Source organism: Pseudomonas syringae KCTC 12500 (genome assembly GCF_000507185.2).
Taxonomy (GTDB): domain Bacteria; phylum Pseudomonadota; class Gammaproteobacteria; order Pseudomonadales; family Pseudomonadaceae; genus Aquipseudomonas; species Aquipseudomonas syringae.
Genome location: NZ_AYTM02000001.1, coordinates 57384 through 115054, shown reverse-complemented (window position 1 = coordinate 115054; position 57671 = coordinate 57384). Strand labels below are relative to the sequence as shown.

Below are 57671 nucleotides of genomic sequence, written 5' to 3'. Positions count from 1 at the left end.
TGAACATTCTGGTTATTGAAGACCATCGTGATATCCACGACAACCTGCTGGAGTTCTTCGAGCTCAGGGGGCATGCGGTAGAAGGGGCGCTGGACGGCCTGAGCGGGCTGCATCTGGCCGCCTCGAAACGCTTCGATGCGATCATTCTCGACATTATGCTGCCCGGTATCGACGGCAATCAGATCTGCCACAGCCTGCGCCAGTACTCTAAGTCGGAAGTCGCGATTGTGATGCTCAGCGCGCGCGATGAACTGGATGATCGGCTCACCGGTTTCAAGGTGGGCGCCGACGACTACATCACCAAGCCGTTTGCAATGTCCGAGGTGCTCGCCAGGGTCGAAGCGATTGTCAGCCGGCGGCAGCGCCAGGACAACCGGATGATGGTGGTTGCCGACCTGCAGTTCGATCTGGACACCCTTGAGGTCACCCGCAAAGGCGTGCCTTTGAAGCTCAACCCGACCAACATGAAACTGCTGGAACTGTTGATGCGCAAAAGCCCGCACATCGTCAAGCGATCCGAACTGGAGGAGGCGCTTTGGGGCCGTGATGCCCCGAACAGCAGCAGCTTGCGCAGCAACATCCATGTGCTCAGGCGGGTACTGGATGGCGGCCACGACACGCCGTTGCTGCACACCGCCCATGGCCTGGGCTACAAGCTGTGCGTGCAGCGCTGAGGCGCGCTCACTCTAAGTTGAACAGGCGCTGTATCAGGGTCGGCGTGCTGCCTGTACAGCGTTTGAATGAACGGCGGAAATTGGCCGGGTCGTTGAAGTTCAAATAGTCCGCCACGGCTTCATTGCTCATCCCCTTGATCTGATACAGGTACAACGCGACGTGTTTGCGCGCCAGATCGTGTTGCGCCTGAAAGTGCGTGCAGTGCTTGTGCAGCTTGCGCTTCAGCGTGGCTGGGGATGAAGCGGCTGTCGACTTCGTACCAGTCACTTTTAAGCGTCATGTCAGGCGCTCAGGCAGTGCGGGTCAGAGGGTGTCGGGCGCGGGCCATCGACAGATTGAGGCGGCGTAGCAGGTTGTCCGGCGTTTCATTGAGTGCCATGACGACCGCCACGCTGGCCGAAAGATGAATGCGCTCGCCCTGTTGCCGGGTCTTGTGCGCCAGGCTGGCGACCGCCTGCTGCAACTCCAGCGCCAGCAGTTTTGCCTGGCTTTCTCCGGTGTTGGGTAGCAACACCACGAAGCGGTCGCCGGCCAGGCGGCAGAGCAGGTCCTGGCGGCGCAGATTGAGTACCAGCAAGTGGTTGAGCGCTGACAGCACCTCGTCGCCTTCGGCATGCCCGAAGGCATTGTTGATCGCGCTGAAACCATCCAGGTCCAGCGCCAGCAGCGACAGCGGCTGCTGTTGGCAGACACTCTGTTCCAGGCTGATCACCAGTTGGCGCTTCAGATAGTCGGCGCTGCCCAGCGGGGTGAGCTTGTCGTAAAGCCGGTGCTCCCGGAAGCCGCCCTCGCGCTTTTCCATTTGCGCACTGATTGCCAGTTGTTCTCGATGCCAGTGGAAGATGCCCAAAGTCAGCAGGATCAGGCCGACCGGCATCGGGCCGGATTCCAGCCAGTGATCCCATTCGATTTCGGCGGGCAGGCGGATAAATTCGTCGAGCGCGTCGATCCACCACGAGAAGAACACGCAGCTCAGGCCGATCGACAGGTAATTGGTCACCCGGCCGGCCGGTCTGCTCTTGAACACCAGAAACAGCCAGACCAGCGACAGCAGGGCAGAGCCACCTTCACCGACGATGTCCAGCCACTGCCATTCGCTGACAGGTTTGACGGTGCCGAATGCCAGAAACGCCAGCAGGCCGAGATTGGAGGCGACCATCAGCATGGCGAGTTTCCAGCGATGAGGTTGGATAATCCTGAACATGAACAGACGGCTCCTGAGGTGCTGATTATCGGCCAGCAGAACAGATGCACATGACACTTCGGTGACGGGTAACGCGGACCGCGAAAGGTCGAATCAGCTCACGTGTGTTGCAGGTCTTTGCTTCGCATCTGACGTGTACGCCACCCCGGATCAGCACCATGACTCAGCCGTCACTTATGTCGCACTCTGCGTCGTCAGTACCATCGCGGTTGAACAGCACTGCATTGGCGGTCGCTGCGGGCAACGCGTGAGGCTCTGTCGCATCAGAGTCACATATATGTCGGCGTTTGATTCTGGCCAGCGCCCGTCACTGACCGCAGCGCAGACCTTTCGTTATCAGCCAATGACCGTCGAGGGCAGGGCGGTGACAGTGTCCGGGGTGAAGAATACCTTTCACTACCGGATCAAGCAGGACTACCGTGTACTGCAGGCAGTCCTCTGACCTGTGCCCCTGTCTGGCCGGAAATGGTATCCGGATGAACGAGCAGGATTTTTTTCTGCTCTGCTTGACTTCCTTTTCCGAATCAGTAACATAGCGCTCATTCCGCGATAGCTCAGTTGGTAGAGCAAGTGACTGTTAATCACTGGGTCCCTGGTTCGAGTCCAGGTCGTGGAGCCAGAATATATTTCAAAGGCGATGTGTAGGCCTTTGAACAAGAAAAAACCCGCCTAATGGCGGGTTTTTTCGTTTTGGCGCTAATGCGACGCGGCTTCAGCATTCTTGGCTCGCGGCGCCTCAATACGGCGAAATAGTCCCCAACAAACCCACCGCGATTGCCAACAATAAAAAACCTATCAAAGAAAGTCCGAGCTTGCCCATGAGCGTCTCCTGCTGATCGATCTGTCTGTAACGAGCCGCAGGTATCGCTTCTGGCGGTTGGCCTGCGCGTTTGAAAGCGCTGCCATTATCGTGCTCATACAGATTCTGGTACAGATTCAGAAACAGCTTAAAAATACGGATCAGTTGCCTTTATGCAAGGCATGAAAACGCTCAGAACGACGCGATGATACGCCCCAACATCGCCATGGCCTGCTCGCTGCGTTCGTCCCAGGGCGTGCCGTAGTTGAGGCGCGCGCAATTCTTGAAGCGCCGTGACGCGGAAAAGATCGGGCCGGGTGCGAGGCTGATGCCTTGCGCTAGCGCGAGTTGAAAGAGCTGCAGCGAATCAACCTGCTCGGGGAATTCGAACCACAGAAAGTAGCCGCCGACGGGGCGGGTGACGCGTGTCGCCGCCGGGAAATAGCGGGCGGCAGCGGCGAGCATCGCGCCTTGTTGCAGTTCGAGAGTGTCACGCAGTTTACGCAGATGGCGGTCATAGCCGCCATGCTTGAGGTAGTCGGCGAGCGCGGCCTGGGCGGGGACCGAAGGGGAGAGGGTGGTCATGAGCTTGAGGCGGTCAATCTGCTCGGTGTAACGTCCGCCTGCCACCCAGCCGACCCGATAGCCGGGCGCGAGGGTCTTGGAAAACGAGCTGCAGTGCATCACCAGTCCGCTGCGATCCAGGCTTTTCACCGGGTGAGGCGCCTTGGCGCCGTAATACAGTTCGGCGTACACATCGTCCTCGATCAACGGGATTTGATGCTGTTCCAGCAGGTCGTAGAGCCTGATCCTGTTTTCCTGAGTCATGCTCGCGCCCAATGGGTTCTGAAAGCTGCTCATGAACCAGCAAGCCTTGATCGGCAGGCGTGTCAGGCTGTCCTGCAGCGAGTCGAGGTCCACGCCGTCACGCGGATGCACGGGGATTTCGACGGCTTTCAGCTTCAGACGCTCCAGCACTTGAAGGCAGGCATAGAACGCCGGGGCTTCGATGGCGACCAGGTCGCCGGGCTCGGTGACGCACTGCAGGCACAGGTTCAGGGCTTCCATCGCGCCATTGGTGATGACCAGTTCGTCAGCCGGCAAGCGCACGCCACTGATCATGTAGCGCAGGGCGATCTGTCGGCGCAGTTCGGGATTCCCGGTGGTCATGTCGCTGACGATGCCCGCAGGCGTCAGCGCACGCACAGCTGACGCCATCGACTTTGCCAGGCTCGCCAGCGGATACAGGTGCGGGCTGGGAAACGCCGAGCCAAACGGCACGGTGTCCGGGTCCTTGAGCGAGCCGAGCACTGAAAAGATCAGGTCGCTGACGCCCAGTTCGGTGCCTTCGCTGGTGTGTCTGATCAGTTCAGGCTCGGTCAGTGCATTGGCGGCATGCTCGCGCACGTAATACCCGGAGCGTGCGCGGGCCTGAATCAGTCCCTTGTCTTCCAGCAGGTAATAGGCCTTGAAGACCGTTGCCGGGCTGACGGACCAGGTGCGACTCGCGACGCGTACGGACGGGACTTTTCCCCCGGCGGGCAGGACGCCGCTGCGAATCATTTCCGAGATGTCGGCGGCGAATTTTTCGTAGCGTTTCATAAGCGGCATCGAATGAACAAGGCTGCATCATGAGCGAAACCGGCCATAACGAACAGAGACAAAAGGGCTGTAAAAAACAGGATCAGATGGCTTTTGCAGGTGTTGCAGAGTGTTACGCCACCCGTCACTCAGGTCGTTCGGGGAGATGGCTTGCGCTTGAACCCCTCAAACGGATAGGTCTATGATGCCAGCGCCTTACGACCCATCGAAGGAAATAGACGTGTCCCGTTCCAACTGGCTGCCTACGCCGCCTTAGCGCTACGCCCCCCTCGCAACACCTGACTGCCTTTTTGCTGCAGTCGCCCGTTGCTGCGCCCGTTTTTTGGTCGCTGCCACTCCCACTCTGATTACTTAATCGAAAACCGATGCTCCTGCTCGCCCGGCAATCGCTGCCGTGCGTCTTGCTGCGTCTGTCACAGGTATTCCCATGTTAGAAAAAATCAAAGCTGCGTGGTTTTCCAACGTTCGTGCCGATGTATTGGCCGGGCTGGTGGTTGCATTGGCCCTGATTCCAGAGGCCATCGCGTTCTCCATCATTACCGGGGTAGACCCGAAAGTCGGGCTTTACGCGTCGTTCTGTATCTGCGTGGTCATCGCTTTCGTGGGCGGGCGCCCGGCGATGATTTCTGCGGCCACCGGTGCGATGGCTTTGCTGATGGTGAATCTGGTCAAAGAGCACGGGCTTCAGTATTTGCTGGCCGCCACCTTGCTCTGCGGCGTATTGCAGATCATCGCCGGCTATCTGCGCCTGGGTGAGTTGATGCGCTTCGTTTCACGCTCGGTGGTTACCGGGTTCGTGAATGCACTGGCGATTCTTATCTTCATGGCCCAGTTGCCGGAATTGACCCATGTGACCTGGCCGGTGTACGCGATGACCGCAGCGGGCCTGGCAATCATCTACCTGTTCCCGCGTGTGCCGGTGCTGGGCAAGCTGCTGCCTTCGCCGCTGGTGTGCATTCTGGTGCTCACCGCAATGTCCATTTACATGGGGCTTGACGTACGAACCGTGGGTGACATGGGCGCAATGCCCGACAGCCTGCCGACTTTCATGTGGCCGGATGTCGCGCTCAATCTCGACACGCTGCTGATCATTCTGCCGTATTCCGCCGCGCTGGCCGTGGTGGGCCTGCTGGAGTCGATGATGACCGCGACCATCGTCGATGACCTGACCGATACCTCCAGTGACAAAAGCCGTGAGTGCAAAGGGCAGGGCATTGCCAATATCGCCACCGGACTGATCGGGGGCATGGCCGGCTGCGCCATGATCGGCCAGTCGATGATCAACGTGAAGTCTGGCGGCAGAACACGCCTTTCAACCCTCAGCGCAGGTTTACTGCTGTTGATCATGATGCTGTTTCTCGGCGAATGGCTGGCGCGTATTCCGATGGCTGCGCTGGTGGCGGTGATGATCATGGTGTCGATCAGTACCTTCAGTTGGGGATCGATCCGCAACCTCAAGGAATACCCGCTCTCGACCAACATCGTGATGGTGGTCACCGTGGTGGTGGTCGTGGCGACCCACAACCTTGCCTACGGTGTGCTGGTCGGTTCTCTGCTTGCCGCGATGTTCTTTGCCAGCAAGATCGCTCACTTCCTTGACGTCACGTCGCATCGTGATCCCTTCCACAGCCATCGCACCTACTACGTGACCGGCCAGGTATTCTTCGCCTCCGCTGACCGTTTCATGGACTCATTCGACCTGCGCGAAAGCCTTGAGACACTGGTCATCGATCTGCGCGAGGCGCACTTCTGGGACATCACCGCTGTGGCCGCACTGGACAAGGTGGTTTTGAAACTGAGAAAGGCAGGCATCAGCGTCGACGTTATAGGCATGAACCGGGCCACCGCTACGCTGGTGGACCGGTTTGGTGTGCATGATAAGCCGGACGGCATCGATTCGTTGATGGGGCACTGATCTGCGGGGCCGGGCAGGCAGGCTCAGCCCGGAATATTCAGGCGGATGACGGATCCTCCGCCTGGCTTGTTGCGGACCTCGATAGTGCCGTCATGCTCGAGGCAAATGGCTCTGGCGATCGACAGGCCAAGGCCGCTGCCTCCCGAATAACGCGCCCGCGAACGTTCGGCACGCCAGAAGCGGTCGAATACCTGTTCGAGGTTCTCCGAGTCAAAGCCGGGCCCGCGGTCCGAGACGGTCAGTTCCATGCGCCCTGCGCTGGCTTTGCCGACAATCAGCAGCTCGCCACCCATCGCCGAATAGCGCAGCGCGTTCTCAACGAGAATATTCACCACCTGACCGATCCGGTCACGGTCGGCGTTGACGATCAATTTCCGCGGGATATCGATCGTCACGGCGACACCTGCCTCATCGAGCGGCGTGGCAAACCAGCTCAGCCGTTCGACCACCAGTTTCTCAAGGGAAAACTCCGTCTTGTCCAGGGTCAGCTGACCCGCGCTGGCGAGCGAGAGCAGGTGCAGATCACTCACCAGTTTGTTCAACTGGCCGAGCTGGCGGTGGACCATTTCCAGTTGTGCCAGGTCACGCGGGAACACTTCGTCGATCATGCCTTGTATGCGTCCCATGGCCGCATTCAGTGGCGTGCGCAGCTCATGGGCAATCATGGCGCTGGATTCGCTGACCTCCAGTTCGTAACGGCCGAGCTGTGTGGTCATGGTATTGAAGTCGCTGACCAGCGCCTGCAATTCGTCCGGGCCGTTGGTGCTCATCGGCAGGCGCGTCTTGAAGTCGCCCTGGGCGACTTGACGTGCGCCTCTGGCAATCGAAGAGAACTGGCTGGAAAGCGGGCGGGAAAACAGAAAGCCGAAGAATAGGATGATCGGGATCGCCACCAATACCAGTGCTGCCAGCACCCACCATTCCTTGTTGGCAATGCCCGGCAGCAGGTTTTCGATCGGGTAATACTCGAAGAACAGTTCGCGTAGCTTGACCATGTCCAGGGTGGGCTCGGCCTGCAGCCGCAGGAACTCCATGCGCACGTCGGCCGGCATGGCCTGCAGAGTGAGCCAGTCAGAGACCGTGACGTGCAGCCACATGCAAAATGCGATGACGATGACCGCACCGACGGCGAGCATGCTCATGCGCATGCCGACCCAGTGCCACAACGGTTTTTGTCTGTGCCTGAAAAAATGTCGCATGAGGATCACCTGAACCGATAGCCAACCGAACGGACGGTGACCAGCACGTTGTCCACGCCATGGATCTCCAGTTTGCGCCGCAGGTTATGCACATGCGCATCGACAACCCTGGCCAGCGCCTCGCTGTCGGGAAGGCAGATTTCCAGCAGCTCTTCGCGAGTGAAAGCCTTGGACGGCGTTTTCAGCAGCGTCGAAAGGATCTTGAACTCGGTAGGTGTCAGGTCGAGCACGGTCTCTGCGCCATCCTGACCTTCAATGATTGCGGTGACGGCGTCCAGCTCCACCAGCAGGTTCTGGTAGCGCAAATGACGCTCGTTGCTGCCGTTCTGCTGGGAGCGCCGCAGAACCGCATGCACACGGGCCACTACTTCCCGCGGGTTGTAGGGCTTGACCACATAATCGTCGGCCCCATAGCGCAAGGCGCCGAGTTTTTCCGGTTCGTCGCCCATGGCGGTGACCATGATCACCGGCGTGTCGCTGCAGCGCCGGACTGCCGAAAGCACGTCCGTGCCACTGACAAGCGGCAGCATGACGTCCAGCAGAATCAGGTCGGGTTTCCACTGACGGTGCATATCGATACCGCGCTGACCGTTTTCGGCCAGCCCGACGTTTAAACCGTCACGACGCAGGTAAGCCTCAAGAATGCTGGCACTGTCGGCATCGTCTTCAACGATAAGAATGCGTTTTCCTGACACGAGAGCGCCTCTTGATCAAATCTTGATAATTCACGAACGGTTTGTTGAAAGTCGACGTTCAGGATGCTGCCCAGAGCCCACTGTCGCGGACAGATCCTATGCCGATGAGTACACCGCTGTCCAAGCGTATCCGCAACCGCCGCCGGTATTGCCTGGCCATGCTGGCGAGCCTGGTTCTTTCGGGCTGCTCGTTGATACCGGCCTATCAGCGTCCGGCGTTGCCGGTCCCTGTCGATCAGGTGTCTGCTGTGGTCGCGGCTCCGAATACCTCCACAGCCGTCGTGCTCAGTGCCGACGAAGAAGCGCTTGCTGGCGAGTTATCGCCGAAGGGCGAGCTGCGCGGTCTGCTGCAATCGGCCCTGGCGTTCAATCGCGATTTTCGTGTGGCGGTGCTGCGTGTGGAGGAGGCCAGGGCAATGCGCGGCATTACCCGTGCCGATCGCTTTCCGACCCTTGCTGCAGGTGTCGAGCGCGATCGTCAGCACTTCGATAATGCGGCCGCCGACGAGCGTTATGGTCAGGACATTTCCATAGCGTCGGTGGGCGTCTCTGACTTCGAACTGGATTTCTTCGGGCGCGTGCGCAGCCTGTCGGAGGCGGCGCGGCACGATTATCTGGCCAGCACCTACGGCCAGCTGGCGGCACGCGGTGCGCTGATCGCGGAAGTCGCCCGCGCCTGGCTGGCCGAGCGTCTGACGGCTGCCGTGCAGCAGGATGCGCAGGCGGTTCACGAGGCCCGGCTGATGCTGGTCAAGGCGGCCGAAGAGCAGCAGCGTCAAGGCGCGCTTTCGCTGGACGATCTGATGGCACAGCGCCTCGACACCCTGACTGCGCAACAGCAGGTACAGGATGCGGCAAGCGATCACGCCAACGCGTCGCAGGCCTTGTTGTTGCTCACCGGCTATTCGACAGCGTTGCCCCTCAGCACGCCAGACACTCCTGCGCTGACTGCCGCGTTGGTCGAGACGCCGCCTTGGCTGTCGAATTTGCCGTCCCAGCGTCTGCTTGAGCGTTTCGACATCCGTCAGCGCGAAGAAGCCCTCAAGGCCAGCAATGCCAACATCGGTGCTGCCCGTGCGGCGTTCTTTCCGTCGATAAAACTCAGTACCGGCGTGGGCTTGCAGAGCGACAGCCTGCGCACCTTGTTCAGCAACGGCAGCGGTGCCTGGCTGTTCACGCCGCAATTGAATCTGCCGCTGTTCGACGGCGGGCGTAATCAGGCCAACCTGGATTTTGCCAAGGTGCGTCAGCAGATCGCGGTGGCCGAGTATGAAAAGGCCGTGCAGAACGCCTTCCGTGAAATGTCCGCTGTGCTGACCCGCCGTCAGCAGGCCCTGAACCATGTCCGCAACGAGGTCGAGCGTGTTGCGCTGGTCCAGGAAAAAGTGCGGCGCCTGTCCTTTGAGCTTAATGCGGGCGCTGTCGAGCGTACTGCATTGCTGGTTTCCACTCTCCGTATTGCCGAGGCCGACGCAGCCGCTCGCAAGTCCCTCGATGCGCTGCAGCAAAACCGCATCGATCTGTTTCGAGTGCTGCACGGAGCAGAACCGACAACCCCACCCCAATCCTGAATGAAACCGGAGTATCCCCATGAGCCCTGCAATCTCTCGTACTCACCTGCTGTCTGCGCTGCTTAAACCTGTGCTGACCGTGTTGATCACCTCTGCGGCCATGACCCTGGCCGGTCAGGCCTGTGCCCAGGACAGCACCGCTGAAAGCCAGTCGATGCTGGGTGACCGGTTCAACGTCAATTTCGGGCTCGGCATGGCGGTGCTGCCGCGCTACATGGGGGCCGATGAATACCGCAGTCAGGTGGTGCCCATGCTGACGGTCCAGCGCGGCATCTTCTTCGCCGACACCACGCGCGGTCTGGGGCTGCAATGGCAGTCGGATTCCGGGTTCGGCGCCAGCGCTGCACTCAATTACGATTTCGGTCGGACCGAGAAAAACAGCACGAATCGGCCCGGTTCCAACGAGCTGAGAGGGATGGGTACCGTCAAGGGCGCGACCGTGGGCGACTTCATGGTTTCTCAGCAACTCATGCCGTGGCTGTCCGTCAGTGCCGAGGCCGAACTGCGGGTGGCTGGTGAACAACGTGGCAATCGCTACCGTTTGGGTTTCGAGGGCATCGCTTACCACAGCCAGTCCGATACGGTGACCCTCGACATCGATGCGCACGCCGGGGACGGCCGTTACAACCAGACTTATTTCGGCGTGAGCCCGATCCAGAGTCAGCGCACCGGCTTCTCCCGTTTCAACGCAGACAGCGGCATTTACGCGTACTCGGCGGCGCTCGCCTGGCAGCATACCTTCGACGCCCACTGGTCAACCGTCGCCAGCGTCGGGGTGACGCATTACACCGACCAGACCCGTGGCAGCCCGCTGGTCGAGACCGATGCCGAAGGCAGTGGCCTGATTGCCTTGAATTACGCTTTCTGAAGGGTTGAAGCCTGCCATGCGATTGAATCCTGATGCGTTTCTGGCTCTACGGAGGCGTGTGTCACGCGCTTGCGGCGTCGTGCTGATCACCCTGATGATCAGTGGCTGCGGTGATAAACAGACGGCCAGCGTTCCGCCTGTCCGGGCAGTCAAGGTTGAGACGGTGCGGGCGGGAGAGGGCGCTGCGCTGCGCTTCATCGGCACCGTTCGACAGCAGGAGCGCGCCAGTCTGGCGTTTGAATCGGCAGGCACCCTGACAGAGCTGCGGGTCGACATTGGCGATAGCGTCAAGCCGGGCCAGGTGCTCGCCCGCCTTGATCCACAGCCCGCGCAATTGCGTCTGCAGGAGGCGCAGGCCGCTTTGCGGCTGGCCCGGGCTCAGGCGCTGGAGCGCCAGCGTAACTACCAGCGTCAGCAAAACCTGCTCGCAGCGGGCAGTGTCGCCCAGAGCGTCGTCGAGTCGGCCCAGTCGTCCAGTGAACAAGCCAGCGCCGAGCTGATCCGCACGCAAGCCGAGCTGGACCTGGCCCGTCGCGAACTGGATCGCACCCGGTTGATCGCACCCTTTGCCGGGCGCGTGGTGGCTCGTCATGCACAACCGCAGAGCTTGTTGTCCGCCGGGCAGGTGCTGCTGGATGTCGAATCCGCTACGGAGCAGCAAGTGGTGGCAGCTGTTCCGTTGGCACTTGCCGAGTCGCTTGAGCCGGGCGACCTCGCCAGCGCCTCCAGCAGCGCAGACGGTACGGTAGGGTTTGATCTCGCCCTGGAAGGCATTTCGCCCCGAGCCGATGACGGGCTGGTCAGAACGGCTGTGTTCCGAGTGCTGCGGCCTGCCGGCAGGCTGCCCAGTGGCGTCACGCTGCTTGTGCAAATGCATCCCGCTGCCGACGCACAGTCGCTGTCAGTTCCGGTGCAAGCATTATGGATGGGGACCAGCAGCCACGTTGCCGAAGTCTTCGTCTACCAGCCGGGAGGAACAGTCGCCGTCCGCTCTGTCACGCTGGGTACGGTCAGAGAAGGACGGGCAGTGGTCGTCAGCGGGCTAACCGCTGGTGAGCAAGTGGTCACTGCCGGCGCTGCTTTTCTGCAGGACGGTCAGCCCGTCACGCTGTTTCATTCAGACACTCGCCTGACCGGTGATGCGCAATGAATCTTACCTCCCGCGCCATGGGCGCAAGCCGCCTGACCCTGTTTGTCGCCTTGCTGATTTTGCTGGCCGGTGTCGCGACTTTTTTGAGCTTTCCTTCTCAGGAAGAGCCGTCGGTGACCGTTCGCGACGCACTGGTCAGCGTGTCTCTGGACGGGCTGTCCGCAGAGCGCAGCGAGGAACTGCTCGCCAGGCCGCTCGAAGAGCGTATCCGTGAACTGGCCGAGATCAAGAACGTGCTCACCACGGTCCAGCCTGGCCGAGTGATCGTGCAGGTCACGGCGTATGACAACGTCAAGGATCTTGGGCTGCTGTGGCAACGGCTCCGGGCGAAGGTGAGCGAAACGAGCGGTGGTTTTCCGCCCGGCACCCAAGGGCCGTTTGTCGATGATGATTTCGGTCGCGTGGCCGTGGCTTCGGTCGCGCTGACCGCACCGGGTTTCACCATGAGCGAGATGCGCGGCCCGATCAAACGTTTGCGCAATCAGCTTTATGCGCTCAAGGGCGTCGATCAGGTGCAGATATATGGTCTGCAGGATGAACGCATCTACCTCGATGTCGAGCACCAGACGCTGGCCGCCGCCGGACTTTCCCCGCAACAACTACTTCAGCAACTGCAAGCCCGCAACCTGATCGCGACAGGAGGCAACCCGGTCATCGGCCAGCAGAGCACCACGCTTTCGATCAGTGGCGAGGTGCTTTCGCTTGAGCAGCTTCGGCAGTTCCCGGTGCAGTTGCCCAATGGTCAGAAGGTCGCGTTGCAGAACCTGAGTCGGGTATCGGTGAGCCCTGTCGACCCGCCGGAAACCGAAGCGATCTACCAGGGACAGGATGCTGTGGTACTGGCGGTTTCGATGCAGCCAGGCCTCAATGTGCAGACGTTCGGTGATGCCTTGCGCAAGCGACTCGGTGAGCTGGAGCAGCAACTTCCGACGGGCTTTACCTTGCACGTGGTGACCTTCCAGTCCAGCGTGGTCGAGCACGAGATGAGCAAGATGTATCACGTCATGGCCGAGACGGTGGTGATCGTGATGTGCGTGGTCATGCTGTTTCTGGGCTGGCGCACCGGCCTGGTGGTCGGGGTGATTGTGCCCTTGACCATCCTCAGTACGCTGCTGATCATGCGCGCACTGGGGATCGAGCTGCAGACGGTGTCGATTGCCGCGATCATCCTGGCGCTGGGCTTGCTGGTGGACAACGGCATTGTCATCGCCGAAGACATCGAGCGACGCCTGCATGCGGGCGAGGATCGACGAAGTGCCTGTGAGGAGGCAGGGCGCACCTTGATGATCCCTCTGCTGACCTCTTCACTGGTCATCGTGCTGGCGTTTTCGCCCTTCTTTCTGGGGCAGACCAGCACCAACGAATACCTGCGTTCGCTGGCGGTTGTGCTCGCCACGACGCTGATCAGCTCGTGGTTGCTCAGCGTCACGGTGACGCCCCTGTTGTGCTTTTACTTCGCCAGGATGCCGGCCGTCAAAGCGTCAGCGGATGATGCCGATGAGTATGCCTCGGTGTTCTACCGCGGCTATCGCAAGGTCATCGAGGGCTTGCTGAATCACTCGCTGATCTTCATTGCCTGCATGATGGGGTTGCTGGCGTTGGCGGTCGTGGTGCTGACCCGGGTGCCGTACGATTTTCTGCCGAAGTCGGACCGCATGCAGTTCCAGATTCCGCTGGTGCTGGAGCCCGGCAGCAGCTCGCGAGACACGTCGCGAGCGGTGCGTGATATCAGCCAGTGGCTGAGCAGCGATCAGGATGTGGAACACAGTATTGGTTATGTCGCCAGTGGCGGGCCGCGGATCGTGCTTGGACTCAATCCCCCGTTGCCGGCGCCGAATATCGCGTACTTCACTGTCAGCGTGCGTGAAGGCGCCAACCTCGATGCGGTGATCGAGCGCGCACGGCAATTTGTCCTCACGCAGCACCCTGAAATCGAAGCGCAGCCCAAACGATTTTCGATGGGCACCACCGAGGCAGGGATTGCGGTCTACCGGGTCATCGGTCCTGATGAGGAAGTGTTGCGCGGTATTGCCCGACAGATAGAGCAGGCTTTGTCGGCGTTGCCCGGAACCCTGGACGTGCACGATGACTGGCGGACCCGATTGCTGCGTTACGACGTTGTCGTCGACCCGTACAAGGCCCTGCAGGCCGGTGTTGCCACTCAGGACATCGCCCAGGCCCTGCAACTGAGAAACAGCGGGCTGTCCGTGTCGTCGCTGCAGGATGGCGATATTGCTGTCGCGATTGTGGCGCGCGAGCAGAGCACGCTGAGCAAACCGGGCAATGATCTGGACAGCACATTGATTTACCCGGCTTCCGGGGGTGCGCCGTTGATGTTGTCGGCCATTGCCACTGTCGAGCCCAGGGCGGAGGCATCGACCCTCCAGCGGCGTAATCTGCAACGCGCGATCACGGTGGTCGGACACAATCCGTCAATGACAGCGACCTCGATCGTCGAGCAGTTGGCACCGCAGATAGCTGCAATCAGCCTGCCGGCGGGTTACCACATCGAACCGGGTGGCGAAATAGAAGACTCGGCCGAGGCCAATCAGGCGCTGCTGCAGTACATGCCACACGCACTGGTCGCGATGCTGTTGTTGTTCGTCTGGCAGTTCAATTCGTTCCGCAAGCTGCTGATCGTCATCTCCAGCGTACCCTTCGTGCTGATCGGCGTGGCGCTGGCATTGGTGCTCACCGGCTATCCGTTCGGCTTCATGGCCACCTTCGGGCTGCTGTCGCTGGCCGGCATCATCGTCAACAATGCCGTGCTGCTGCTCGAACGTATCGAGGCTGAGCGCGAGCAAGGCCTGGCGGTGCGTGACGCCGTCGTCAATGCCGCGATCAAGCGCTTGCGGCCGATCGTGATGACCAAACTGACCTGCATCATCGGGCTGGTGCCGCTGATGCTGTTTGCCGGCCCGCTCTGGGAGGGCATGGCGATCACCATCATGGGTGGCCTGGCGTTGGGTACGCTGGTGACACTGGGCCTGATTCCGATCCTCTACGCGTTGCTGTTCGACCGCTTCGAGCGCTGGCGCAAGGCGAGCTGAACCATGACGGCCGGTACGTGTGTAGGGTATGGTCCTGAAAAAACCTCGATGATCGAACACAAGGATGAAACACATGCGCTCATTTACCCGCTCGCCACTGGCTGCTCATCTCGCCCTGGCGCTTGCGCTGACAGCCCTGGCACCGGCGGCCATGGCCGAACCGCACAAGGCCATCCAGGCCGATGCCGAGCAATACAAGGACGAAGCCTTGAAGCTGCTGGAGCGTCTGGTGAACATCGACTCGGGTTCCGGGTATGTCCCGGGCCTGACCAAGGTCAGCGACATCGCGATCGAAGAACTGAAAAAGCTCGGTGCCACCATCGAGCTCGTTCCAAATACGCCAGAGGCCAGCAACCACGTCATCGCCACCCTTAAAGGCACCGGCAAGGCGAAGATTCTGCTGATGGCGCACATGGACACCGTGTTCAAGGAAGGCTCTGCGGCCGAGCGTCCGTTTCATATCAAGGACGGGCGTGCCTATGGCCCAGGGGTGATGGATGACAAGGGCGGCATCGTTGCCGCTATCTATGCGCTGAAGGTGCTGCACAACCTGAAGTTCACCGACTACGCGCAGATCACGGTATTGCTCGACGCCAGCGAGGAGACCGGCTCAGGCGTCGGTACCGAGCTGATCAAGAAAACCGCGAAGGAGCATGACGTCACGCTCAACCTCGAGCCGGGTCGTCCGGCCGACGGTCTGGTGGTGTGGCGCAAAGGCTCGGCCACCGCGCTGGTCGAAGTCAAAGGCAAGGCCTCGCATGCAGGCGTTGCGCCTGAGCTGGGACGTAACGCCGCGACCGAAGTTGCCCATCAGATCCTGCAACTCGGCAAGCTGGGTGACGAGGAGAAGAAAACCACCATCAACTTTACCGTGCTCAAGGCAGGGGATCGCACCAACGTGATTCCCGATCAGGCCAGCGCCAAGGCCGACGTGCGTGCTGCCGTACCGGAGGAGTTCGACCGCGTCGAGCAGGATCTGGCCAAGGTGTCGGCCAACAAGCTGGTGCCTGATACCGAGGTCAAGACCAGCCTGGTCCGTGGTCTGCCACCGATGCCACAAACCGCGCAGTCCGATGCATTGGTCGCGATGGCACAAGGCATCTACGGTGAACTGGGTCGCACCCTGACCATCGAGGGCAGCGGCGGGGCGGCGGATTCAAGCCTGTCTGCCAGCGTGGGCACACCGACGCTGGACGGCTTCGGGATTGTCGGCGGCAATATTCATACACCCGAAGAGTACGCCGAAGTAGGCAGCGTGGCGCCGCGTATCTATTTGCTGTCGCGAATGATCATGAAGTTGTCCGGACAACAGTGATTCGACAAGCCTCCCGTGCGTGGCGCGGGAGGCTGTAGAGTCGATGACCCGCTTTTAAAGGCTGTAGAGACCCGATACTGAATTCAACGGCAGGCGGCGCTGATTCTGGCATAGCGGCTCATTGTCGAGTGGTGTCCGACAATTAGCTGCTATTACTCATCCCGTTTTGCTCATGCGCCACACCACAGGGTTTGATCGAAACCTGCTGCCTCTGTCTTACACCCTGGCCATGCAAAAAAGACCGTCGTCGCGGCTCCAGAGCCCTGGAAGGTCAGCATGCTTGCGCCTGTTTCCTTAACCCATAGTCATTTTATTAGTGTGTCTGCGGCCTTGAGCCGAGCCGGTTTTCGCGTAATAGCCGATTAGCATTTCTGCATATATTTAATTATGACCTTAATGCTATGTCGAAAAGATACGCTGCGCCCTATCAATATTAAGCACATGACCCTTGAGCGCTGGCTAAAGGTCAGTGTTGTAAAAATCAACTTCAAAAAAAGTTCAACAAATCGGATACAAGGTCGATACAAATATTTGACGCCGCTATGATGGCGTTCTAGTATTGCCCACCTTTTTGATATCAATATGCTACCGCAAGGACGCGCCGTGTATCCTCATGTCCTAAAACTGGCTTTGCTGCTACTGCTCGCCATCGCGCCAGCTACCTCGCTTGCAGCCACTGCTCCCGCCAGTTTGCCAGGTGACCAGGATCTTATTCGTGACCGTCAGGATCGCCTGCTCGAAGAGCAGCGCCGCCGTCTTGAAGAACTCAAGGACCTGCCGGGCAAACAATCCGCACCCGCAACCCCTAGTTCCCCGGCCGATACCCGTTGTTTCACCATCGATCGTATTGAGCTCAAGGGCGCTGACTCGCTGTCGGCCGCCGAGCGCGATGCGCTGACCAAGCCCTATATCGGCAAGTGCCTTGGTGTTGCGCAGCTCAATGAGCTGCTTAAAGTCATCACTGATCACTACCTCGAAAAAGGCCTGGTGACGACCCGCGCCTACCTGCCGCAACAGGACCTGTCGACAGGCGACCTGCAAGTGCTGGTCATCGAAGGCAAGCTGGAGCATCTGCGTGGCGATCCTGCCAGCGGTCTGTCGGCGAGTGAGCTGGCCATGACGTTTCCCGGCAGTGAAGGGCGGATGGTCAACCTGCGCGAAATCGAGCAGATGGTCGATCAGCTCAATCGCCTGCCGTCCAATCAGGCGCAGATGGAGCTGACCCCCGGTAAGGCCGTCGGTGGCAGTGACGTAGTGGTCAAGAACACTCCGCAAAAACCATGGCGGGCCAACCTGTCGCGCACCAACGAAGGTCAGCGCAGCACTGGCGAGCAGCAATGGAACGCTGGCCTTGAGTGGGATAATCCGTCGGGGCTGGCCGACCAGTTCAGCCTGCGCGGCGGCCACGATGCGATCAGCGATCGGCAGAAAGCCTCCCGCAACGCCTCGCTTGCCTACAGCCTGCCGTGGGGCTGGTGGACGTTCAGCTACCTGTACAACACCAGTGAATATCGTTCGGTGGCGCAGGCCTCGAACGTCAACTTCAAGCAGGACGGCGATAGCCAGAACCACCAGTTCAAGGCCGAGCGGGTCGTGTATCGCGACGCGCTGAGCAAGACCTCGCTCAATGCCGGTCTGTCCTACCTGCGCACCAACAATTATGTCGAAGGCAGCAAGCTGGCAGTCAGCAGCAATCGCATCACCGAGGCGCAGTTCGGCATCAACCACGGTCGGCGGGTCGGCTCGGCGTTCGTCAACATCGATCTGGGCATGCAGCAAGGCATCGGTGCACTGGACGCGCAGGGCAACCACGATCCTCGCCCGGGTGAGGCCGATGCGCGGTATCGCAAATACACCGGCACCCTCAGCTATCTGCACCCCTTTCAACTGTGGGGCGAAAACCTCAGCTTCACCAGCCTGGCCACCGGGCAGCGCAGTGAGGATGTGCTGTTCAGTTCGCAACGCACCAGCCTGGGCGGATCGGCATCGGTGCGTGGTTACAAGGATGAGTTTCTGTCTGGCGACAGCGGTGGTTACTGGCGTAACGAGTTACGCCTGACTCGCCCGGTCACCCTGGACTGGCTGCGCCCGGTGTTCGCCGAGTATGGCGCGGCCGCCGGTTACGACCAGGGTGTTATCCGCAACGACCGTTACAACGGCGAGCAGCATGGGCGCTTGTCCAGCAACTCGTTCGAGCTGTTTACCCGAGGCCAGCACGTTGCTGCCTCAGTGACCTTCGCTCATTCCCTGGAACGTCCCGATGTGATCGAACGCGAAGCGCCGATCTATTTCCGTATGGACTTTTTCCTCTAATCACATCGTATTCAACCTACCTGTTTCGAGGTCACTTACATGGACGTTCACCAACTGGCTCTGCTCGCTCGTCAGCCCTCTGCTGTGCTGGTCGAGCGCCGGGCTTTCTGGGGAATGCCCAAGCGCGGCCTCGCGCTGATTCTCGCCAATGCGATGTTCTGGCAGCCGCTGCTGGTTCAAGCCGAAGGCATCGTGGTCAGCGGCACGAATACCAGCCTGAACCAGGCCGGCAATGGCGTGCCGATCGTCAACATTGCGGCGCCCAATGCCAGCGGTTTGTCACATAACCAGTATCAGCAGTTCAACGTCGACAGTCAGGGCGTCATCCTCAACAACTCCACTAACCAGACCCAGAGCACCCAACTGGGCGGCATCATCGTCGGCAACGCCAACCTGCGCGGCACGGCGGCCAGCACCATTCTCAACGAAGTGGTCGGGGCCAACGCCAGTCAGCTCAAAGGCTATACGGAAGTGGCCGGGCAGGCGGCGCGTGTCATCGTCGCCAACCCCTACGGTATCAGTTGCAACGGCTGTGGTTTCATCAATACCCCGCAGGTCACGCTGACCACCGGCAAACCCGTGCTGGATGCCAACGGGCAATTGCAGCGTTTCAATGTGCAGGGCGGCAGCATATCCATCGACGGCGTGGGGCTGAACGCAGACAACGTCGACCAGTTCGACATCATTACCCGTAGCGCGAAGATCAATGCCGAGCTACACGCCAGGCGCCTCAACATCATTGCCGGTCGCAACGATGTCGACGCACAGACTCTTAATCCTACAGCCTTGCCTGACGATGGCAGCGCCAAACCGGAACTGGCCGTCGACAGCTCGGCGCTGGGCGGCATGTATGCCGGCGCGATCCGTCTGGTGGGCACCGAGGCAGGTGTCGGCGTCAGACTGGCTGGCGATCTGGCGGCCAGTGGCGGAGATATCCAGCTTGATGCCAACGGCCACTTGAGCATGATGCAGACCGCTGCCAGCGGTGCTTTGGCGGCCAAGGCCAACAGTGCCGAGGTCAACGGGCCGGTTTATGCTGGGTCGTCACTGGGCATGACCACGGCAGGTGATCTCATCACCCGGCAGAACGTCGCCGCGCGCGATGCACTGACACTTTCCGCAGGCGGCCAGATCAATAACACCGCGGTGATCGAGGCGGGCGTCAATGCCGACAACAGCCGCAATACATCGGGTGATGTGACGCTGTCTGCCAACGGGCTCAACAACAGCGGCAGCATCACCGCCAGCCGCGCCCTGCAAGCCAGCATCAGCCAGACCCTGAACAATCAGGGAGCCACGCTGAACGGGCAGTCGAGCGCACGCATCGTGGCCACTGCCGTCGACAATCGCCAGTCAGGCCGGATTCTGAGCCAGGGCGGCACTGTCGATATCAACGCGTCTCAGGTGCTCAACAGCCAGAGCGGGCTGATCAGCAGCAATGGCACTATGACCATCACTGCGGGTTCTCTGGACAATAGCCAGCAAGGCAAGCTGTTCAGCAGCAGCGCATTGTCTGCCCGTATTTCCGGGCCGTTGCTCAACCAGCTGGGGCTCATCAGCGCCAATGGCGATCTGCTGCTCAACGCGGCAAGCGTGGACAACCGCAGCGCGGAAATCTCCAGTCTCGGCAGCCTGACCTCGACCGTCAGCCAGTTCGACAACCGCGAAAAAGGCCATCTGCTGGCCAGCGGCGCGCTGCAACTGACCTCTGACCACCTGAACAACCAGAACGGCTCGGTTGCCGGACAGCAAGGTGTACAGCTGAATCTGGGGCAACTGACCAATGCTGGCAACGGTAGTGTCTACGGCAAAAACAGTCTGAACCTGGCCGTAAGCGGCGCGTTGAACAATGACCAAGGCACTCTGCGCAGTGATGGCACTCTGGCTGTGCGTGCAGCGTCTCTGAGCAATAACAGTGGCAGCGTGACCAGTGCCGGCACGGCAACGCTCAGCACAACGGGCGCAGTCGTCAACCGGGGTGGGCAGATTCTGAGCGATGCGGGTCTGACGCTTTCCAGCGGCAGCCTGGACAACAGCCAGAGCGGTCGTATTGCCGGCAATGGCGTGGTGCTCACCACTGGCGCTTTCGACAACTATCAGGACGGCCGCCTGACCAGTACCGGCGCGCTTCAACTGAACGCCGGGCTGGTCAACAACAGCGACGCCGGTCGCATCGCCAGCGCCATGGCGCTGACTGCCGTGGTTACCGGCCTTAATCAGACCAACGACGGCCGGCTGTACAGCAACAGCGACGTCAGCCTGGACCTGAGCAATGGCCTGTTGTCCAACCAGCGTGGCCAGATCACTGCGCCTGGTCAGTTGCTGCTGAAAAACCTCACGGCGGTCAATAATCAGAGCGGCAAGATTTCCAGCGCCAACAGCTTCACGCTGGCAGCCACTTCGCTGGACAACACCGACGGTTCGATACTCAGCGATAAAGCGCTCGTTGTGCGCATCAATCAGTTGCTGACCAACCTTCGCGGTCTGGTTTCTGCGACCGGTCTTGATCTGACAGCGGGCTCACTGAACAACCGCAATGGCGAAATATCCAGCCTTGGCAGTCTGACGGCCAACGTTGGTCAGTTCGATAACCGTGAAAAAGGCCGCCTACTGGCCAGTGGCGCGCTGCTGTTGACTGCGGACGGCTTGAACAACCTGAACGGGATCCTTTCCGGTCAGCAGGGCGTGCAACTGAACCTGGGGCAATTGAACAATACCGCTGGGGGCAGCGTTTACGCTAAGGATGCGCTGAACCTGACGCTGAGCGGTGTGTTGCAAAACGATCAGGGCGTATTGCGCAGTGATGCCGCAATGGACCTCAAAGCAGCCGGTCTGGCCAACACCAACGGCAGTGTGAGCAGTGCCGGCACAGGTGCGCTCAATTTCAACGGTGCGGTGGTCAATCAGGGTGGACAGATAGTCAGCGATGCACAACTGACACTCACCAGTGGCAGCCTCGATAACAGCCGGAGCGGTCGTATTTCCGGTAAAGGTCTGGTGCTCGGTACTGGAGTCTTCGACAACCATCAGGACGGCCGCCTGACCAGTACCGGCGCACTCCAACTGAATGCCGGGCTGGTCGACAACAGTGGCGCCGGTCGTATTGCCAGCGCCATGGCTCTGACCGCCGTGGTTACGGGCCTCAATCAGACCAATGACGGGCGCTTGTACAGCAACAGCGACGTCAGCCTGGACATGAGCAATGGCCTGCTGAACAACCAGCGTGGGCAAATAACCGCTCTCGGTCAGCTGCTGCTGAGAAATCTGAACGTCGTCAATAACCAGAGCGGCAAGATCTCCAGCGCCAACGATTTCACGCTGGCAGCGACTTCGTTGGACAACACTGACGGCTCGCTGGTCAGCGACAAAGCGTTGATCGTGCGTATCGCTCAGCTGCTGACCAACCTGCGCGGGCAGATCTCCGCCAACGGCGTCACCCTGAGCGCCGCAGCGTTGGATAACCGCAACGCCGAACTGTCCAGCCTGGGCAGCCTGACGGCCACCATAGGCCAGTTCGATAATCGCGAAAAAGGTCGCCTGCTGGCCAATGGCGCGCTGCTGTTGACCGCGGGCGGCTTGAATAACCTGAACGGGATCGTTTCCGGGCAGCAGGGCGTGCAACTGAACCTGGGCCAACTGAACAATACCGGTGGGGGCAGCGTTTTTGCCAAAAGCAGTCTTGGTCTGACCGTCAGCGGGGCACTGAACAATGATCAGGGTGTGCTGCGCAGCGACGGTTCACTGACCGGGAGTGCAGCCTCGCTGGCCAACAGCGCGGGCAGTATCAGCAGCGCCGGTGTCGCGTCGATCATTATCAATGACGGCGTCGTCAACCGTGGCGGGCAGATACTCAGCGACGCGCAACTGACACTCACCAGCGCCAGCCTCGATAACAGCCAGAGCGGGCGTATTGCCAGTAAAGGTCTGGTGCTCAGCACCGGAGCCTTCGACAACCATCATGACGGTCGCCTGACCAGTACCGGTGCACTTCAGCTGAATGCCGGGCTGGTCAACAACAGCGACGCTGGGCGCATCGCCAGCGCCATGGCCCTGACTGCCGTGGTCACCGGCCTGAATCAGACCAACGACGGCCGGCTGTACGGCAACAGCGACGTCAGCCTGGACCTGAGCAATGGTCTGTTGAGCAACCAGAGCGGCCTGATCAATGCGCCTGGCCAGTTGCTGCTGAAAAACCTGAATGTCGTCAACAACCAGAGCGGTGAAATCTCCAGTGCCAACGGTTTTACACTGGCTGCCAACTCGCTGGATAACACGGACGGCTCGCTGCTCAGCGATAAAGCGCTTGTTGTGCGCATCAATCAGTTGCTGACCAACCTGCGCGGCAAGATTTCCGCCAATGGCGTCAATCTGAGTGCTGCAACGCTGGACAACCGCAGCGCGGAAATTTCCAGCCTGAGCACCCTGACTGCCACCATCGACCAGTTCGATAACAGTGCGAAAGGGCGTCTTCTGGCCAACGGCACAATGCTGCTGACCGCCGATAACCTGAATAACCAGAACGGCGTGGTCTCCGGACAGCAGGGCGTCCAGTTGACTCTGGGACAACTGACCAACTCCGGCGGCAGCGTTTATGCAAAAAACACGCTGGGTCTGACGCTGACCGGTGCAGTGAATAACAATCAGGGCGTACTGCGCAGTGACGGCACGCTGGACCTGAAAGCAGCTTCTCTGGCCAACACTGGCGGTCGGGTCACCAGTGCCGGTGTTGCCACGTTGCAAGTCGATGCTGCCGTCGTCAATCAGGGCGGGCAGATCATCAGCGATGCGGGGCTGAAGCTTTCCAGCGCCAGCCTGGACAATAGCCAGAGCGGTCGCATTGCCGGCAATGGTGTGGTGCTCACCACTGGCGCTTTCGACAACCATCAGGACGGCCGCCTGACCAGTACCGGCGCGCTTCAACTGAATGCCGGGCGGGTCAACAACGGCGACGCCGGTCATATCGCCAGCGCCATGGCCCTGACTGCAGTGGTCACTGGCCTGAACCAGACCAACGATGGCCGTCTGTACAGCAACAGCGATGTCAGCCTGGACCTGAGCAACGGCGTGCTGACCAACCAAGGCGGTTTGATCAATGCGCCGGGGCAGTTGCTGCTGAAAAACCTCACGGCGGTCAACAACCAGAACGGCGAAATTTCCAGTGCCAACGGGTTCTCGCTGGTGGCCACTTCGCTGGATAACACCGATGGTTCGGTCATCAGCGACAAAGCCTTGATCGTGCGCATCGACCAACTGCTGACCAACCTTCGCGGTCTGATCTCCGCGACCGGTGTTCAACTGAGTGCTGCGACGCTGGACAACCGCAACGCGGAACTCTCCAGCCTTGGAGAGCTGACCGCAACCGTCGGCCAGTTCGATAACAGTGGCAAGGGCCGTATACTGGCCAATGGTACGTTGCTGCTCAACGCCGACAGCCTGAACAACCAGGGCGCAGGTGCCGTCTCCGGACAGCAGAGTGTGCAGTTGAACGTCGGCCAGTTGACCAACACTGGCAGTGGCAGCGTCTACGCCAAAAACAGTCTGGGCCTGAAAGTCACGGGCGTCCTCAACAACGATCAGGGGGCATTGCGCAGCGATGGCACGCTGGCGTTGAGCGCCGCTTCTCTGGGCAATACTGCCGGCAGCATCACCAGCGCCGGCGCCTCGTCCCTGACGGTCGATGGCCCGGTCGTGAACCATGGCGGGCAGATTCTCGGCGATTCAACACTGGTGCTCACCAGTGGCAGTCTCGACAACAGCTAGAACGGTCGTATTGCCGGCAAAGGGGTAAAACTCGTCACAGGCGCCTTTGACAACCAGCAAGGCGGTCGCCTGACCAGTACCGGAACCCTTAAGCTCGATGCAGCGCTGGTGAACAATAGTGACGCCGGTCGTATCGCCAGCGCCATGGCGCTGACTGCCGTAGTCACCGGCCTGAATCAGACCAACGATGGCCGTCTGTACAGCAACAGCGATGTCAGCCTCGATTTAAGCAAAGGCGTGCTGAACAACGACGGCGGTCTGATTACCGCGCCGGGCCAGTTGCTGCTGAAAAATCTCAATGCAGTCAGCAACCGCAGCGGTGAAATTTCCAGCGCCAACGGCTTCATCCTGGCTGCGACGTCGCTGGACAACACCGCTGGCTCGGTGCTCAGCGACAAAGCGCTCATTGTGCGTGTCGACCAGTTACTGACCAACCTGCGCGGTCTGGTGTCTGGCAACGGTATCGATCTGACGGCCAATGAGCTGAATAACAACAGCGGCAGCCTGAGCAGCGATGCCGATCTGCTGGTAAACGTTACTGGCCAGCTGTCGAGCCGCAGCGGCGAGCTGACCAGTGCTGGTAACACGACCCTGAATGCGCTGAGCCTCGATAACACCGCTGGCCAGGTCATGGCTGACCGGTTCCTGAAACTGGTGATCACTGAAACCATCGATAATCAGGCCGGAACGCTGGGCGCAGGGCAGGGTATCGACATAGGTGCCGCGAGTCTGGACAACCGCCAGTCCGGTGCACTGGTCACAGATGGCCAACTGACTCTGAAGCTGACCGGAGCGCTGGACAACCGCGCGGGTGGCAGCCTGCAAGCCAAAGGCTTGATGGACCTTTCGAGCAAGACGCTGGATAACCGTGGCGGCCGTATTGCCGCGCAGAACCTGTTGATCGTGCATAGCGACAGCGTCGATAACCGTGGCGGTTCGATTCGTGCCGAAAAAGGCCTGCAGCTGTTCGTCGATGCCCTCGACAATAGCCAGACCGGCCTGAGCACCACGCAAAAAGGCCTGATCAACAGCAATGCCGGTCTTGAACTGGTCGGCACGCGTCTGGACAACCAGAACGGTCTGCTCAACGCCGCTGGCCTGATGCAGTTGCAGGTCGACAGCGTTGCCAACGGCAGCGGTCGTATCGCCAGCCAGGCAGACATGGTCGCCAATATCGGCAGTCTGACCCAGCAGGGCGGCGAGCTGGTTGCGCAGGGCAATCTGACCCTGATCGGCAAAACCCTCGACAACCGGTCGGGCGGCCTGGTGGGCTCTACAAAAGCGCTGAAAATCGATGTTGCCGATATCGACAACAAGGCCGGTGAACTGTCCAGCCAGATCGGTGTGGACATCATTGGTCAGACGCTGGACAACAGCAACGGCGGCAAGGTCCTGGCCGGTACGGCGCTGGGGCTGACCGTGGCGCGCGTGATCAACCTGAATAAAGGCCTGTTGTTCGGTAACACCCTGCGTCTCGACGGTACACGCCTGGATAACGCAGGCGGTACGCTGGCGAGCCAGAAGGATCTGAACATCAGCCTGTCTGGCGCGCTGGACAACACTGGCGGCCTGCTCAGCAGTGAGTCGGCCATGACGGTCAGCGCTGCTTCCCTGCAAAACGCTTCGGGCAGCCTGTCCAGTGCCGATGCCTTGAGCGTCACCACCACCGGCGCTCTGGAGAACCAGGCGGGCTCCGTTACTACCGACGCCACGCTGACACTGACCAGCGCCAGCCTGAACAACAGTCAGGCGGGCAAACTGGCTGGCAAGGGCGCCACGCAGGTCACCACCGGCACGTTCGACAACAGCCAGGGCGGTCGCCTGACCAGCAGCGATACCCTGCGATTGACGGCAGGCAAGGTCATCAACCAGAGCGCCGGACGTATTGCCAGTGCGCTGGCGTTGACGGCCAGCGTGACCAGCCTCGACCAGCAGGGTGGTGAGCTGTTCAGCAACACCTCGCTGAGCCTCGATCTGAACAACGGCCAGTTGAACAATCAGGGCGGTCTGATCAACGCCCCGGGCGTGTTGCTGCTGAAGAATCTCAACGGCGTGGCCAACCAGAACGGCGAAATTTCCAGTACACAGGCCTTCACCCTGAACGTCGACAGCCTCGATAACAGTGGCGGCAAACTGCTCAGCAGTCAGGCCCTGACGCTGATCGTCAACAAGGCGCTGAGCAACGTCAAAGGTACGATTTCCGCTGCCGCGCTGAACACTCGCAGCGACAGCCTGGACAACACCGAAGGCTTGATCAGCAGCCGCGCAGCTCTGGACTTGATGGTCAATACCGCCCTGACCAACGTCAAGGGCACGCTGGTCGGCGACGCTGACATGACGCTGAACGCCGCGACCGTGGACAACCGCCTCGGCCAGATCGCCAGCAAACAGAACCTCAACGCACGGATCGGCAGCCTTCTACAGCAGAACGGCCAGATGCTTGCCCAAGGCACATTGACCTTGCGTGGCGACGCGCTGGACAACCGTCAGAACGGTTTCATCGGCGCAACCCAAGCCCTCGATATCAATGTCACCAGCATCGATAACCGTGGCGGTGAACTGTCCAGTCAGGATGAGATGACCCTGACCGGCCAGCAACTGAACAACAGCGACAGCGGTCAGGTGCTGGCGCAGAAAGCCTTGAATCTGAACGTTGCGCAGATCACCAACCGAACGAACGGTCTGCTCTCCAGCCAAGGCGGCTTGACGCTGGTCGGTAGCACACTGGACAACACCGGTGGTGCGCTCAGTGCCCTCAAAGCCTTGGGTATCGACCTGTCTGCAGCACTCGATAACACTCAAGGCCTGATCAGCAACGAAGATGTCCTGACGGTAAAGACCAGCAGTCTGACCAATACCGCAGGCAGCATTTCCAGCGCTGGAAAACTGACCCTCGACAGCAGCGGGGCAATCAGCAACCAGGGCGGCAAGCTTTTGACCGACGGCGTACTGGACCTGAAAAGTGCCAGTCTTGATAACAGCCAGAAAGGCAATATCAGCGGCAAAGGCCTGCTGACGCTGAGGACCGGGGATTTCGACAACAGCCAGAACGGTCGCGTCAGCAGTAGCAATCGCCTGGACCTGACGACCGCACGACTGACCAACAGCGCTGGTGGCAGCATCGGCAGCAGCCAGGCACTGACCGCTAGTGTCAGCCGCCTGAGTCAGCAGGGCGGCAGTCTGTTCAGCAACACTTCCTTGAGCCTGGACCTGAACAACGGCCAACTGGATAACCAGGGCGGTTTGATCAACGCGCCGGGCGCACTGCTGCTGAAAAACGTCAACGAGGTACTGAACCAGAACGGTGAAATCTCCAGCGCCCAGGCATTTACCCTCAACGCCCAGCAACTGGATAACAGCGGCGGCAAACTGCTCAGCAATCAACTGCTGACCCTGCGCATCGCCCGTGCGCTGACCAACGTCAAAGGCATGATCGCCGCCGCCGGTGTCGACGCCACTGCCAATACCCTCGATAACACGGGCGGTACGCTGACCAGTCGTAACAACCTGGACCTCACCGTCACCGGTGCGCTGACTAACCGCGACAGAGGCCTGATCAATGCTACTCAGGCGCTCAAGGTGGGCGCGGCCAGCCTCGATAACCAGAGCGGTCAGGTGTGGGGCGGCACCAGCCTGATCCTCAACGCTACATCGATCAACAACACCGCGAAGGGCCTGATCAACAGCACCGGCACCCTGAACCTGACTGCCGGCAGTCTCGATTCCGGCAACGGCGGCGAAGTGTCGGCCACACGTGACATGACCCTGGTCCTCAACGCACTGTCGCTCAACGGCGGACGCGTGATGGGTGATGCCGGTCTGTCCATCGACATGCAAGGCAACGACCTCAACAACCTCGGCGGTTTGATCACGGCAGACGGTTCGCTGACCCTTAACCGCATTCGCGACCTGAATAACCAGTCTGGGGAGGTCTCCAGCGCGCAGAGTTTCAGGTTCGATGGCCGCACCCTCAATAACAGTAGCGGCAAGCTGATCAGCAGCAACGTGCTGACAGTCACCGCGACCAACCTGCTCAATCAGAACGGCCTGATTTCCGGCTGGCAGGGTCTGAACGTCTCCGGTAACCGCCTCGACAACCGCAACAACGGCACCTTGTCCAGCCGCAGCGGTAACCTCTTTACAACCCTGGCCGGTGAATTGCTCAACGGCAGCAACGGTGCGTTGGTCAGCCAGAACACACTGAGCGTAACCGCTGACAGCCTCGACAACAGCGGCGGCATCCTCTCCAGCGGCGCCGGTCAGACGCTGACCGTAGCCGGCCTGCTGAACAACAGCCAGAACGGCCTGATCGACAGTGGTGCCGGGATGACCATCAAAGCCAATGCCCTGAACAACGCGGCCGGTAACCTGACGGCCCAGCAGGGTTTCAACTTCGAAGGCAGCAGCCTCGACAACAGCGCCGGTAATCTGAGCAGCAAGGGCGAGATGACACTCGACCTGCTGGGCAGCCTGACCAACACCAGCGGCAAGCTGGCCAGCGGCGGTAACCTGCTGTTGCGGCGCAGTACCGCGATCAACAACCAGGCCGGGCAACTGATCAGCCAGAGCCTGATGACCCTCAATACGTCCGGGCAACTGGACAACCGTAACCGCGGCACTGTTGCTGCCAACAACACACTGACAGTCGTCGCGGGTGGCAGTGTCCTCAACGATGCCGATGGCTTGATCTATAGCCAGAGCGCCGATGCACATTTGAATGCAGCGAGCCTGTCCAACGTTCGCGGCGCGGTACAGAGCGTCGGCGCACTGAGCGTCGATGTCGCGGGTACCGTCGACAACCAGAATGGTCGGATCATCGCGCAGAACGGTGACCTGAACCTGAGCGGCGCCAACCTCTACAGTCAGGGCGGAGTGCTGTCCAGCCTGCAAGGTCTGTTCACCGCGAAACTGGCCGGCGTGCTGAAAAATGGCTATGACGCCAACCGCCAGGGTGGCGTCATCCAGGCGCAGCGCCTCAACCTGACCGCGCTGGGCGGCTTCGACAACTACGGCGGCCGAGTCTCCGCGCGCGGCGGCGAAGCGCTGATCACTACCCCCGGCTTCGACAACCGCAATGGCGGCCTGTACGCCAAAGGCCTGGTGCGGGTCAACGGTGGCAACTTCGACAACAGTGGCGACAACGACGGCCAGATCGCTGGCGGCCAGGTCGAACTGAACCTGAGCGGCGCGCTGAACAACCGCTTCGGCATCATCGAAAGCGACAGCACCCTGGCCGTGACCGCTGCCAGTCTGGACAACCAGACCGGGCAACTGCGCGCGCTGGGCGGAGGCGGCGCCACAAACTTCCAGATCGGCAACCTGTTCGACAACCGCAACGGCACCTTGGAAAGCGCCAACAGCGACCTGATCCTCAATGCGGGCAGCTTTCTCAATGGCGGCGGGTCGTTGTTGCATACGGGTAATGGCACGTTTGATATTTCTACGGCCAACCTGACCAGTGCTGGCGGCAGCATTGTTACCCGCGGTGGTTTGACACTGAGTGCTGATAGCTGGACCAACAGCAGCGTGATTCAGGCCGGGCGATTGACGGTGAATGTCGGAACCTTGAATCAGACGGCGGGCGGGCAATTGCTGGCGTCGACCAGCCTCGTGGGTAATGGTGGCAATTGGAATAACGATGGATTGATCGCCAGTGACGGCTCGCTAAGCCTCAACCTCGGCGGTACATACGGCGGCAATGGCCGTCTCAGCAGCCTAGGAACGCTCGGACTGAGTGCGGCACAAGTGAACCTGAGCGCCGCTTCGACCATATCCGGCGGCGGTGAAACCTCGGTGACCATGGGGGGGCAACTGAACAATGCCGGTCGCCTGACCTCGGCGACTAATCTGACCATCAACGCGGGGAGCATCAACAACCAAGGCACGCTGGGCAGCGGTCAGGCGTTGACTGTGACCACCGGCTCGCTGGTCAATGACCGTGGGCTGATCTTCAGTGGCAACAACATGAGCCTGCGTGTCAGTTCGCTGAACAACAGCTACGCCAACATCTACAGCCTGGGCAATCTCACGATTGACCGTAACGGGCAAGGCGCGCTTGCCGACAGCATCGTCAACAGTTCTGCGTCGATACAAAGCGACGGCAGCATGAGCCTCGCGGCGAGCACAATACAAAACGTCCGCGCCCTGTTGACGACCAGCAATGGCGGTATCTATACCGCCAGGATTGATGAGGGGGCGTGCAATCGCGAGTTTTATAACAACGACTGCGGCAGTGGCAAAGCAACTCATACCTGGGAAATAACCCAGCGTGAAAAGCTTGAAGTGACCGCAGCCAGTGCTGCGTCCGGCATTACCGCTGGCGGTAATCTGAACATCAACGGCGGTGATCTGTTCAACCAAAGCAGCACCATCGTCACCAGCGGTAACCTCAACGCTACGCTGAACAACCTGAACAACACCGGCATAGAGGCCAGCGACACCGAAACAGTGCGCGTGTACCGCAGCGCCCGTACTAGCAACGCCGGGGCCTGGACCAACGCCGCAAGCGACTTCACTGAAAAGTACTGGTTTACCAGCAGCGGTTATAACGCCAACAACCTCAGCGGCCTGGAACCGGCAATGGCGGACTTCATCGCCATCACCGAGACAGAGATGCCTGAGTTCCGCAAGGTCACTCAGCTGTCAACCGGCGACCAGAGCTATGCCGCCATTATCCAGGCCGGCGGCGCGGTAAACGTCAACGCGAGCAAGAACATCGGCAACAACGTCGTACGCGCTGGTTACAGCTACGTGAGCGGCGGTTCTCGCACTGACACCAATGCGCCGGGCAGTCAATTCTCCACACGCATTACTGTCAATCAGCAACTGCCGCCAGACCTGGCCCAACAACAAGTCAATCCTTTGAGCCTGCCAGGCTTCAGCCTGCCGACCGGGCAGAACGGCCTGTTCCGCCTGAGTGGCCAGACCGGCACCGCAGCCACTGTCGCTCAACCTGTAGGCCTGCCGCAAAGCTGGACAATGGGCAGCGCAGCGGTGTCCGTCGCGCAACGAGAGCACACCGTTTCAGACGCACAGGCAAGCACCATCCAGATTGGCTCGGTGGGCCAGATATCCAACGCCACCCGCCAGCTTGCTTCCGTCACACGGCAAAGCGCAGGCGTAAGCGCCAATGCAACTGCTTTTGATACCAGCGCTCCAGGTGCCGCACCTATTGGTGGGCTAGTGCTGCCAAGCCATACCTCTGATTCCGCAGGTGTCACCAGCGTCGACAGCGTGACCGGCATTGCGACGGGCAATCAGGGCAGCGGCGTATTGTTGCCTGTCCAGAATGCAGGATCGACGGCAGGTGTTGCGGCTATCACCGCCATTTCTTCCGGTAACTCGGCCGCGGAAAACGCTGGAATGATGCAGGGCACCCAGGTCAACAAAGCCGGTCAGATTGTAAATGGTACGCAAGGTAGCTTGGTCAGCGTTGTCAATCAGGCTACGACCGGTGCCCAGTCAGGCGCGACTGCTGCAGTCACCCAGGTGGTTGTAAGTGCTCAAGGCGGAACGGTCATTGCACCGGTTCGCAGCGCTGTGGCTGCTCCGGTCAGTCCTGTCACTGCTGCTGTTCTAAACCCTGTCACGACCACGCCTGCTTCAACCGCTATCACTCAGCCCGCCACAGTGGCGCAGGCCAGCGCTATTACGCCGCTCGTTTCGGCGGCAGCGCAAACGGTGACCCGAGTGGAAGGCCTGCCCAGCAGCAACTTCGTTTCCAAACCGCAAAAATACCTGATCGAAACCAACCCGGTCCTTACTGACCTCAAGCAGTTCATGAGTTCGGATTACCTGCTCGCAGGCCTGGGCTACGACCCCGAAGTCAGTGCCAAGCGCCTGGGCGATGGCTTGTATGAGCAACGCCTCGTTCAGCAAGCAGTCGTGGCCCGCACCGGTCAGGCGTTCATCGATGGACAAACCTTCAACGAGGCCCAGTTCAAGTACCTGATGAACAACGCCATCGCCAGCAAGCAGCAGCTGAACCTGGCGGTCGGCGTATCGCTGAACTCACAACAAGTCGCAGCGCTGACCCATGACATCGTCTGGCTCGAAGAGCATGAAGTGAATGGCGAAAAAGTGCTGGTGCCGGTGCTGTATATGGCTCAGGCCGACAATCGCCTTGGCCCGACCGGTGCATTGATTGCCGGTAACGACGTCTCGCTGATCGCGGGGCAAAACCTCGACAACGTCGGCACCTTGCGAGCGGCCAATAACCTGTCGGCTGCTGCTGGAAATGATCTGGTCAACAGCGGCCTGATAGAAGCTGGCAACCGTCTGGACCTGCTGGCAGGTAACGACCTGATCAACAAGTCCGGGGGCATTATCGCCGGACGTGATGTGACATTGACCGCCCTGCGCGGCGATGTCATCAACGAACGCACGGTGACCAGCCATCAGAGCGCGTCAGGCGACGCGACCTGGCGTCAGGACTTCGCTGACAGCGCGGCACGTATCGAAGCGGCTAACGACATGTCCCTGCAAGCGGGTCGTGACGTGAAAAACACCGGCGGCGTGTTGCAGGCTGGTCGTGACTTGAGCATCGCTGCGGGCCGTGACGTCGCTATCGACTCGGCCCAGACCGAGAACGGCCAGACACGCGGTGCGAACTCCAGTAACTCCAGCATCACGCAACTGGGCTCCACGGTCAGCGCCGGACGCGACCTGACGGCCCAGGCCGGCCGCGACATCAACGTCATCGCCAGCAGCATCGACGCCAAGCGCGACATCGCGATGGCCGCGACGGAAAACCTGACCCTGTCCTCGGCGGCTGATGAACAGCATTCCTACGGCAAAAGCAAGAAGGTGACCGAGCAGGAAGATCATGTCAGCCAAGTGTCTGCGGACCTGAAAGCGGGCGGCAGTGTGGCTTTGCAGGCCGGGCAGAATCTCGACATCATCGCCAGCCGCATCAATGCCGGGAGCAACATTGCGCTTGATGCTGCGCAAGATTTGACCATTGCATCAGCTCAGGACGAAAGCTCGTACTTCTATGCCAAAAAGAGCAAAGGTTCGTTCGGACGCAGTAGCAGCAAACAGCAGGAAAGCTACGACAGCAGCAACGTTGCGTCGGTCATCAATGCAGGGCAAGACCTCACCATCAATACCACCAAAGCTGCTGACGGCAGCGTCAGCATCAACGGTGGGCATGATGTCAGTGTCATTGGCAGCCGTCTTTCGGCGGGCAATGACTTGGTTCTCGGTGCCACTAACGATGTGACCGTACTCTCTGGTGTCGATGAGCAGGGTGCTTACAGCCAGAAAAGTAAATCCGGCTCTTTTGGCGTGTCCAAAAGTGGAAAAAGCGAGCTGAAGACCAGCGCTACTCAAGTCGCCAGTGAACTGAGTGCCGGCAACGATGTGGTAGTGGCTTCAGGCAAGGACATCACGCTGCGCGCCAGCAACATTGATGCAGGCAATGATGTGGACCTCAGAGCCGGTCTGGTGGATAAAACCGGCGACATCAATCTACTCTCGGCCAACGATGAAGCCTCCAGCCACAGCGACGAGTACAAGAAGAAAACCGGTCTTTCAGTGTCTGGCGGATTCCTGTCCATCTCGTCGGCTAAAGAAGCTGGCGGCCAAGCGCAGAGCAGCACCAGTGTAGGCAGCCAGATCAACGCTGCAGGCAATTTAAGTCTGCAGACCGAGCGCGACATCAACATTGTCGGCAGCGGCGTCAACGCAGGCGCGAATGTCAGTCTGAACGCAGGTCAGGACGTCAACATTCTTGCCGCTCAGAGCACCCAGTCCAACCAAGACTGGGAGAAGAACAGGCAGTCGGGCATTGGCGTGTCCTCCAACGCCAATGGCGTGACCTTCTTTGCAGGCGTTGATCGCACCAAGGAGAAGAACCGCCTTGAGCAACAGAGCGCTGCCGCCAGCCAGGTACGCGCAGGCGAAGACCTTACAGTCAATGCCAAGCGCGACATCAACCAGGTAGGTTCTGACCTTCAGGCGCTCAATGACATCAATCTGACCGCCGGGCGCAATATCAAGATTGATGCTGCGCGTGAATCTCAGACGGTCGAGCAACAGCGCGAAAATTCGCGTAATGGTCTGAGTGCGAGCATTGATCACAACTATGGCAGCACCAAGGACGCCATCAGCGGCGCAGGCAAGGGTGAGGACGCCACGAGCAAGGGATCGAGCACGCTCAAGGCAGTAGACAGCACCTCGCAGTTCCTGTCTGGCCCGACGGGCGATGGAAAGTTCGGTAACAGCAAGCAGGGCACCAGCCAGCAAGTGGTCGAAACGACCAACCGCGCCTCGACGCTGGACGCAGGCAACAACCTGAACATCTCCGCGAGCAACGACGTTCAGATCAGCGGCGGCCAATTGCAGGCTGGCCGCGACATCAACATCAAAGGCCGGGATGTCACGCTTGATGCCGCCAAAGGCAGCTACAGCCAGGAAACCAGCGAGCAGAAAAGCTGGAGTGGTATCCACGGCAGCAGCAGTGGCGGGTTCAAACTCGGCGTGGGTGGCAGCAGCGGCATCGCCAAAGGTGATCAGAGTCAGGAGGCCTCGACCGTTACTACGTTGCAGGCAGGTCGTGACGTCACCATCAAGGCCAGCAATGACCTCAACCTGATCGGCACGCAGGCTCAGGCAGAGCGAAACATCAATCTGAATGCCGGCAACACCCTCAACATCAAGGCAGCCCAGAACGACAGCTCCACCGAGAACACCCGTAAAAATGGCGGAGGGGAAGCCGGTATCGCCATCGGTCCGGGAGGCATCGGCGTTTACGCCAGCGTCAACATCGGCAAAGGCGACCTGGAGCGCGAAGGCAAACAGCAGCAGGAAGCGTACCTGTACGCCGGTAATCACCTCGGTTTCACCAGCGGCCAGGACACCAACATTGCCGGTGCAACACTGCGCGGCAACGACGTGGTCGGACGCGTAGGCCGCGACCTCAATGTCACTTCCCTGCCAGATACCGGCAAGGCACAAGGTAAGGAATTCGATCTCAGCGCGACCGTTGTAGTGGGCTTTGGCGGCAGCGTCAGCGGCTCGGTCGGGTACGGTCAGACCAACGGCTCCAAGAACTGGATCGAGGAACAGACCCGCATCACGGCCAAAGACAAGGTCGACATCCGCACCGAGAACCACACCCAGCTCGACGGCGCATTGATCGCTTCCGATAGCGGCAACCTCAAGCTGGACACCAACACGCTGGGCTACAGCGACATCGCGGGCAAGGACAAGGAGCACGGTTACTACCTGAACGTCGGGGGTTCGTACGGCACTGGCAGCAGCACTACGCAGGACTCAAGTCAGGTAGGCAAAGGCGACAACCAGAAAAACGGCTGGAGCGTCGAGGGCTGGAACTACAACAAGGATCGTGAACAGATCGTCCGGGGCACCGTGGGTGCAGGCGATGTGGTGGTGCGCAGTGATACGGCGGGTAAGGACTCAACAGCGGGCTTGAATCGTGATGTCGACAAGGCATACGAGATCACGCGTGATGACGAGCACCGGACTGATGTGTATGTGACGAAGAGTTCGGTGGAGGCGGTTAGCCAGCCGGTAGACACTGCCAAGCAGTGGGCAAACCAACTCCTTACTTTCAACGAAACTGCCAGGCAAAACTATGAAGAGGCTTCCCGTGGTCTGACCCGTGCTGTCAACAAGATCGAGAGCACCTTGGGCCGCAAGATGGATGCGGGTACTGCCAGTCTGATGGGGGCTGATTTTGCTGAAAACACCTTGGACTCGTTGCTTCAGGGTGGGATGACGCGCAGTCAGGCTATGAAGACAATGGCCGACCCTGCGTTTCAGGAAACGGTCGTGGCCGAAATTGCGCGCCTTGCCGGGATCGACCTGACATCGGTCGAAGTTCTTGATCAGACGCTTCAGATGGACAACAAGGCTAACAGCCCAGGATCAATCGAGTTACCTGCCACTCCTGTGAATGCGAGTGATGCAGAAAAACTTACTGCTGCTCAAGACACACTGCGATCAATGGCTTCGATTAACCAATACATCCAGGAGCATCCAGATCAGCAGGAGGCTGTGAGTGTGTTGGTGGCAGTGGCGCAGGGGCCTAAAGGTCTTGTGCAACTGGCGGTTTTCAACGCAGTTTCCGAGACGCCGTTGGGTGAGGCGCTGAACCAGAAGATTGCGGAGTACAGCGGAGCGCTGGGCAAGCAGGTAGCGGATAGCATCGAAGGTATAGCTCTCAACGAAAAGGATAGCTTTGAAGGTTCGTTGATAGGCGGCGGACAATTTATGGCGGCCATCTTGACAGGGGTGGTTCAAGGCCGTAAACCTAAAGCTGATCGTACCTCTGTGTCGTTAAAGCAAAGTGAAAGCAGTTCCGGGCGCAATGAAAAGCCGTCGAAGGTTGAGGAGGGTGAGGTAGGTACATATGGGGAAACCGCCCCAAGAAGTGTTGGAGACGGTTTGACTCCAGACCATATTCCGTCCTTTGCTGCGGTTAAAGATGCATTGCGTAGGCAGGGTGTAGAGCTAAGCGATTCAGAGTTAAAAGCGCTTCGAAATAACACTAATTGTGTAGTTGTTAAGACCTGCAGTCACATTGTTGAGTCTCGCACATTTGGTGGTAGGAATAGCAAAGAAAAAATTGCTACCGATGGCTCTGATCTATATAAAGCAGCTGAAGCGGATCTAGATACATGGATGCCTGTTTGGAAAAGAGAAGGGTGGTCTCAAGCGAAAATCGACGAGACTCGTAGTGGTGTTCATGATTTTAATAAGAAGTTATTTGATGATATGGGAATAAAGTATGAACCCTGATATGCAATTGAATCGAAAAATCGAAGAGGTTTTTCTTGAGTTTAAGAATATTTTCCCGATTGTGGAGTATTCAAAAGTTGAAGGTAATCAATTTTTGAAAATCCCTGAAAGTGGAATATACTTTCAATCGTCTGATGATGGTTTTATAGAAGCTTATCGTGTTCACTGTGTGCAGTTTGATGGCTATTTTCCGGCTGGTCCTGAGTTAAAAGGTAGGTACTTTAATATTAAGTCAGGTGCAGATGCTCTTCGTGAGTTGGGTGAGCCTTTAAGGAATATACCGTCTATACGAATACCTGGAGTAGCACCTACATCTCCAGGGTATCAGTTTATTGCTGATGTGGGTTTTGTCAGTTTTTATTATGACCCTGATACGGATATTATAAGATTTTTCCATGTGAGGGTTGGTGGGTAGTTCGGTATAGAGGGTTTGATTTCTCGGTTATTAGTCGAAGTAACAGAAGGCCTCACTGTTCCCAGCAAAGCTATAGGTTTTTCACTGACATTAATGTCAGGTGAGCAAAGTCGATAACGACACAAACGAGTGGAGCGTCCTCACCGAACTCAAGCAGTTCATGAGCTCGGACTACCTGTTGGCCGGTCTGGGCTACGACCCGGAAGTCAGCGCCAAGCGCTTGGGCGACGGCTTGTATGAACAGCGCCTCGTCCAGCATGCAGTCGTGGCCCGCACCGGCCAGGCGTTCATCGATGGACAGACCTCCAACGAGGCGCAGTTCAAGTACCTGATGAACAACGCCATCGCCAGCAAACAGCAACTGAACCTGGCTGTCGGCGTATCGCTGAGTTCACAACAGGTCGCAGCGCTGACCCACGACATCGTCTGGCTCGAAGAGCACGAAGTGAATGGCGAGAAGGTGCTGGTGCCAGTGCTGTATCTGGCTCAGGCCGACAATCGCCTTGGCCCGACCGGGGCGTTGATTGCCGGTAACGACGTCTCGCTGATCGCGGGGCAAAACCTCGACAACGTAGGCACCTTGCGAGCGGCCAATAACCTGTCGGCTGCTGCTGGAAATGATCTGGTCAACAGCGGCCTGATAGAAGCTGGCAACCGTCTGGACCTGCTGGCAGGTAACGACCTGATCAACAAGTCCGGGGGCATTATCGCCGGACGTGATGTGACATTGACCGCCCTGAGCGGCGATGTCATCAACGAACGCACGGTGACCAGCCATCAGAGCGCTGCGGATGATGCGACCTGGCGTCAGGATTTCGCTGACAGCGCGGCACGTATCGAAGCGGCTAACGTGCAAGCCGGTCGTGACGTGAAAAACACCGGCAGTGTGTTGCAGGCTGGTCGTGATTTGAGCATCTCTGCGGGCCGTGACGTCGCTATCGACTCGGCCCAGACCGAGAACGGCCAGACACGCGGCGTGAACTCCAGTAACTCCAGCATCACGCAACTGGGCTCCACAGTCAGCGCCGGACGCGAGCTGACGGCCCAGGCCGGTCGCGACATCAACGTCATCGCCAGCAGCATCGACGCCAAGCGCGACATCGCCATGGCCGCGACGGAAAACCTGACCCTGTCCTCGGCGGCTGATGAACAGCATTCCTACGGCAAAAGCAAGAAGGTGACCGAGCAGGAAGACCATGTCAGCCAGGTGTCGAGCAATGTGACGGCGGGTGGTAGCGTGGCGCTGAGTGCAGGCGCTGACTTGAGCATGATCGCTAGTAGAATTAATGCCAAAGACGAGGCGTATCTGTACGCGGGTAATGACGTCAACGTGCTTGCCGCACAGGATACCGATTATTCGTATTACTCGAAAACCAAGAAAGGGTCTTGGGGCAAGAAGAGTACGAATATGACTGAGAGCGACAGTGATGTTGCTATCGGGTCTCTCATTCAGTCAGGTCAAAAAGCCACGATTGTTGCGGTCAATGATGTCAATTTTGAGGGGTCAAAAGCCAACAGTGACAATGGTGTGCTCGCAGTTCAGGCTGGGCATGACGTTAATCTGACTGCGGCGCAGAACAGCCAATACAGCGCCACCGCCACTTCTAAGTCTGGCGGGTTCGGTTTATCCACCACTAGCAAGATGAAGAGTGACGCTTCGACCCAGAGTTCATTATCTGCATCGACGCTGAGCGGCAACACGACACTCGTTCGGGCTGGGAATGATCTGGTGGTTTCGGCCAGTAATGTCATTTCCACTGAGCAAACGACGTTACAAGCCGGCAACAATGTTGTCATCGACAGTGGCACTGAAAGCTTCAATACCCAGCACAGCCAGTCGACTAAAAAATCCGGCCTGATGAGCACTGGTGGCATCGGTGTCACCTTAGGAACAGCGAAAAACGCGTTTACCCAAGACTCAGAAAATCAGACTCAGAAAGGCAGCACTGTAGGCAGTGTTCTGGGCGACGTGAATATCACCGCCGGTAAAGATCTGACGGTCAAGGCTTCTGATGTTGTTGCTGGGAATGACGTCAATCTGATTGGCCAAAATGTCAGCATTCTTCAGGCGCAAAACAGGAGCACAAGCACACAGAACCAGGAAAGCAAGAAAAGCGGCCTTACGCTTGCTCTCTCGGGTGCTGTAGGAGAAGCAATAAATACCACGGTGCAAAACGCGCAAGCAGCTAAAGGTGAGGACGATTCCCGTCTTGCGGCGTTGCAAGGTGTTAAGGCTGGGCTGAGTGGCTATCAGGCCTACCAAGCTGCCCAAGCGATCGACTCCGGTGCTGCAAGTGGTAGTTTTTTTGGCATTGCGCTTTCGTTAGGCACCCAAAGTTCCAGCTCCAAGCAAGTGCAGGAACAGAATGTAAGCCAAGGCAGCTCAATCACTGCCGGAAATAATCTGAATATTGTCGCTACAGGCAGTGGCGCAGGTGCTGGTTTGGACGGTGATATCAATGTCGCCGGCAGCAAGCTTCAAGCTGGCCAAGACATGCTGCTTTCGGCTAATCGTGACATCAATCTGCTAGCTGCAGCTAATACACAAAAAGTCGACGGATCTAACAAGAGCGGAGGCGGCGCGATTGGTATTAGCCTCGGCGTCGGCAGCGGCGGTGGTGGTTTGACCGTCTTCGCTAATGCCAATAGCGGGACAGGCAACGAAAAAGGCAACGGTACCACCTGGACTGAAACCAACCTCGACGCTGGTAATAAGCTCTCATTGGTCAGCGGTCGCGATACGACTCTTCTTGGGGCCCAAGCCAGTGCTCAGCAAGTCGTAGCCAATGTCGGTCGGGATTTGTCTTTGACCAGTTTGCAGGACACCGACAAATACGACTCTCACCAGCTCGATGTCAGCGGCGGTGCGAGTTTCAGCTTAGGCACCATGACGGGTAGTGCATCGCTCAGTGTCAGTCAGGACAAGATCAAGTCCAACTTTGAAAGCGTGCAAGAGCAAACAGGTCTCTTTGCTGGTAAGGGCGGCTATCAGGTAACAGTGGGCGACCACACCCAACTGAACGGCGCTGTGATTGCCAGCACCGCAGCCGCTGACAGAAATATGCTCAGCACTGGGACTTTAGGTTGGACAGGCCTGAAAAATCAGGCGGAATTTACTGCCCAGCATCAAAGCGCAAGTGGGAGTACAAGCGGTAAAGACGGCTCCAAGTTCATGGGGAATATGGGTAGCCTCACGCTTGTCGGCGCCAACCACAGTGGCAGCGATAGCAGCACAACAAACTCAGCAGTCTCTGATGGGCGTCTGACCATTCGTAATGTCTCAGGACAGCAGCAAGACATTTCTACACTTAGCCGCGACGTAGATCATGCCAGCAACGCGCTCAGTCCAATTTTCGATAAGGAAAAAGAGCAAAACCGACTACGTCAGGTTCAGTTGATCGGAGACATTGGCAGCCAAGCGATGGACATCGTCCGAACGCAAGGTGCGATTGATGCAGCAAATGCACAAAAAGATCCGGTAGCGATTGCCGCGGCGCGTGAAAAGCTGGTCGCTGAAGGGAACACGGATCCATCTGCCAAACAAATCGCGGAGCAAATTAGCGTCACCGTGATGCAGAAATACGGCACGGGTAGCGATTACCAGCGTGCTGCCCAAGCCGTAACTGCGGCGTTGCAGGGGCTGGCGGGTGGGAATATTGCGCAAGCGTTGACCGGAGCTGCCGCGCCGTATCTCGCAGAGCAAATCAAGCAAATGACCTTAGGCAACAAGGACGCCAACCTGATGGCACATGCTGTCTTGGGCGCGGTGGTTGCTCAGGCGCAGGGTAACTCCGCGTTAGCGGGTGCTGCGGGTGCGAGTGTTGGGGAATATATTGCCAATCAGCTATATCCGGGCAAGAAAACGTCGGAGTTGAGCGAAGAGCAGCGTCAGACAATCTCGGCGCTGTCGGCGCTGGCAGGTGGTTTGGCAGGCGGACTGGTGGGCGGTGATGCCTCTAATGCTATTGCCGGAGCATCCGTAGCTAAAAACGCAGTTGAGAACAACTATCTACACGTACCTGAAGCAGAACGGAAAAAGGTGCTGGAGCGTAAGCTCACGAGCGGCACCATCACCGCCCAGGAGGTCAGCGAGTTAGTTTCCCTGAATAAAGTCGATAAAGAACGAAATGCGGAAATTAAAGCAGTCTGCACGGCTGGTAATCTGGGCGGATCAGCATGCGGTCAGTTGGTAACTGTTGCAAAAAACGCGGCTGAGCAATACGGAAAAAGCGTCAGCTATACGCTGATTTACAAGGATCTCTATCCGCAAGACTCGCAGAATTTAGATGCTATTTTGCAGGGACTTGATTCTGATAGTATCACTAGGGATACGGCAATCACGGCGATTACGCAGGCGTCAGGTTTAAGTCGCCAAGAAGTCGAAAACCGATACAATTTCGCCATGACGGCTCAAGCATTGACAGCGGTGCTTGCAGGGGCGTACCTTCCCAGAGGCACGTCTGTAACAAGCAAAGAGACAGTCGCTAAAGACCCTGTTTCACTAGCGGGACAAGCTGATAATGAAACGGGGATTTTAGTTGATAGGAACGTAATCGTCGGGGGTGCAAAAGAATCCGCGCCTTCGAAAACGGCGGTTCAAGAACTTGAGGTCGACGCCTATAAAAACCTTAAGGCAAGAGAGGTTGTTGGAGATGGTCTAGAACACGACCATATCCCTTCATTTGCTGCGTTGCGCACAGCAAAGGAAGCAGAGTTGGGCCGCCCCCTTACTGAGTTGGAGACCAAGACTCTCTACCAAAACTCTACTGCTGTAGAGGTTCCACGAGATGTACATATTGCAGGTCCGACGTATGGCGGGAAAAATACTCCTGCTCAGATTCAGCAAGATGCTGCGGATCTGTGCGGTGCAGTTTGTCGTGACACAGAAGCTTTGCGGGCAAATCTGAACAGTAGAGGTTATGATTCTAAGTTAGTAGATGAAACTGTTCAAAAAATAGTGGAAAGAAATCGCAATACGGGGGTTATTAAATAATGAACACTTGGTCGGATTTTGTTCGGGCTCTTGGTCAAGATGAAAGCGGGGGAATAGTCACCGACTTATGTCGAAGAGTCGGAGAGTTGCCAGCCGTTTCGGAAACCCCGGATAACTATAATGACCCGGAAGGTAAGACAAGATTCTATAAGTTTATTAAATCTGGCATAGAGATTGGGTTTCGTTCGGGAAAATTAAATCACATTCATTTTTTGGTGCAGCCTCACGAAGGTTATTCGGCATATAAGGAAGATTTGCTTGGTCGTATAGCTCAAGCATGGCGTGTTGAAGATGTTATTGCAGAGCTAGGCTCGCCTAGCAAAGAGGCGCCAGGTAGAGTCGATATGTTAATCGGCTATGTACAGCAGTGGCTGAAGTATGAGTTTAAGACGTACGCTCTACGCATGGAATTTTCGGAAGATGGACGCTTGTGGAAAGCGACGCTAATATCAAATTGATCGCTTTAAGCGTAGCAATGGATTAGATGTTTGTGTGATTTTTAGATGGTGCAAAAGCTACTGCTACCAGTGCTGCCGAAGGTGCTACGCCTCGAGTTTCTATCGATCCCCCGGACGGAAGTTTTTCGATTTCAGATTGGACAGGCTATCCAGCGGGCGTCCCCGTACCGCAAGGGCCATTCAGATTACTGGAGGGGACGGAGTACAATGTGCCGCTATCTACTGAGTAAAAAGGAAGAGTATTGTTTGAGTTCTAAATGGTTTTTATCAAGATGAGTGGCATGAGGTTTAAATATACTGAGTCTGATGGCTTAAGTGTTTTCAAAAATGCTCGTTTTAGAAACGCTATAAGAAAAAAGCTAGGAGGAGATTATAAGGCTTTTCCTAAGACCCGGTTTTCAGAAAACTCTACAGATGTGTTTGGTGGGGCAGTTGTTAAAGTGTGGTATGACGCTAATGACGAGGTAAAAGGTGTTCAGCTTTACCATCCTGAGGCTGAGTTTTATTATTTCGGAAAACAATTGCTCGGCAGCAATGTTGAGGAGTTAGAGCTTTTTTTTTCTAGCATTGGTCAGTCGTTGATTTTTGATGACGATGGAACAGGGTTTAATGCTGAAAATAATACAATAAGGTTTTACGTTCCGGATTTTGATGAGTTCCAAAAAAAAGCTAGAGTCGAGTGTGTGTATATTGATATTGCTAAAGCTTAATCTTGCTGTGAAGCGTGAGCTGATTAAGCTTGATCTGATTGGGCGTCTGACTAATGAGTATCTGGGGTCTGTGCGCGGGATCGAAGCGTCCTTGCTTAATTTAAGTATATTGCCGGTGTCACACTGCGCGGCAATTCAATGTCACTTCCCTGCCAGATACCGGCAAGGCACAAGGTAAGGAATTCGACCTCAGCGCGACCGTTGTAGTGGGCTTTGGCGGCAGTGTCAGCGGCTCGGTCGGGTACGGTCAGACCCACGGCTCCAAGAACTGGATCGAGGAACAGACCCGCATCACCGTCAAAGACAAGGTCGACATCCGCACCGAGAACCACACCCAGCTCGACGGCGCATTGATCGCTTCCGATAGCGGCAACCTCAAGCTGGACACCAACACGCTGGGCTACAGCGACATCGCGGGCAAGGACAAGGAGCACGGTTACTACCTGAACGTCGGGGGTTCGTACGGCACTGGCAGTAGCCCTACGCAGGACTCAAGTCAGGTAGGCAAGGGCGACAACCAGAAAAACGGCTGGAGCGTGGAGGGTTGGAACTACAACAAGGATCGTGAGCAGATCGTCCGGGGCACGGTCGGTGCGGGCGATGTGGTGGTGCGCAGTGATACGGCGGGTAAGGACTCAACAGCGGGCTTGAATCGTGATGTTGACAAGGCATACGAGATCACGCGTGATGACGAGCACCGGACTGATGTGTATGTGACGAAGAGTTCTGTGGAGGCTCAGAGCTGGCTGGCACACCGATCAGGACAGTTGATGACTTAGCCGGCGCTTTGAGGGCTGGGACAATTAAACCGAATCAGCTTCCCGTTGATTATGTAGATATGAATGGGGCTCGCCTTATTTTGAATACGCGAACTTCTACCGCGCTTGAGCAGGCAGCTATCCCTCGAAGTGAGTGGTTCGGGCGAAATCAGACAGGTGTTGAGGCTTATCCAGGTAAGACATTCAATGATTTGGCAGCAGATCAGTTAAAAAATAACAAATTGCCGCCGACAGGCGCAGAGCAATTAAAGTCGGTGCGTCCATGAAAATAGGTAAGCCAAAATTAATACTAGATCCATATGAGTGGCTGCCAGGATATGGTGAGTCAAGAGTATCATTCCGTTCCGTTGGCTCGGATGTGATACTTGATATTGAGTATGAGAAGGAGGTTGTAGTTGATAGCGAAGAGGTTGTACTGGCTTTAAGGCGGGAGGTTGCGTTTAAATCTGTGCGATGCTTTATTCGGGAGCCATTCCCTGGAGGTGCTATTTTTGAGTTTGATGGTGATCCAAGTGAGTTTCGGCTGGGTAAGTTGACCGAGTTTATAGACTCCGAATTGCTAAGGAATAACTTGAAAGCATGGCGTTCTGTGTCGAGTCACGAACTGCCGAAGTTGAGGCATTTCAGTATTCAGTTTTTGTCAGAGAATCTTACTTTTCATGTGCTGGCTGTAGATGTATTTTCATCCAATGAGCTGTCGGGCAGTTGATTTTGTATTGAAATAAAATTAACGGGAACCGCTTCAGTTAACCAAACACTATTTTCAGCCTGAAAAAATTTAAATCCCTGTTGGTACATCCGCAGGGATTCAATCTTCAGAACCACTGGTTTACCGTAGCGCTGTCCGACAGCAATAGCCGTCAGAGTCTCCTGCGATAGATGCACATGGTGGCGTGAACCTGCAATCAATCCTTGCTGAAGAATAGATTCAAGAAAGCGTGTTGCAGTGCCATGGTAGAGGAATTCTGGCGGTTCTTTCTCTATGTGTTGGAGGTTTACGTCTGGTGCTGAATGTCCCTGTGCAGCTCGAATACGCTGGCCATCGTCGGAGAGGGCAAAGCGTTTCTTATCACTGCTATTTACTACTGTCTGAATTATTGCCTGGTCAAGTACGCGGCCTTCTTTCGCTGCGCCGGTAATCAAAGAGTTGATGTCTGCCCAGCCTTCTGCGTCGAGTTGCAATCCGATAGTGTGAGGCTCATGGCGCAAGATATAACTTAGAAACTTGCTTGTTTCGTTCAGTTGCTTGTTATTCATGATTGCCTTGCATTCATTTATCGATTTTTTAGGGTTTATTTGCTTTGGCTGATATCCGGTGCACTCTTGCAGCAGTATTTTCAGTTGCTGTTGCATCCTACATGCACCCTGATTGCACTCTTTTTGCGTCCTATTTGCAACCTTTCTGCAGTCAAGTTGCATCCCTTTTGCACCCACCCTGACGACCTATAGTCTAGCTGCCCAATACGTCCTTTTTCAGCATGAATTTTCGATCCTTAACAGGAGCAAAATCTCAATACACAACACGCACCTCTTGCGAGGTGAGCATTTAGGGCCTGCCAAGCAGCAATTTCGTCTCCAAACCGCAAAAATACCTGATCGAAACCAACCCGGTCCTTACCGAACTCAAGCAATCCATGAGTTCGGATTACCTGCTCGCAGGTCTGGGCTACGATCCGGAAGTCAGCGCCAAGCGTCTGGGCGATGGTCTGTATGAACAACGCCTCGTCCAGCAAGCAGTCGTGGCCAGAACCGGCCAGGCGTTCATCGACGGGCAAACCTCCAACGAGGCCCAGTTCAAGTACCTGATGAACAACGCAATCGCCGGCAAGCAGCAGCTGAACCTGGCGGTCGGCGTATCGCTGAACTCACAACAAGTCGCAGCGCTGACCCATGACATCGTCTGGCTCGAAGAGCATGAAGTGAATGGCGAAAAAGTGCTGGTGCCGGTGCTGTATATGGCTCAGGCCGACAATCGCCTTGGCCCGACCGGTGCATTGATTGCCGGTAACGACGTCTCGCTGATCGCGGGGCAAAACCTCGACAACGTCGGCACCTTGCGAGCGGCCAATAACCTGTCGGCTGCTGCTGGAAATGATCTGGTCAACAGCGGCCTGATAGAAGCTGGCAACCGTCTGGACCTGCTGGCAGGTAACGACCTGATCAACAAGTCCGGGGGCATTATCGCCGGACGTGATGTGACATTGACCGCCCTGCGCGGCGATGTCATCAACGAACGCACGGTGACCAGCCATCAGAGCGCGTCAGGCGACGCGACCTGGCGTCAGGACTTCGCTGACAGCGCGGCACGTATCGAAGCGGCCAACGACATGTCCCTGCAAGCGGGTCGTGACGTGAAAAACACCGGCAGCGTGTTGCAGGCTGGTCGTGATTTGAGCATCGCTGCGGGCCGTGACGTCGCTATCGACTCGGCCCAGACCGAGAACGGCCAGACACGCGGCGCGAACTCCAGTAACTCGAGCATCACGCAACTGGGCTCCACGGTCAGTGCCGGACGCGACCTGACGGCCCAGGCCGGCCGCGACATCAACGTCATCGCCAGCAGCATCGACGCCAAGCGCGATATCGCGATGGCCGCGACGGAAAACCTGACCCTGTCCTCGGCGGCTGATGAACAGCATTCCTACGGCAAAAGCAAGAAGGTGACCGAGCAGGAAGACCATGTCAGCCAGGTGTCTGCGGACCTGAAGGCGGGCGGCAGTGTGGCTTTGCAGGCCGGGCAGGATCTGGCCATGATCTCCAGCCGAATTACCGCTGGGAAAGAGGCGTATCTGGTTGCGGGTGAGAATCTGGACATCCTTGCTGCGCAGGACAGTGATTACTCGCTGTACGACATGAAGAAAAAAGGCAGCTTCGGCGCGAAGAAAACCCAGCGCGATGAAGTGACTGATCTGAAAAACATCGGCAGCGAAATTACTACCGGTGGCGACCTGTTGCTGTCGAGCGGAGGTGATCAAAAGTACCAAGCCGCGAAGCTGGAGAGCGGTAAGGACCTGACGATTGAAAGTGGTGGTGCAGTTACGTTTGAGGGCGTGAAGGACTCGCATCAGGAGAGTCACGAGAAGAGTAATAACAACGCCTTTTGGGTTTCCTCCAAAGGTAAAGGTAATACCGACGAGACCTTACGCCAGAGCGAACTGGTTGCCGCCGGTGAGGTAACCATTAAAGCTGTCAATGGATTGCAGATTGATATCAAGCAGGTTGATCAACAAACGGTCACCCAGAGCATTGACGCAATGGTCAAAGCCGATCCACAACTGGCCTGGCTCAAGGATGCTGAAAAGCGCGGTGACGTGGATTGGCGGCAAGTGAAGGAGATTCACGACTCCTTCAAATACAGCAACTCGGGTCTCGGCCCAGCCTCGCAAATTATCATCGCGATTATCATGGCTGCCGTTGTGGGGCCTATGGCAATGGGCGCGGTAGGTGCATCCACAGGGGCAGCAGTCACGGCAGGTACTATGGGTGCCAACACTGCAGCGTTCCTCTCTGCGGGCGCAGGTGCTGTTGCAGCGGGTGCCGCTACCAACGCAACGGTCAGCGTTATTAATAACCGAGGAAACCTCGGGGCGGTAGTCAAGGACGTAACATCTGCGGATGCTCTGAAAGGGTATGCCATTTCAGGAGTGACGGCGGGCCTGACGGCTGCGTATTTTGATGGTTTTACGGGTACGCATACTGATATCGCTTCCAGGAAAATCATTGGCCCAGAGCTCTCTACCTTGACAGGCGTTGGACAATTCGCCGCCAATCAGGTTCTCCAAAATGGAACCTCAGCCATTTTGGGTAAAGCGCTGGGTACGGGCGGGAGCGGCAGTGATGCGCTCAAAACCGCGCTATTCAACACCTTGGCGGCGGCGAGTTTCAATGCAGTGGGTGACTATACCCACGGTACATTCGCGGACGGAACGCCTTCCAAGGTTGTTATTCACGCGATGGTGGGAGGGCTGCTGTCAAAGGCCACCGGAGGAGATTTCAGGACTGGTGCGTTGGCTGCAGGTGCTAACGAAGCCTTGGTTGTACACCTGAATAGCCTGGTCAATGGTAATGAAAACTTACTGACCATGAGTTCTCAGATAGTAGGCGCCCTGGCCGCTGCCACTCAGAAAGACGCTGATGCCAACTCGATTGACAAGGGTAGCTGGATAGCCAAAAATTCGACGCAATACAATTTCTTGAATGACCATGACACCAAGGAAAGAAACAGCGCACGAGAGGCTTACGAAAAAGACCAGGGGATTGATGCTGCGAGAAAGCTGGTATCACTCGAGAAGTCGGATCAGCGCAGCAATAATCTGCTGGACGCTTACAAAACCAACCCCGAGTCTTTGACCAAGGCCGATCTTTCGGAGCTGCAAGCCTACCTTCAGGTATACGCTTACGAATTGACGAAAAGTGTCGGCCAAGAGCAAGCACAGGCTAGGCTGACCAATCTCCTGCAAAGCACCACGCCTGCAACTCAGGGCTTTTCCTACGCAGGCACGACCGAAGCCAAAAACGCCTACAGCGACGCTGCACGAGCTGAGCTTGATGGCGTATTCGCCCAGTTGAGCTGGTCCCGGACCAAGACTGCCGAGGAGCAGATTTACGCTAACGCAAAAGGCACTCTGCTGGTCAACAATGAGCAGCAAGGGTTGGCGAATATTGGCGGCCCTGCTATATATGGGTTGTCAGGGCCGCTGGGAATTGGAATCCGGGGCATTGCTGCGATCAACGGCGCCGCGCAATTCAAATATGGCGTAGGGCAGGCGGTCGATGGCGATACGTGGAATGCGGTAGGCAACATGGTGGTCGGTTCCCTCGAAGTGATGGGGGGGCTGAGTGCAAAAGCTGCGGTAGGTGGGCAAAGGAGCGAGCCATTAGGACAAGGTGCAAAAGAGGCAGGTGCGGCAGGGAAGGTAGTAGACGATATTCCGGCAACATCTCCACTTGCTCGGGATGGTTTGCGCGAAGACTTAGCGGCACAAGCCGGTATTCCTCGAGATATTGCTGGAAATCCTTCCAGTCTTTGGGGGAAATCAATAGATGATATTAAACAGTCGCTCACCATGGATGGCGCAACACTTACACCTAAAGTGAAAGCCAGTTCATCTGGTAATGCCCAGGTCTATACGGTCGAAGGTAGCACTACAGGAATTAAAGAAATTCAGTGTAGTCCATCTACTATCGGGGATAATGTTTTGTCAACTCACAAAGGTGAGTACTACAAGCTTACTTATGCTGATGGGAGCAAAGTTAAGGTTGTTGATCCTGTGGCTTACAGACCGACTTTTAGTAGCGGGAGCCCTATTTATGATGCCAATACAAAGTATTTAAACCCTCAGGGGCAGAAAGTGGTATTTAATTCCTCCACCAACACGTGGGTGCCAGAATGACGTCGTTTAACGATTTTTCAATATCTTGGGTGGCACCAATCGTGCCATCCGTCTCTCTTGCAGGTATACCGCTGGGTATCAGCGCGGAAGTGCTGGAACGTGTGCTGCTTAAGTATTTAGTTGACGCTTCCAGTCTATTGTACAAGTTTGAAAGTTCGCCGGACCTTCTATTGAGAACGCATGGTCTGGATGAGCTTGGAAATGGAGGCTACTCTTTTTCGCTATTTAGTGATGCAATTATTAATAATCTGCTAAAAGGAACTCCAGCTCTATCAATAATGGTTAGAGCGGGAAAGGTTTATGCTGTTAAGGTTTACGATTTTAGCTTTTCTGGGGAGTTTGCTCGGGAGTTTGTTTATAAGGGGGTTTTGCCGGCTGGTATTGGCTTGGGTAGTTTGGTTTCGGATTTATTGCCATTTACATCTTTAGAGTTTGATAGTGCTGAAGAGTGGTTCTATACCGATCAAAGCTATGGTGGGCTTGAGGTTACCGGCTGGGGAGTTCCTCTAGAAGATCATCCTGATCAAGTTGTTACTGCTTTATGTGTGATATCAGGAGCGATTGCTTAAGTCTAAGTACGCGGTACTCATCTAGCACCGGCCCAGCGCCGGTGTTTTTATCTAGCTTTTGATTTTCCGATTTTTATTTGGCCGCCTGCTTATTCCTTCCCTTTACTCGCTGGCCCTGCTGCACGGGCAATGGCCCCGGCTACCTGATGTTTCACAATCACTGCATCGATCAGGCCTCTTACCAGTTCTTGTTCTTCCATCGCCATGCGTGAAATCGCTTCGAACTGGTAGCGTAGGCGATCATCCGGCCCGCGTTCGTCGGTTTCTACTAATTAGCTTGCGAGAAGTCTGAGCAGGCTTGCGATAGTTGATATGTGTTTAATCAACCCCCCACCACTCCGGACACCCCCGTCCCCAATCATCCGAACCCCACTCCGCAATACCCACCCCTCAATAAACTAAACTACCCAGCGGCACCCGCTCGCTGTCCGGGCCTGAGGAAGTTGTCAGCCTTATCCTTATCGTTCTACGCACCTGCCAATGCTCGGTTTAAAACATAACAGAACTACCTATTCGCACGAACCGCATAAGGATAAGGCTTGAATGACAATGACTCCAGTGGATGGATCGGCTACCTTCGATGTTAACAACCTGTTCAGAAAACCCAGGATCTGTTTTGACTGGGAGGACCTGCGTTACTTCGTAATGTTTTCCACGGTCAGTTCCCTGAGTGGCGCTGCAAGGATGCTGGGTGTGGAGCACGCCACTGTTTCGCGCCGTATCGCTTCGCTGGAAAGGTCTCTGAATGTAAAGCTTGTCGACCGTCGCAAGCGTTTGTATGAACTGACTGATGAGGGACGGCGTGTGGCGGCGATCGGGCGACAGATCGAGGCGCAGACCCAGGCCGTTGGCCGTCTCGCGGTTGCGGCTCAGGTGGTGCAGGGTGTGGAAGTGACCATCAGTGCGCCGCCGTCGGTGGCGGTCGAGAAGCTGGTGCCACAATTGGGGGCATTTCGGGCGATGCATCCCGGCATTATGTTGCGCTTGTTGGGCGATCACCAGTATTCGTCGTTATCCAGTTGCCAGTCTGACCTGTGTATACGGTTTTCCAAACCTGTTGAAAGCGGCATTGTCGCGCGGCGCATTGGCACGGCTTCCTTTTCATTTTATTGCGCACGTTTTTATCTGGAGCAACGCCCTCCGGAGCATTATGAGTTTATTGCTTATGACAATGAACTGATGAGTGACAATCAGAATGGTTGGCTGAGGGATATCGTCGGTGATCGGCCCTTTGTGCTGGAGGCCAAAACGGTGGAGTTGCAAATTCGTGCTGCCGAAACCGGTGTGGGCATCGCGTTACTGCCCAGTTTTGCCGTAGAGGGCAATGATCGTCTGTGCCGGGTGGAGTTGTCGGCTCCGCTGGAAGTCGATGTCTGGCTCGGCGTGCATGAAGACTTGCGCGCGGTGGCTTCCATCCAGGCTGCCATGAATTATGTGGAAAGCTGTTATCGCTAGCCAGGGCTGAGTTCGCGCTGGTTATGTTGTCGGCAAAACAGTCGTGTGGTGAAAAAATTCCCATCCCCTCATCAAATATCGACAGTTTACAAGTTCGGCTGTTTTGACGAGGATCAATGTCGAGTGGAGCAGTTCATGACTCGTAACTCCGAGACGTTAAGGTGTCGGCTCGGCAAGGTTTGTTAGATGGCGCGCTGTTGGATAATTATAAAAACTCAAGCAGTGGCAAGATCATCTCAAGCACCCTGGTGACACCCTAAGGACAGCCGGAGATTCTCATGGCCGACGTAAAAATTCTCGACGTTACATTGCGTGATGGTGGTTATCGGAACAACTTCAACTTCACAGAAGATCAGGCGCAGATAGTGGTCGCTGGCTTGGCCAGTGCGGGTGTCGACCTCTGCGAAATTGGTTATTGCAAAGGATCCTTCGCCCCGAAAGGCGAGCACGGTCTGACCAGTGATGTAGGCGCAGGCTTCATTGAAAAGATTGCGCAGGCGGCCAACGGCCGTATCGAACTGGCCGTCATGGTTCACCCCAGAAACATCACCACGGATGACTTCGCCATGCTCAAGGAGCAGGGCGTTTCGATGATCCGCGTCTGTTTGAGGCGCGATCAACTGGATGAGGGGCTTGTGACCTTGTCGCTGGCTCGCGATCACGGCTTCAGTGTCAGCGCCAATGTGACGCATGTCACCTCGCAGACGCCAGGCAGCGTGCTTGATACGGCAGTGCGCGCGGAGGGGGCCGGCGCAGATATCGTTTGCTGTGCGGATTCCAATGGCCACATGTTGCCAGCCGATGTAGACCGACTGTTCAGTCGTCTCTCAAGCCGGCTGTTGGTGCCGCTGGGCTTTCACGCGCATAACAATCTGTCGTTGGCGCTGGCGAATGCAGCGGCCGCTATAGAAGCCGGCGCTGAATACATCGACACGTCCATATGCGGCATGGGCAAAGGGGCCGGCAATCTTCACCTGAGTATGCTGGTTGCCTACCTGGAGCGTACGGGCGTCAGTCATGGTTATGACCTGGTGAAAGTGATGGAACTGTCGGAAGCCACGGCCCGCGCGGTACCGCACAACAATATGCCCAGCCCGCTGATGGATGTCATTCTGGGCACTTACAACTTCCCCTATGACAGCAGTCAACGCGTGCGCGACACCCTCGAGCGCTTTCAGTTGACCTCCGAGTACCGAGCGATCGAGGTGATGCATCAGCAGGACAAGGTGGCGCGTCTTGCGCCGCGAGCGGTGTTGTCGACCATCGCCACCGGCTTGCCGAATGGCGTCAAGGGAGTCGCGCTATGACCATTCAAGTGCTTAGAAAGCGCATCTGTGTCTTGCCCGGTGACGGAATCGGCATTGAGGTCATGGAGGCGGCACTTCCGGTAATCGCGGCGTTGAACCTGCCGTTCGATCTGATTGCGGCGGACATCGGTTGGGAATGCTGGAGGGCCGAGGGGGAAACCGTTCCGGCCCGGACCTGGGAGATCATGGCCAGTTGCGACGCGACATTGCTTGGCGCAATCACCAGCAAACCTCTGGCAGAGGCCGAAGCAGAGTTGCCACTGGCGCTTCAGGGCCAGAACCGCCGCTATGTCAGCCCGGTCATTCAGCTCAGGCAGAATCTTGACTTGTACGCCAATGTCCGCCCGGTCACTGACATGACCGGCGAAAACAGATTTCGCTTTGTCGTGATCAGGGAAAACACCGAAGGGCTTTATGCGGGGCTGGACTTCGGTTGTATCCCGGATGCACTGGTGCCCCTGCTCGAAGAGCGGGAAGCCCTTGGCGCGGCGTGGCAGCGAGAAGGGCAGGATGATGCGACGGTGACGTTGCGCCTGCAGACGCGAAGTGGCCTGACGCGTATTTTCGAATACGCCTTCGAGTACGCCCGCAAAAACCACTTCACGCGGGTCACGTTTGTCGACAAACCCATGGTCCTGCGGCACAGCAGCGCCTTTGCACGGGGCATCTTCGAAGCAACAGCTCAGCGGTATCCGGACGTGACCGGGGTCATCGAGAATGTCGATGCGGTTGCCCTGTGGATGGTGCAACGTCCCGAGCGCTTCGGGGTGATCGTTGCCGAGAACATGTTCGGCGATATTCTTTCCGATCTCGGCGCCGGAGTCATGGGAGGTCTGGGGTTTGCGCCCAGTGGCAACTTCGGCAATTCAGGGGCTTATTTCGAACCGGTACACGGCAGCGCGCCTGCCCATGCGGGGTTGAACAAGGCCAACCCCGGCGCGATGTTCATGGCCATCGCACTGATGCTGGAGCATTTGGGGTTCCCGGCCGAGTCGGCGTGTATCAGCCAGGCCGTCAGCCTGGTTTCTCGCACATCCACACGCACGTATGACCTTGGCGGTTCCCATACCACGGCTCAGGTGGGCGAAGCGATCGTTCAACAGTGCATCGAGTTGCAGTCCCGCACGTTCGGGTATGGCAACGAACAGGTTGCAGCACAGGGAGAACGTCATGTCAGCGCACTTTGAAGCTGTACCCATTGCGCAAGCCGTGCTGGAGGCATGTGAACATCTCGACACTGCGTCCTTGTCTGACGCGCTGGACAGCCTGGGGATCGACGGCGGGCTTTCGGGTATTGCCTCGCAAGTACCTGGCACTCGTTGCGTGGGCATCGCGTTTACCGTGCAGTACGAGCCGGTCGATGCCTCTGCGCTATTCAAGGGGGCTGCCAACTATATCGATCATGTACCGGCCGGTGCGGTGATTGTTTCCTCAAACAACGGACGCCAGGACTGCACGGTATGGGGCGACATCATGACCCACTTCGCGTTGGCCAATGGTATCAAGGGCACTGTGATCGATGGCGTGGCGCGCGATATCGATACGGTCATCGAGTGCAGCTACCCATTGTTCAGTCGTGGACGTTTCATGCAGTCGGCAAAGAACCGCGCTCAACTCCAGGCTGTACAAGTGCCTCTGCTCATCGATGGCGTGACGGTCCGGCCCGGCGACCTTCTGGTGTGTGATGGCAGCGGGTGCGTTGTGATTCCCCAGCAACTGGCCGCCGAGGTCGTACGCCGTGCCCAGGCGGTCGAGCAGACAGAACGCCGCATCATCGAAGCCATATCGGCTGGCTGGACGCTGGAAAAAGCCCGCAGCACCTATCGCTACGACCAGCCCTGGCTGACTGACGCTGAAAAAATCAGCGTCGCGATGCCTTCGCAGGCGTGAACTGATCTGCCTTCCCACTTGAATGGAAATGATGATGAAAATGGAATTGTTCGACGCTCAATCCGTCACCGATGACAACGCGGTTTATCTGATCAATGTCGTACAGGTAAATGAGGGGGCTCAGGATCTGGCCATTCAGATTCTTGAAGAGACGGTCAGTTACGTGGCACGCACTTACAGTGCCTTCAAATGGAGCCGATTGATGAGAAGCATCGACGGCAAGACCGTTATCAATCAGGCGCAATGGAGCGATCGCAGCCAGTTCGAGTCGCTGTTTACCGACGCAGAGTTTCTGTTGCGCTACTCCCGGTTGAAAGAAACCGGCACTTGGGAATATCACCTGTACAACGTGGCCGAGTACATCACCCCTGAAATTGCCTTCAGAAGGCCGGCTGAGCCACTACCGGCAGAAGAGGGCGGCGCACAGGCCGCCTTCGTCTGATATTCACTCGGATTTGCACAGGGATTATGCGATGACCACGATCAATACAGCACTGACCTCACTTCTGGGCATTGACCACCCGCTGATTCTGGCGCCCATGGGCGGCGCTTCCGGTGGGCGTCTGGCGGCTGCGGTTTCCCGTGCCGGTGGCCTTGGCCTGGTGGGTGCCAGTTACGGCGACCCGCAATGGATGGCGCGTGAACTGGAGATGATGCGAGAGGTGCAGCAACCTTGGGGCGTAGGCCTGGTCATGTTTACCGTGGCCAAACAGTTCGAATTGCTTCTTCTGGCGCTGGAGTATCGTCCGGCGGTGGTTGCCCTGTCGTTTGGTGATGTACGTCCTTTCGTCAGGCCCATCCATCAGGCCAATGCCAAAGTCATCGTTCAGGTGCATGACGTCGACCAGGCGCTTGAAGCGCTGGACGCCGGTGCCGATGCGCTGATCGTGCAAGGTGCCGAGGCGGGTGGTCACAGTTTGCGCCGCGCTTCATTGCCGCTGTTCCCGGCGGTCCGCGACGCTGTGGGTGAGCATGTCGTGCTGATCGGTGCCGGCGGCATCGCCGACGGGCGTGGCATGGCTGCTGCGCTGGCGCTTGGCATGGACGGCGTGATGATGGGCACGCGCTTTCTGGCTTCGCAGGAGGCACTGCCTTCCGAACGGGTAAAACAACGACTGCTGCAGGCGGTCGCGAGCGATACGGTGCGAACCCGGATCTTCGATCAGGTGCGCGGCATCGATTGGCCCGAGGGCTACAGCGGGCGCGTGATCGGCAATGACTTTTCCGCTAGTTGGGTGGGTGAGGAGCAGGCTTTCGCTGCGTCAGCCGGTAAGTTGCGCCTGGACTATGAAGCCGCGCTGGCAGCCGACGATGTCAGTATCCGGGCCATCTGGGCAGGCGAAGTCGCGGACCTGATCAAGGAGGTGCTGCCCGCACAACTGATTGTCGAGTCGACCTTGCGCGGGTATGCCGCCAGTGTCGAACGCCTTCGCACGGCCCGCTGACCGTCACGATGGAACCCTCACGATGGAGCAACGACCGGACCCGCTCGACAAGGCGGGTCTTGTTCTTTTTGCAGGAGCAAAAGCCATGAGTCATTGCATGACCTTCCGGACCTTTGGTGCCGGGCATTCGCGCGTCTTTATTCTGTCACCGGTGATGCCGGTCTGGGACGAAGGTGGTTTTGCCCAACCGCTGATCGAGCATTTCACCGCGGCCGGTTTTCAGGTCACGGTGTTTGATTCCCTGTCGCTACCTGTCGTACCAGACGAGGACTTTGGTGCCTTTACCGAGCGCTGGGCCTGCGCGCTCGAGCCGTGGGGTGTGCCGGATGTACTGGTCGGCGTTGCCCTGGGTGGTGCATTGGTGCAGGCACTGGCACGCACTTCATTTCTGCAGTCGACACCTGCTTTGCTGCTGCTGTCTTCCCCGGCCAAGGCCGACGGGTTACTCGATGCCAGGCTGGGACATATGGCGGACCTGGCCGAACAGGGGCATGTCGAGCAAGCCAGGCATCTGTTGGACAATCTGGTATTGCCTGACGGGCAGGTCCATGAACGAGCGGACCCAGCCGGCCACGAGAGTCACGCGACGCTTTCGATGCAGGGGCAGCGCCTGACAGTGGGTTTCCGGTTGCTGGCTGGTGTGGATGTCAGTGAATGCCTGCTCGATTACCAGGGGCGCGTGTTGAGCGTGTTCGGCGAAAAGTCGCAATTGGTGGGTGCGCGCCATGTGCTGCGTACCAGTGGCCAGAGGCAACGCTCGTTGTGCGTAGAGGGTGGCGGGATGCGTCCGCTGGCGGATGACTTGCAGCAGGTGCTGGACAGCATCGACGCGTTCCTGATGACCCGCCAGGAGTGCGTGCAATGAGCCAGGTCGACGCGCTGAACTTCATCGATGTGCATTACCACGCCAATCCTGACGCGTTCATTCGTCGTCATGGTGCGATCGAGGCGGGCAGGTGCTACGCGCGGGCGCAGGGCAGGGTGGTGCTGAAGAATCATCTGGGGTGTACGGCAGCCCAGGCGTGGGAAGCGCGCGATCAGGGTTTTCCGGTCAGCGGCTCGGTGGTGCTGAACGAGATTGCCGGCGGCATCGACTATCGTGTGGTCGAGCGCAGCCTCTGTGTGCGTGGCGATGAGCCGGGGCGTTTCATGGTTCATTTGCCAACCGTGACCGGCAGAACGCATGCCAGCACGCTGGCCCGCAACCTGAGCCATCCGCTGTTGCGGGACAAGCCCATCAAGCCTGCCAGAGTGACATCGGAGAGCGGCCGCCTCACGCCACAGGCGCTGGATATTCTGAGAATGGCGCGTGACTATCCGCTGGTGATCTCGACCGGGCATGCCGATGCCGATGAAGTCAGGACGCTGATCGACGAAGC

At 57.7% G+C, this 57671-nt stretch carries 30 protein-coding genes, 1 tRNA gene and 3 pseudogenes (2 of these 34 cut by a window edge); 28 read left to right on the top strand and 6 right to left on the bottom strand.

The window, feature by feature from the left end; genetic code table 11:
• On the top strand, positions 1-674 hold the 3' portion of the coding sequence (locus V476_RS00400) for a response regulator transcription factor (protein WP_003315442.1). 1 nt of this gene lie to the left of the window's left edge; the window shows 674 of its 675 coding nt (coding positions 2-675); only part of the start codon is in view: it crosses the left edge, with 2 bases visible at positions 1-2; the stop codon is at positions 672-674.
• Between the two features lie 7 nt (positions 675-681).
• On the opposite strand, the pseudogene V476_RS00395 reads toward V476_RS00400, so the two are convergent.
• Together V476_RS00395 and V476_RS00390 are read right to left on the bottom strand one after the other, a co-directional pair.
• Positions 682-918 (bottom strand): annotated as a pseudogene (locus tag V476_RS00395) (helix-turn-helix domain-containing protein); the annotation flags it as partial.
• A 46-nt stretch (positions 919-964) separates the two neighbouring features.
• Entirely contained in the window at positions 965-1879 is a 915-nt protein-coding gene (locus V476_RS00390; RefSeq protein WP_024961160.1) for a GGDEF domain-containing protein, read from the bottom strand.
• A 301-nt stretch (positions 1880-2180) separates the two neighbouring features.
• Here V476_RS00390 and V476_RS00385 point away from each other — a divergent pair.
• Both V476_RS00385 and V476_RS00380 read left to right on the top strand, forming a co-directional pair.
• Positions 2181-2321, top strand: a pseudogene (locus tag V476_RS00385) (energy transducer TonB); the annotation flags it as partial.
• 101 nt (positions 2322-2422) lie between these two features.
• Positions 2423-2498: transfer RNA gene (locus V476_RS00380), tRNA-Asn, on the top strand.
• A gap of 372 nt (positions 2499-2870) precedes the next feature.
• Here the strand turns inward: V476_RS00380 and mapR are convergent.
• On the bottom strand, positions 2871-4280 hold the full coding sequence (gene mapR, locus V476_RS00375) for a GntR family transcriptional regulator MpaR (protein WP_024961158.1): 1410 nt from the start codon (positions 4278-4280) through the stop codon (positions 2871-2873).
• Positions 4281-4707: 427 nt separating this feature from the next.
• Between mapR and V476_RS00370 the strand changes: the two genes are divergently transcribed.
• Positions 4708-6195, top strand: a complete 1488-nt coding sequence (locus V476_RS00370) for a SulP family inorganic anion transporter (protein ID WP_024961157.1) — start codon at positions 4708-4710, stop codon at positions 6193-6195.
• Positions 6196-6218: 23 nt separating this feature from the next.
• Here V476_RS00370 and V476_RS00365 read toward each other — a convergent pair whose 3' ends face one another.
• Together V476_RS00365 and V476_RS00360 are read right to left on the bottom strand one after the other, a co-directional pair.
• Positions 6219-7394, bottom strand: coding sequence for a sensor histidine kinase (locus V476_RS00365; RefSeq protein WP_024961156.1), 1176 nt, complete (start codon positions 7392-7394; stop codon positions 6219-6221).
• 5 nt (positions 7395-7399) lie between these two features.
• Positions 7400-8089, bottom strand: a complete 690-nt coding sequence (locus tag V476_RS00360) for a response regulator (RefSeq protein WP_024961155.1) — start codon at positions 8087-8089, stop codon at positions 7400-7402.
• A 98-nt stretch (positions 8090-8187) separates the two neighbouring features.
• Here V476_RS00360 and V476_RS00355 point away from each other — a divergent pair, with 98 nt between their 5' ends.
• From V476_RS00355 to V476_RS27840, 14 genes and pseudogenes are all read left to right on the top strand, one after another.
• On the top strand, positions 8188-9660 hold the full coding sequence (locus V476_RS00355) for an efflux transporter outer membrane subunit (RefSeq protein ID WP_024961154.1): 1473 nt from the start codon (positions 8188-8190) through the stop codon (positions 9658-9660).
• Between the two features lie 19 nt (positions 9661-9679).
• Positions 9680-10528 (top strand): MipA/OmpV family protein, encoded by an 849-nt coding sequence (locus V476_RS00350; RefSeq protein WP_024961153.1) that lies wholly within the window; start codon positions 9680-9682, stop codon positions 10526-10528.
• Positions 10529-10544: 16 nt separating this feature from the next.
• The gene (locus V476_RS00345) at positions 10545-11678 is read left to right on the top strand and encodes an efflux RND transporter periplasmic adaptor subunit (protein WP_050428347.1); all 1134 of its coding nucleotides are present in this window, start codon (positions 10545-10547) and stop codon (positions 11676-11678) included.
• Entirely contained in the window at positions 11675-14728 is a 3054-nt protein-coding gene (locus V476_RS00340; protein ID WP_024961151.1) for an efflux RND transporter permease subunit, read from the top strand. The genes V476_RS00345 and V476_RS00340 overlap by 4 nt, the downstream gene beginning before the upstream one ends.
• A gap of 73 nt (positions 14729-14801) precedes the next feature.
• Positions 14802-16043 carry a M20/M25/M40 family metallo-hydrolase gene (locus tag V476_RS00335; RefSeq protein WP_010414692.1) on the top strand — a complete coding sequence of 414 codons (1242 nt, stop codon included), beginning with the start codon at positions 14802-14804 and terminating at the stop codon, positions 16041-16043.
• 603 nt (positions 16044-16646) lie between these two features.
• Entirely contained in the window at positions 16647-18356 is a 1710-nt protein-coding gene (locus V476_RS00330) for a ShlB/FhaC/HecB family hemolysin secretion/activation protein (RefSeq protein ID WP_024961150.1), read from the top strand.
• Positions 18357-18395: 39 nt separating this feature from the next.
• Positions 18396-24116, top strand: coding sequence for a two-partner secretion domain-containing protein (locus V476_RS28765; protein ID WP_235810927.1), 5721 nt, complete (start codon positions 18396-18398; stop codon positions 24114-24116).
• Between the two features lie 108 nt (positions 24117-24224).
• Positions 24225-36878: a hemagglutinin repeat-containing protein gene (locus tag V476_RS00325; RefSeq protein ID WP_181017517.1), complete on the top strand. Its 12654-nt coding sequence runs from the start codon at positions 24225-24227 to the stop codon at positions 36876-36878.
• Positions 36868-37293: a hypothetical protein gene (locus V476_RS26380; RefSeq protein WP_080278645.1), complete on the top strand. Its 426-nt coding sequence runs from the start codon at positions 36868-36870 to the stop codon at positions 37291-37293. The genes V476_RS00325 and V476_RS26380 overlap by 11 nt, the downstream gene beginning before the upstream one ends.
• 100 nt (positions 37294-37393) lie before the next feature.
• On the top strand, positions 37394-42286 hold the full coding sequence (locus V476_RS26375; RefSeq protein WP_080360715.1) for a hemagglutinin repeat-containing protein: 4893 nt from the start codon (positions 37394-37396) through the stop codon (positions 42284-42286).
• Positions 42286-42744: a DUF6392 family protein gene (locus V476_RS00315; protein WP_024961455.1), complete on the top strand. Its 459-nt coding sequence runs from the start codon at positions 42286-42288 to the stop codon at positions 42742-42744. The genes V476_RS26375 and V476_RS00315 overlap by 1 nt, the downstream gene beginning before the upstream one ends.
• A gap of 257 nt (positions 42745-43001) precedes the next feature.
• A complete protein-coding gene (locus V476_RS00310; RefSeq protein ID WP_235810934.1) occupies positions 43002-43454 on the top strand; it encodes a hypothetical protein in 453 nt (150 codons plus the stop codon).
• Between the two features lie 137 nt (positions 43455-43591).
• Positions 43592-44191: pseudogene (locus tag V476_RS00305) on the top strand (hemagglutinin repeat-containing protein); the annotation flags it as partial.
• A 304-nt stretch (positions 44192-44495) separates the two neighbouring features.
• Positions 44496-44942, top strand: a complete 447-nt coding sequence (locus tag V476_RS27840; RefSeq protein ID WP_146050735.1) for a hypothetical protein — start codon at positions 44496-44498, stop codon at positions 44940-44942.
• On the opposite strand, the gene V476_RS00300 is transcribed toward V476_RS27840, so the two are convergent.
• Positions 44891-45490, bottom strand: coding sequence for an RNA 2'-phosphotransferase (locus V476_RS00300; RefSeq protein ID WP_024961475.1), 600 nt, complete (start codon positions 45488-45490; stop codon positions 44891-44893). The genes V476_RS27840 and V476_RS00300 overlap by 52 nt on opposite strands.
• A 482-nt stretch (positions 45491-45972) precedes the next feature.
• On the opposite strand from V476_RS00300, the gene V476_RS26370 reads away from it, so the two are divergent.
• The 10 genes from V476_RS26370 to V476_RS00255 all read left to right on the top strand — a co-directional run.
• Positions 45973-49626 (top strand): DUF637 domain-containing protein, encoded by a 3654-nt coding sequence (locus V476_RS26370; RefSeq protein WP_394432099.1) that lies wholly within the window; start codon positions 45973-45975, stop codon positions 49624-49626.
• Positions 49623-50195, top strand: coding sequence for a hypothetical protein (locus tag V476_RS26365; protein WP_235810949.1), 573 nt, complete (start codon positions 49623-49625; stop codon positions 50193-50195). The genes V476_RS26370 and V476_RS26365 overlap by 4 nt, the downstream gene beginning before the upstream one ends.
• A gap of 543 nt (positions 50196-50738) precedes the next feature.
• Positions 50739-51650, top strand: a complete 912-nt coding sequence (locus V476_RS00290) for a LysR family transcriptional regulator (protein WP_080278489.1) — start codon at positions 50739-50741, stop codon at positions 51648-51650.
• Between the two features lie 278 nt (positions 51651-51928).
• Positions 51929-52957 carry a beta/alpha barrel domain-containing protein gene (locus V476_RS00285; protein ID WP_024959872.1) on the top strand — a complete coding sequence of 343 codons (1029 nt, stop codon included), beginning with the start codon at positions 51929-51931 and terminating at the stop codon, positions 52955-52957.
• The gene (locus V476_RS00280; protein WP_003422999.1) at positions 52954-54144 is read left to right on the top strand and encodes an isocitrate/isopropylmalate dehydrogenase family protein; all 1191 of its coding nucleotides are present in this window, start codon (positions 52954-52956) and stop codon (positions 54142-54144) included. The genes V476_RS00285 and V476_RS00280 overlap by 4 nt, the downstream gene beginning before the upstream one ends.
• Positions 54128-54847, top strand: coding sequence for an RraA family protein (locus V476_RS00275; RefSeq protein ID WP_024959873.1), 720 nt, complete (start codon positions 54128-54130; stop codon positions 54845-54847). The genes V476_RS00280 and V476_RS00275 overlap by 17 nt, the downstream gene beginning before the upstream one ends.
• A 34-nt stretch (positions 54848-54881) precedes the next feature.
• Positions 54882-55289, top strand: a complete 408-nt coding sequence (locus V476_RS00270) for an antibiotic biosynthesis monooxygenase (protein WP_024959874.1) — start codon at positions 54882-54884, stop codon at positions 55287-55289.
• 31 nt (positions 55290-55320) lie between these two features.
• Positions 55321-56292: an NAD(P)H-dependent flavin oxidoreductase gene (locus V476_RS00265; RefSeq protein WP_024959875.1), complete on the top strand. Its 972-nt coding sequence runs from the start codon at positions 55321-55323 to the stop codon at positions 56290-56292.
• Positions 56293-56377: 85 nt separating this feature from the next.
• Positions 56378-57157 (top strand): hypothetical protein, encoded by a 780-nt coding sequence (locus tag V476_RS00260; RefSeq protein ID WP_024959876.1) that lies wholly within the window; start codon positions 56378-56380, stop codon positions 57155-57157.
• On the top strand, positions 57154-57671 hold the 5' portion of the coding sequence (locus V476_RS00255; protein WP_024959877.1) for a DUF6282 family protein. It continues 340 nt past the right edge of the window; only the first 518 of its 858 coding nucleotides appear in the window; the start codon lies at positions 57154-57156; its stop codon lies off the right edge, out of view. The genes V476_RS00260 and V476_RS00255 overlap by 4 nt, the downstream gene beginning before the upstream one ends.

What these genes read in the sequence shown, in the direction of transcription:
- V476_RS00390 (WP_024961160.1), bottom strand. Translation starts at nt 1,879, where the DNA reads ATGTTCAGGATTATCCAACCTCATCGCTGGAAACTCGCCATGCTGATG.
- mapR (WP_024961158.1), bottom strand. Translation starts at nt 4,280, where the DNA reads ATGAAACGCTACGAAAAATTCGCCGCCGACATCTCGGAAATGATTCGC.
- V476_RS00370 (WP_024961157.1), top strand. Translation starts at nt 4,708, where the DNA reads ATGTTAGAAAAAATCAAAGCTGCGTGGTTTTCCAACGTTCGTGCCGAT.
- V476_RS00365 (WP_024961156.1), bottom strand. Translation starts at nt 7,394, where the DNA reads ATGCGACATTTTTTCAGGCACAGACAAAAACCGTTGTGGCACTGGGTC.
- V476_RS00355 (WP_024961154.1), top strand. Translation starts at nt 8,188, where the DNA reads ATGCCGATGAGTACACCGCTGTCCAAGCGTATCCGCAACCGCCGCCGG.
- V476_RS00350 (WP_024961153.1), top strand. Translation starts at nt 9,680, where the DNA reads ATGAGCCCTGCAATCTCTCGTACTCACCTGCTGTCTGCGCTGCTTAAA.
- V476_RS00345 (WP_050428347.1), top strand. Translation starts at nt 10,545, where the DNA reads ATGCGATTGAATCCTGATGCGTTTCTGGCTCTACGGAGGCGTGTGTCA.
- V476_RS00340 (WP_024961151.1), top strand. Translation starts at nt 11,675, where the DNA reads ATGAATCTTACCTCCCGCGCCATGGGCGCAAGCCGCCTGACCCTGTTT.
- V476_RS00335 (WP_010414692.1), top strand. Translation starts at nt 14,802, where the DNA reads ATGCGCTCATTTACCCGCTCGCCACTGGCTGCTCATCTCGCCCTGGCG.
- V476_RS28765 (WP_235810927.1), top strand. Translation starts at nt 18,396, where the DNA reads ATGGACGTTCACCAACTGGCTCTGCTCGCTCGTCAGCCCTCTGCTGTG.
- V476_RS26380 (WP_080278645.1), top strand. Translation starts at nt 36,868, where the DNA reads ATGAACCCTGATATGCAATTGAATCGAAAAATCGAAGAGGTTTTTCTT.
- V476_RS00315 (WP_024961455.1), top strand. Translation starts at nt 42,286, where the DNA reads ATGAACACTTGGTCGGATTTTGTTCGGGCTCTTGGTCAAGATGAAAGC.
- V476_RS00310 (WP_235810934.1), top strand. Translation starts at nt 43,002, where the DNA reads ATGGTTTTTATCAAGATGAGTGGCATGAGGTTTAAATATACTGAGTCT.
- V476_RS27840 (WP_146050735.1), top strand. Translation starts at nt 44,496, where the DNA reads ATGAAAATAGGTAAGCCAAAATTAATACTAGATCCATATGAGTGGCTG.
- V476_RS00300 (WP_024961475.1), bottom strand. Translation starts at nt 45,490, where the DNA reads ATGAATAACAAGCAACTGAACGAAACAAGCAAGTTTCTAAGTTATATC.
- V476_RS26365 (WP_235810949.1), top strand. Translation starts at nt 49,623, where the DNA reads ATGACGTCGTTTAACGATTTTTCAATATCTTGGGTGGCACCAATCGTG.
- V476_RS00290 (WP_080278489.1), top strand. Translation starts at nt 50,739, where the DNA reads ATGACAATGACTCCAGTGGATGGATCGGCTACCTTCGATGTTAACAAC.
- V476_RS00285 (WP_024959872.1), top strand. Translation starts at nt 51,929, where the DNA reads ATGGCCGACGTAAAAATTCTCGACGTTACATTGCGTGATGGTGGTTAT.
- V476_RS00280 (WP_003422999.1), top strand. Translation starts at nt 52,954, where the DNA reads ATGACCATTCAAGTGCTTAGAAAGCGCATCTGTGTCTTGCCCGGTGAC.
- V476_RS00275 (WP_024959873.1), top strand. Translation starts at nt 54,128, where the DNA reads ATGTCAGCGCACTTTGAAGCTGTACCCATTGCGCAAGCCGTGCTGGAG.
- V476_RS00270 (WP_024959874.1), top strand. Translation starts at nt 54,882, where the DNA reads ATGAAAATGGAATTGTTCGACGCTCAATCCGTCACCGATGACAACGCG.
- V476_RS00265 (WP_024959875.1), top strand. Translation starts at nt 55,321, where the DNA reads ATGACCACGATCAATACAGCACTGACCTCACTTCTGGGCATTGACCAC.
- V476_RS00260 (WP_024959876.1), top strand. Translation starts at nt 56,378, where the DNA reads ATGAGTCATTGCATGACCTTCCGGACCTTTGGTGCCGGGCATTCGCGC.